Below are 57,671 nucleotides of genomic sequence, written 5' to 3'. Positions count from 1 at the left end.
AAATGCTCTATTTACTGCTCAAGAAATTATAGATATTCAACATTTAATAAGACGCATTCCTGTAGCTGATAATGTTATTGAATATGCTGTTAGAATGACAGGTAAAACACGTCCTAACAGTCCGCAAGCAACAGAGTTGGTTAAAAATTATATTGATTGGGGAGCAGGACCAAGAGCCTCACAAAATTTAATACTTGCTGCAAAAACTCATGCAGCGATTAATGGAAAGTTTTCACCAGATATTGAAAATGTTCAAGCAGTTGCCAATTCTATTTTTAAACATAGAATTATAAAAAACTACAAAGCTGAAGCTGAAGGTATTTCTGAAGAGCAAATTATTAAAGACTTGTTTTAGTCTCTTTCATTTTCTAATTATTGTTAATTTATTATTTTTTTAGCACTAAAAATGTGTTTTTAATAAATTTTGCGTTTTTTTATTTCCTAAAATTGAATAATTCTCATTAAAACAAGGAGTTCATTACATTATTTTTAAATGTCTATTAAAATTTGTAATTTTGCCAAACTCAAAAAAATTAATCAAACCTAAAATAAATATTTATGGCATTCGATGTAGATATGATTAAAAAAGTTTACGCTAATATGGCAGAGCGTGTTGATAAAGCGCGTGACATTGTAGGTAAACCTTTAACACTCTCTGAAAAGATTTTATACTCACATTTATGGGATGGAAATCCTACAAAAGCCTTTGTAAGAGGTAAAGATTACGTAGACTTTGCTCCAGATCGCATTGCTTGTCAAGATGCTACTGCACAAATGGCATTATTGCAATTTATGCAAGCTGGAAAATCTAAAGTAGCCGTTCCAACTACGGTCCATTGTGACCATTTAATTCAAGCAAAACAAGGTGCTGCTGCCGATTTAAAACGCGCTAATGAAACCAGTAATGAAGTATTTGATTTTTTAGCATCTGTTTCTAATAAATATGGTATTGGTTTTTGGAAACCAGGAGCCGGAATTATTCATCAAGTAGTTTTAGAGAATTATGCATTTCCTGGAGGTATGATGATTGGTACTGATTCTCATACAGTAAATGCTGGTGGTTTAGGAATGGTTGCCATAGGAGTTGGAGGAGCTGATGCAGTTGATGTTATGGCTGGTATGGCTTGGGAATTAAAATTCCCAAAACTTATTGGTGTTAAATTAACTGGTAAGCTGAATGGTTGGACCTCTGCTAAGGATGTGATTTTAAAAGTAGCCGGTATCCTTACTGTAAAGGGTGGTACTGGAGCTATTGTTGAATATTTTGGACCAGGAGCTAAAAATCTTTCCTGTACGGGAAAAGGAACAATTTGTAACATGGGTGCCGAGATTGGTGCTACTACTTCTACTTTTGGTTATGATGATTCTATGGAGCGTTATTTACGAGCGACAGATAGGAGTGAAATTGCTGATGAAGCCAATAAAATAAGAGAATATTTAACTGGTGATGATGCCGTTTATGCAAATCCGGAAGAGTACTTTGACCAAGTGATTGAAATCGATTTAGATACATTACGCCCACATTTAAACGGACCATTTACGCCTGATTTAGCCACGCCTGTTGGAGAGTTGGGAGCTAAAGCCAGAAAACATGATTGGCCTATAAAAGTTGATTGGGGTTTAATAGGTTCTTGTACCAATTCATCTTATGAAGATTTAACGCGTGCAGCGTCTATTGCTAAACAAGCAGTTGATAAAAAAATAAAGGCGAAGTCTGATTTTGGAATCAATCCAGGTTCAGAGCAAATTAGGTTTACTGCTGAACGTGATGGTATATTAAAGATATTTGAAGATTTAGATGCTACTATATTTACAAATGCCTGTGGACCTTGTATTGGACAGTGGGATAGAAGTGATTTAAAAGGAGAGGAAAAGAATACTATTGTTCATTCTTTTAACAGAAATTTCTCAAAACGTGCTGATGGAAACCCAAATACGCATGCGTTTGTAGGTTCACCAGAAATGGTTGCTGCAATAGCAATTTCAGGGCGTTTGGACTTTGATCCCATGAATGACACATTAATCAATGAGGAAGGACAGGAAGTTAAGCTTGATGAGCCTAAAGGTATTGAGTTACCACCTCTTGGTTTTGATGTTGAAGATGCTGGTTATGTTGAACCAGTTGCTGATGGTAGCCATGTTGAAGTAAGCGTAAGCCCAACTTCTGAACGTTTACAACTCTTAACACCTTTTGAGCCTATTGGGAATGAAATAAAAGGAGCTAAATTATTAATCAAGGCGTTTGGCAAATGTACAACGGATCATATTTCAATGGCAGGACCATGGTTGCGTTTCAGAGGGCATTTAGACAATATATCAAATAACATGCTAATTGGAGCTGTTAATGCCTTTAATAAGAAAACGAATTTTATAAAAAATCAATTCACAGGAGATTATGAAGGCGTGCCAGATGTGGCTCGTCAATACAAAGCAAAAGGTATATATTCGGTAGTTGTAGGAGATCATAATTATGGAGAGGGTTCTTCTCGTGAGCATGCAGCTATGGAGCCAAGACATTTGGGTGTCGCTGCAGTTATAGTTAAGTCATTTGCAAGGATTCATGAAACCAATTTGAAGAAGCAAGGAATGTTAGGCTTAACTTTTGCTAATGAAAGTGATTATGACTTAATTCAAGAGGATGATACCATTAATTTCTTGGATTTAGATACTTTTTCACCTGATAAACCATTAACCATTGAATTTGTACATGCTGATGGGACTAAAGATGTTATTAAAGCAAATCATACTTACAATCAAGCTCAAATAGATTGGTATAATGAAGGTTCTGCATTGAACTTAATTAAAAAAGAAAATGCAGCGTCATAAAAAGTATTAACTAATTCACAAAAAAAAAGCTCTTGAAATATGTCAAGAGCTTTTTTATTTAAACCTTTATTTAGTTAGAACCTAATAATAAATTCTGCAGTGTGTTGAATGTAATTCTTTAGATATTGATAGTCATTGAATCCAAATTTACCCATAGTTTGTAATCTAATACCTATATCTTCATACAACCAAAAGTTAAAACCTAAACCAACATCAAACATCATACTGTCTTTGCTTAATACTGATGTATAGCCAAATCCAGCAAGAACATAACCTTCAAAAGGGTCTATCCTAGGGTTTTGTTCCCATATATATTGATCAAATATGAAACGTCCTGTTAAATCAATAGCAAACAAATTGCTAGATTCTGTTAAATAACCGTTGTTTTGCTTATTATCTTTTGTAAGCTTATTCAGTGTAATTGCAAGATTAGTTGAAAAAAAATCACGCCATTTTCTTTCAACATTTATTGATAAAGGATTTTTAAAATTCCAATTATCTGCATCAAATGGATCATCAAATCTAAAACCATCGTTATCAACAATGTTCACACCAACCCCAATTGTCCATGGAACATCTGTGTCCAAATTGATAGATTGAGAAGACATTAATGAGGATATAAAAAAGAATCCTATAAAAACATATTTATTCATAAATTATGTATTTAAGAGTAAAAATAAGATTAATTAAAACATTATCAAATTAAATTTCGGATAATAAAAATGAATTTCTAGCAAAGCTCTCATTAGATAACATGCTACAATAAGAAATAAACAAAAACTTCATTGCTTTAACGATTGTATTAAATCTGCTCTGTAATTTTTGTTCTTTAAAAACAATAAAAATCTATTTATTAATACTTTCATATTTAAGATGTTTTTTAAGAACTGAGTCTTAAGTAAGCCTATGGTATTATTCTTTGTGTTGAGAACAAAGCATCTTGAAAGTATTTTGTTTTTAAGAGTTTGATTGGGCTTTTGAATATCTTGAAAATATATTGAACTAAAAAGGAAAAATTTTTGATAGGCATTGTCATGCAATTGAATTGCTAGACTTTGATGCTTTTTTGTTATTACTAAACTATCATAGATGTTTTTTAAATGTATAGAGTTGAAGTAATTACCATTATCATTAATTTGAAAACTTAATATGCAATGATTCAAAAGATGGCTAGCATGAGGCACAAAAACTCCATTAACATACTGTTTTTTAATTAAAACATCCTTTGAACTTAATTTGTTAAGGTGTTTTTTCATTAGTAGTTCAGTATGAATTTCAATAGGAGCTAGTTTTGTTTCGTTTACAAGTCTTGGAATATGTCGTTTGTCTTGATATTTTTCGCTCAATAGTATGTCGCCAGGAAGATAGTCCATTGTGATAAGTAGCTTTTTAGCTAGGTTAACTTGAGACCTTTCAACTAAAATATCAATATCTCCTATCATGCGTTCACCAGAGTCTTCGTAATAACCAGATATGATTATTGCAGCACCTTTTAAAAAAACATGGTTAATATGATTTGTAGAAAATAATTTAGAGATTTCTGTAATGTCTTCTACGAGGACATCATTTCTGTTTCTATTTATGGCTGTTAATTCAGTTAAATAATCTTTAAGGTCTTCTGGAAGATATTGTAATAGAGACTTGTCTTTTAAGCGACAATAAACTGTTGTTAAAACCAAATGATCACTCGCAACTTTAACAATATCGCTCCAGTCTATCCTTTTGGAAGTTATATTATCTTGTAGTTGAGCTAAATCACTTTTAAAACTAATAATATCAGCAATGTATTTATACGTTTCGTGTAATGATGCCATAATAATAAACGTGTTCTATAAACGGATACTAATTAGTAAGTAACTCATTTTTAAATATATCAATAACTTCGTTATTATTGGAATAAGTGAGTTTGTAAAAAGTGATTTTTTCTAGCCAATTTAAAAAAAGTTTAGCATTTTCGGTTTTAGGTGAAAGCCAAGAATCTGGAATCAATGTTTCTAAGACTGATTCAATAGGTGCTTTTTCAATAGTAGTAGGTACATCTTTTTGGTAATTAACTAGTACCATTTTGTAGCAAGGTATATTATTTAAGCCTACTTTATTTAACGGCGTGATGTATTTAATTTTTCCTTTAGCTGTATGGCTATCAATTGTTTCAATATCGTTAAAGTCATCTATATAATTTTCTATAACCTTAAACGAACCTTCTTTAAGGGATATGGCAGAGGGATACGTATAAATAGATTGGGTTTTGGCTAAGACTGGTGTGAAGTCATCAGCAATAAGATTAAAGCCATTGTGCATCAATATAGCCGACAGCGTACTTTTTCCTTTGCCAGATTTACCAAGCAGCATTACTGCTTCTTTTTCATTAGAAATTGTGGATGCATGGAATGTGCCTAGCCAGTCATCCTCAAGGCTGTTGGTAAGTAAACAAAGTAATTCCATGGCAAATTTACCTTGAAGTAAGTGGGTGTCAGACTTTTTAAATGATTCACTATGATTTCTATTAGTAAATAAATACAGCAAATTATCTTTGGATGCTACATGAAATGTAAAGTCAGCTGTTTTAGTGGTTTCGTGTTCAAGGTGTTTGAACTGTGGATGGATTAATTGTTTAATTAAGTCATTGCTAAAACAAACTTCTAATAGTTTGTTTTTTATGTGATAAGTAACTGTTTTAGTAAATTGAAATGTGTCAAGTGGAATTTCAGACTTTAATGCTTCGTTGGGAAGGCTGTTGCATTGTAATAAAAGCTGTTTTAAATCCTCATAAACACGATGTGAGGTTTCTTCAGAAATAATCAGCGGATTGGAAAGGCGCTTTGTGAATTCTTGCTTATTTGAACTATCTAAAAAGTAATTTAATAGAGATAGGTTAGTATCATCCATCAAAATATATTTGTTTGAATTTTCAAACCATAAAATATTGACTCCATTTATTGTTTTAACTAGTTCAGGAGCTATATAACTGTCCAAAATTATTCTTCAAATAAATCTTCAGGATTACTTTCTCTACCAAACCCTCCACCTGGATCAGGAGGTGATGTAGCATGTGCTTTTTTGGGACTTAAAATTAAAAATGTACCCACCGCAGTAATAGCTGCGTATTTCCCCATCTTTTTTAACGCTTCTTTACGTGTTATTTGGTTTTTGGACATTTTTTCGTTCATGGTACAAATATATAAATCATTTCAAAAATAAATAAATTATATGAGCTTAATAGTTTTTAGTTAAAATATCAGCACATTAAAGAGGTAAAACTATTTAATGTGCTGATTGTTTAATTATTTAATGATTATTTTTTCTGTTTTTGATAGGGTTTTGTTTGATAATGAGACACTGTAAACTCCTGAAAGTAAATTAGACAGGTCAACTTGATTATAGTTGCTAGCAGTATTCAAATTAGTATTCAATACAATTCGTCCTTGCATATCATAAATTTTAATATTTGTAGGACTATCTAAAGTTCCTTTTACAAACAGGCTTTTAGGATTGATAGTTGCAAAAATTTGAATATTGTTACTATCAATAAACTCATCGGTTGATAAAGAAGCATCAGAAAACCTTAAAAAGAAACGACCTGTTCCATTTAAATCCACTGAGGGTGTGATAGTGTAGTCCTCATTATTCAATAAAGTGGCCGTATTGGCAACTGTATCATCTAAATAAACATCAACGCTTTCTGGTAATGTAGATTCTACAATTGATATAGTAATTTCTTGATTTTGATTAGCGTTAATTCCCAACGGAATTGTTACATCTGAAAAATCTGAATATCCTAATGACTGAATAGCATAGTCACGTTCAACATTCTCCTCTAATAAATGTGAGTAAATTGAAAAACTTGGTGCAACACCACCAAAGATACTAGCATCATAACCCGAATCCAAACCTAATGTAGCGTTGTCTGTAAAGTAAAAATCGGTATTGTAGGATTGGTTATTACCTGAAAGTTGGATTTTTAAATGTTCAATTGGTTCTGGATTAGAAACTCTCCCAGGTATGAAATCATCTGAATTTCCATTTACTCTCATATCTGGTGTAAAGGACACCGTTCCACTTGCCACAGCTGATGCAACAAAAAATCCTTGACCAGGAGTAAGTACTGCCCCTGGATTGGCATCAGAGTATGCTTGATTCCAAATAGTCCAGCCATCAGAAGCATTACCATCGTATCCATATATTCCAGAACTTTCAGTATCAAATAATGAATTGTTAATAGCTAAAAAATCAGATAATGATAAGTAAGATGGGTATGGGTTTCCAATTAAGTTCCATTCAGGGTTATTAGGTCCTGCTATAACAATTGGAACATCTAGAGATCCTGTTGTTATTGTTCCAGTAAAATCTAAATTACTACCATCGCTAGTTGCAGCTCTGTAACCAATTCCTGGTTCAAGAACTACGGCTGCTTCAGCAGGGATAGCTGTATCATAAGTTAAGTATAAACCTGTAACTTTATCAAAAGGTCCGAATAATTTTTCTGTTGGGTTGGTCGGATTTTCATATAAGTTGATATTTTCTACAGCAAAATCACTAAACGTTTGCCCTGTAACAGGTGCAGAAACCAAATCATTTCCTCCAGAAGCAGCATTTTGATTTGTATATCTACTATATCTTACAGCTCCATAAGATTCACCATCAACAATTAAACTGGAAAAGCTTGTTGAAATTGAGTTTAATTGTAAAAGGCCTCCATTGTAAATATTGTTATTGACTAGAATGGATTGTCCTTCAGAAACACTCACATTAGCACCAGCTTCAATAAACAAATTGTCTAGTTCAATATCTGTTCCTACAATGTAGTTACCATCTCTTACATAGGCATTTTCAAGGCCTGTAACGTCAGATGGAGCATATGGTGTCCAGGAATTATTGGCATAAATAAGACCATCAAAAACACTAACTACTTTAAAGTTGTCGAAGCCAGAATAGGCATTTGTTCCATCATCTCTTATCTTGAGCACTAAGCTTACTGTATCTACGCTGTCAGGAACATTAACTAACACAGAACCAGAATCGTTCTCAAAATCTACAAAACCATCTAATAAATATACTTCTCCTTGCCCAACACCATCATAGAAAATTTCATATTTGGCATCATCAGTTGAATTTGCATAACCAATAACTTGCCAATCAAAACGAACTTGTACATTGTCAAACATGCTTATGTCTATATCATCAAATGTAATTGTCGCAAAATCAGCTGTACCATTGTCACCCTCATCATCCAAGTCATTTTCACCTAAAATATTATTGGAAAATAATTGGTAATCTAGAGGTGCAGCACTGTCTATATCAATAGGTCCAAAATAGCCATCTATCCCCCAACCATTATCAAAAAATGCTACATCACTAGTATATGTCCATTCAGGAGATGACATGTCAAAATCTTGAATAGCTATTGTAACTATAGGACCTAGAATATTAAATGTATCGCTAATTATAGTTGGCAATACTGTAGGGGTTGCTAATAATGTAACTCCTGTAGCTTGTTCAGAAAATGCTATGGTATCAAAAACACCAATACCATTAATTATACTGTAAGAAATTAAAGGAGGATCTAAAGGTCCCGTAGCTGTGACACTGATTATATCATTAAAATCAACATCCAAATTACCATTTGAATCAATGGCATTGATTGCTGGGTATGGAGCCATTACTTCAAATTGATTAACATCTGAAGGCTGTTGAACATATATTATTTCTGAAGCCGTCACTTCAATTCTGTTATCGTCTCCATCAATTGGTGTGACAGCACCTCCTGCATCAAATTGAAAAAATGAGGATCCGTTAGTTGCATCTGCCAAGGCAGCAGTTATAGCAAGTTGTATTTGGTCGTTATCTGATACTGTACTATTAAAAGTAGCGTGCACACTGAAGGTTTTTGAGCTATTATCTGGAGTACTAATACCGCTACCTCCATTAAGACCTGTAAACGATGCCGTATCACTATTGATAGTTGTTTCACCAACATTTGTTAGGCCATCAAAAACAGCTAAAGTGGCTAGATTTTCAAAACCATCAATATTAAATTCCAAATCCTCTAAAATTGTTGGTAAAGCATCAGGGTCATTTAGGTCATCACCACCATCTTGAATCACAAATTCTCCGATCTTAATCGAGTTGGACGTTGTAAGGCCAGATGTAGTATTATACAATTGGTAATTAATATTGTCAGTTGGGTTGAAAACTGCTGAAGTAACAATATTGGATTCTATGCTGTTGGGAGTAGTAACAATAACATTCCCAAAAAGGCGAATACCAGGGCGATCGATACCGTAATCTGCCCAAAAAATAGTTGACCTAAATCTTAAAAAACCACTAGTATCAGATGCATTCCACGCATAGAGTCTAAAAGTGATGGTTTGTCCAGTTCCAGAGACTATATTTAAACCACTGTAACTGTAAGTGGTATCTGTTTCCGCCGGAAGGCTAGTGTTACCATTGACCGCAGTTCCATTAGTAGCAAAATTGTTCGTACTGTAGTACAATCTAAAATTTGCTGGACCATCAATTGTACGTCTTAATTTAAATTCAATTTGATTGATATTTATACTGTTGTTAGCACTTGCAGTAACTGACCATTGAATGTATTCATTATTATTTTGGGCTTGAACCCTGTTGTTTCCATCCCATAGTCTCGAAGCAAAATCAGGTGTACCTGCTTGTTCTATACCAGAACCTCTTGTTAAACCCATTGAAGAAATGGTGCCTACATTTCCAGTAGCAGTAGGTCCAGGACCGTTTTCTCTATCAATTGTTACAATTACTGATTGGCTGTAACAAACACAAGTTAATAACAATGTAGATAATAAATAGTAGATTTTTTTCATAATAGCTTTTATTAATATCCTGTTAATGATGAGGTAAACCCTTATCATAGGCAATTTAATATTCAAAGGTAATAAAAGTACGCAACTAATTAAAGCAAGATTTAAATATCGTTAATAATAGTTGTGAAAGAGCATAATATTATCGATGAATGGGCATTGTTGAATCAATAATTGAAATATATTTGCTTAATATTTCGAATTTGAGTTTCTCACTAACTATAAATCACTAGTAACCACATTGCAAAAAACATTAAAAAAACAAGTTTTTAGTGGATTGGCTTGGAGAGGTAGTGCAGATATAGCACAACAAGTTCTTCAGATTGTGTTTACCATTGTGTTGGCTCGTTTATTAACAAGAGGTGATTTTGGTTTGGTTGCTATGGCACTTATTGTTAATCGTTTTGTGAAGGCATTAACAAGTATTGGTTTTGGTGCAGCTATTATTCAAAGTCAAGAAATTACTAAAGGCCAAATTTCTGCTATATTTTATGTTCAACTTGCTTTAAATACTTTCTTAACGGCTATTGTTGTTTTCGGATCTGGTTTAGCTGCGTCATTTTTTGAAGAACCCGGATTAAAGCCTATTATTCAAGTTTTAGGATTTGTTATACTGTTACAAACGTTTCAATTTCCTAATATTCTTTTGAAAAAGCGAATGGATTTTAAAGGGTTCTCAATAGCTGAAATATCTTCAATGGTTATATCCAATATCATTGCGATAATTATGGCATTTTATGGTTTTGGTGTTTGGTCGTTGGTTTGGCGATTGATCATTCAAAGAATCATTTTTGGAGCATTATCATTTTATTTTGGAAAATGGTTGCCTTCTAAACCGGAATTTAAAGGTATAAAACCATTTTTTAACTTCGGGATTAATATGCTTGGTGCTCATATCGTGTATTTTTTTGCTGAAAATATGATTGGTCTTTTAACCGGTCGTTATTTAGGTAAAGAAATTATGGGATTATTTAATATAGCCTATAATTTAGCTATAGTACCTGCTACTAAAATCCAGTCGGTATTGACAAGTGTTCTTACCCCTGGGTTTTCAAAGCTTCAATACCAAGTTGAAAAGTTTAGAAGTAATTATATTAAAGCACTTAACTTAACCTCCATTCTTTTTATTCCTTTTATGGTCATGTTAATGGCTATTAGTAATAATTTAATACCAACTTTTTATGGCACAAAGTGGCAGGAGGCAGGTAGTTACTTAATGATTTTAGCAGTAGTAGGGTTGTTAAGAGGTCTCTCACATATCTTAAGAAGTGCCATTATAGCAAAAGGAAAGTCACGAGTTATCTTCATATCAACAATTGTTGAGGTGGTGTGTTCGTTGCCAATAATGTATTTTTTAATGCAGGATTATGGTATTTACGGATTGATAACTGGTTATTTGCTAGGTGCCTTATTCGGTTGGATTTATACAGCTTATTACTTTAATCGTATTATTGATTACAAAAACGGTGCCTTGTTAGCTGTCAAATCGGCAATAATCATGTCAATCATTATTTTTGTATGTGTTTATAGCATCAATTTTATAGAAATTATTTCTCCAATTGCACTTTCAATACAATTAGTAATTGGTTTATTATTGTTTGTTGTGCTATTGTATTTTTTCGAGAAACTATTATTCATGGATTTATTAAATAGAATACGATTATTTAAAAAAGAGCGGATTGGAAAAAGAAAGTAATTATATTATTCAATTATTAGATAAAAGCTCTAAAAAAGAAGTTTCAATGTTTTTGGAACTTTTACAGAGTAATTTTAGTAAATCAACTGAATATTACAGATGGAAACATAATCTTGATAAAGAATACGAAGTAGAGGAATACACATTTTGTATTTATGATAATAAGTTATGCGTTGCGACCATACAAATGATTGTGAATAAAATAGTTATTTCTGGAAAAGAATGGAGATTTGCATTGCTATGTGATGGAGCAACACATAAAGATTACAGACGTTATGGCCTTTTTGAACGGATGCTTAATAAATGCGTATCACATTCCAAAATTATTGACGTCAGTTTTGTTTACAGTACTGGAAATGAGAAATCAAGGAGAGCATTAATGAAATTAGGCTATCAGGATTTTTTCTCCACCTTCAAAGCTCAAAAACGAATACGATTTGGCCATAATCTTCTTAAACCAATCAACATTGTTAATAGTATCATCTATAAAATCAAAGGGTTGAAAATAAATGGAAGTAAGACATCGGTTAAAGAAATTGATTTAGTAGATTATCATGCTTTCATAAATTCAAATAAGGGAAAATTTGATATTTATTTTGATAAATCACTTTCACACTTAAAATGGCGTTTAGATAAGCCAGAAGGTGAATATACTATATTGGGAACTTATGATGAAGATCAGGTTTTGAGAGCTGCGACAGTTTTACAATTGAGTACTAGCAAAATTTACATAATAGACTTTTTATTTACCAAAGGTCATAGCCATCACATGAATAAGTTACTACAATATATTGTTGATTTAGCCTGGCGTAACAAAGGAGTAAAGCACATCAATGTAATCAGAAATAATTTTGATGAAACCAAAAGTGTTTTTAATGAGAATGGCTTTAATCTTTCACAGCATAATATAAAGACGTTATTGAAGTATGTGGGAGAAAATAAACTGTTTTTAGATAGTGACTTAAAAAATATGCACTATATGCGTATAGACAAAAACGAATAGATTTTGAGCAAAAGTAAAAAAATATACTTGTCAATTACCATAGATACTGAATGTGATAAAGGTGCTAAATGGAAAGTTAAACAGCCATTATCCTTTATTAATATTTATAATGGGGTTGTGAAAAACTTGCAACCTATATTTGAGAAATATAATGTTAAAGCAACCTATTTGTTAAGCCCTGAAGTTATTCAAGATTCAAAATCTGTTGAGATTTTTAAAAGTTTTGGAAATAAAGTTGAGTTAGGAACACATTTACATTCAGAATTTATTGAACCAGAAGCAAATTTTAATGCTGATAACACCAAGCACTACCAAAGTGATTTTAAGCCCGATATTGAAAAGGAAAAACTTAAAAATTTAACTACATTATTTAGTGACACATTTGGTTATCAACCGCTGTCATTTAGAGCAGGTCGTTTTGGGATAAGTAAGTATTCGTTGAGATTTTTAGAGGATTTAGGATATACTGTGGATAGTTCAGTAACACCAGATTTACAATGGAATAACAAAAATGGTAATTCTGTTAATTTTTTTGGATCACCCTACCAGCCTTACTATCCATCTTATAAAGATTTTAGAAAAGAAGGAGATATGCGCATACTACAGGTGCCAGTTTCGTTAATGAATAGAACGCTATCAAAAGTTCCTTTATCAATAAAAAGAAAAATAAAATTAAATACATCTTACCAGCACATTTTATTCAATTATACTACAAGGTTTTCTAAACCAAAATGGTTAAGACCTACTTACTCTAATGTTGAGGAAATGAAAGTATTAACGCAAGATTTTTTAAAGCTTTCTAATGGAAAGAATGTTTTTTTATGTATGATGTTTCATAGTAATGAATTTGAATTAGGCATGAGTCCATATAGTATGAAGCTAGAAAACATGAATAAAATTATTAATAGATTGGATTCCTATTTAGAATGGTTAACAAAAGAAATGGATGTTTCTTTAATCGGTATGTCTGAAATTAAAAAGCATTATACCTCATGAGAGTTGGATTTATTATGAATAATCATTATCCGAGACTTGGCGGTATGGAGTACGCAGTCCATAATTTAGTTTTAAGCCTAAATAACTTGAATGATGTAACTGCTTCAGTAGCTTGTGCAACATTACCAGAAGTACCAAAAGATTTTGAATATCCCTATAGTTGTTATCGGTCAAAGAGTTTTTGGCGTTTTACGCCTTGGCTCTTAAAACAAAACCGCTTAAAAATGATTAACGAAGAAAAAGTAAATGTGCTTCATGGGCCCATGCTGCATGGTGGAGGTTTTACTGCGGTTAAATTAGGAAAAACCAAAGGTTTGCCAGTTATCGCGCATTCAAGAGGTGCTGATGTTCAGGTGGTTAGAGAGATTGATTATGGTGCACAGCTTTACCCAGATTTAATGAAAAAATTAAAATATACTATTAAGAATTCAGACAAATTAATTGCTGTAAGTCAATTAAATAAGGAAAATATGGTTGATTTAGGAGCAGACCCTAATAAAATTGAAGTCATACATAATGGAATCTTAATTGATAAAATTAATGAGATAAATTTTATCAACCAGAGACCAAGTCATAATTTGTCAGAAGAGGATTTTGTATTGATATCAGTAGGTAGAAATAGTTCTGTAAAAAGGATGGATTTACTATTTCAAGCATTACAAAAATTAAAGACCGTAAAAAAAATCAAATGTGTATGTGTTGGTCCTGAGACCAATCTAGCTGAATTAGCTTCTAAATATGATGTTACAGATAAGATTGTTTTACCTGGTAGAATTCCTAAATCTAATGCGGATAAATTGAATCCTCCATATGCTGATCTTATAAATTGGTACAGGTCATCGGACCTATATATTACTACATCTTATGTTGAAGCTTTTAGTGGTGCAGCCACAGATGCACTAGCTTGTGGCTTGCCAATAATTATTGGGCAGAAACATGGTGTTTCTGATGTTATCGAAAAGAATAAAACAGGTTGGATTATGACGAAAGAAACTCCAGGTGAATTGGCTGACCTAATCATGCATCTATACGAGGAAAGAGAATATTTAAAAACAATTAAAACTGATATTAAAAAATCTGTATCCCAACTTACATGGGCAAATATAGCAGTTCAAACAAGAGCTGTTTATAAATCAGTAGTTTAAGTATGTTATTTAATTCATTTGAATACTTAATATTTTTACCAATAGTATTCTTGCTTTATTGGTTTGCTTTCAATAGAAAATTGAATTGGCAGAATTTATTTTTGTTAATTATAAGTTACATTTTTTATGGTTGGTGGGACTGGCGTTTTTTGACATTAATAGCATTTAGCTCACTAGTTGATTATAATGTTGGATTGCAAATTGATAAAACAAAAACAATAAATAAAAGAAAGCTTCTTTTGGCATTCAGTCTAATTGTCAATATTGGTCTTTTAGGATATTTTAAGTACAGTAATTTTTTTATTGAGAATTTTAAATTAGCGTTTGAATCTATTGGGATTACCATGCATTTATCCTCTTTGCAGATTATCCTACCAGTAGGTATAAGTTTTTATACGTTTCAAACCATGGGCTATACTATTGATGTTTACAGAAGAAAAATCAATCCTACTAATAATATTGTTCAATTTTTTGCTTATGTAAGCTTCTTTCCTCAATTAGTTGCTGGCCCAATTGAACGTGCTAAAAATCTATTACCGCAATTTCAAGTTAAAAGGAAATTTCGATATGATTATGCAGTTGATGGAATGAGACAAATATTATGGGGATTTTTTAAAAAAATGGTTATTGCCGATAATTGTGCACTTTTTGTAAATCAAGTGTTTGATGCTCCTGAAGACTTTAGTTTTATAACGCTAATTTTTGGCATGTTACTATTTGCCTTTCAAATTTATGGTGATTTTTCTGGATATTCAGATATTGCTATCGGAACTGCAAAATTATTTGGTTTTAACCTTATGCAAAATTTTGCATACCCATATTTTTCTCGGGATATAGCCGAATTTTGGAGACGTTGGCACATATCATTATCAACATGGTTTAGAGACTATGTCTATATTCCACTTGGTGGTAGTAAAGGAGGTACTGTAATGAAAATCAGAAATGTATTTGTGATTTTTTTGGTTAGTGGTTTTTGGCATGGAGCAAATTGGACCTTTATAATTTGGGGATTTCTTAACGCTTTGTTTTTTTTACCGCTTATATTGATGAATAAGAATAGAACATATTTGGATATTGTAGCTGTTAATTCTAGTTTGCCATCATTAAGAGAGTTTTTAGGGATAATTTCTACGTTTGTATTGACAACGTTTGCTTGGGTATTTTTTAGGGCTGAAACATTGGGAGACAGTATGAATTATTTATATCAAATAGTAAATGGTAATGAAGGGATTTTGCGTTATCCAATCGTTATACTATGTTTATCTGTTATTTTGATTTTAGTTGAATGGATTGGTCGGAAAAGGGCACACCCTTTAGCAATTTTAGAGGGATACCCAGTATTATTTAGGCAATTAGTTTACTTGTCAATACTGTTATTAATAATATTATTTATGCCAAATGAGGCTAATTCATTCATTTATTTCCAATTTTAACCTGCTATGAGAACATTTTTGTTAAAATCATTGGTTTTTCTCATGTTGGTCATAGTAATTTTTTACGCACTAGACCAAATGGCGCTAAATGGATTAAATAAGTTACGGGATGATGATTATAAGGATTTACATTTACTATTCAACAATGAAATAGATGATGAAGTTTTAATTGTAGGATCATCTCGTGCATGGAATCACTTTGATGTTAGTGAAATTCAAAAAATAACAGGAATAAGCACAAGAGTAGTCGGATTGTCAGGTGCGGATTTTAACATGCAAAGAGTGTTGTGGGAACAAGCTTTAAACAATGTGAGTGATACAGAATATATTGTTCATGTTGTTGGATCATTAGAATTTTCAAAAAGAACAGATGGTGTTTTTAGGAAATATAAGTTTTATCCATTTTTAAATAATCAGTACGTGCAGTCTAACCTATCCAAGATTCAACCAGATTTGTGGAAAGATCAATACTTACCAATGTATAAATTTCATGGTTACTACAACTATTTTCTTAAAGGATTAAAATTGAATTTTGTGAATCCAAGTTATGATGAGTATTATAAATATAAAGGATTCACTGGATTTAAAAATATATGGAATGGTACTATTACCGTAGAGTCTAAAGTTATATCTGATGATGATATTAACAAAGGCATGAACTTTATTGAGTATGAGGCAAAATTGGCAGCCGAAAAAGAAAAGCAGTTAATATTAGTATATACACCAGAACACAAGGTTACCGATTCCTTAATAAATGGAAAAAATAAAATTATAGAACGTTTAAATGATTTGGCTTTAAACCATAGCAATATGCATTTTTTAGATTATTCTAAATGGTACGGAAATGATGATATTAGTTTGTTTAGCAATGCGACACATCTAAACGTAAAGGGAGCAAAGTTGTTTTCACAGACATTTGCTAAAGATTTTTTAGAAATATTAAAGAATAATTAAAGTAATATGAAACTAGCTATTTTAGCAAACTCATATTTGTTTGATAAGACCAGTCCAGTAAATGGTACGTTTGTACAGCTTCATAATTTAGCTGTTGCATTCAGTGAATATGGATTGGATGTACATTATATATGTGCTACAAAAGAGAGAAGTAAACCAAAGTACGAATTATCAAACGGGATTCATTTCTATTGGATTCAAAAAGAACAGGGTTTGTTGGAATGGAAAAAATTAATGCTAGTCTATCAAGAAAAACTTAATGCACTAAAGCCAGATGCAATTTATACACGTGGTAGAAATGTTTTGCAATATGTTGCTGGAAAATACTCTAATGCTCATAATGTACCTTACGTTTGGGGAACTAATGGAGAAGATAGTGCTGAATTTTGGAAAAATATAAAAAGATTGAAAGGCAAAAACAAATCACTATTTTACAAAGTTGCACTTTTGCCTTTTAAATTTTACGAAGACATGTATATCAATAAAGGTATGTTGATGCCTGATTATATTGTTAATCAATCTGTCTATCAGCAAGAAACTACTAAAAGGTATTTAAAAAAGGATGGAATTATTTTGCCAAGTTATTTTTTACCAATTCAGAATGAGACATCAAAAAAGAATGAAATTTTGTGGATGGCAAATCTTTCACCAGGGAAACAGCCAGAATTGTTTATTAAATTAATCCAGAAGGTTGATTTAAAAAATTGGAAAGCGATTCTGGCTGGTGGATCAGTTAATAATAGTTACGAAAAGAGTATTAAAGATCTAGCCTCTAAATTTGATATTTCAATGCCAGGGAAGATTGAGTTTGAAAATTCATTTAAATATTATCAAAACGCTAAAATTTATATAAACACAAGTAGACCAGATGCCGATGGGTTACCAAATGCTTATATACAAAGTTGGTTAAGTGGAGCCATAGTTTTGTCTCTACATCATGACCCCAATAATTGGATGCAAGATTATAAAATTGGTTTTTGTGCTGATGGTAATTTAAACTTACTAGCCAAAAAAATTCAGAGCCTAATGAAGGATAAGGATTATTTGAAAGAAATGAGCAATAATGCAATTGTATTTGCAAATCAAACTTTTTCCAATCGTAATACTATAGAAACTTATATCAAACTTTTTAGGAATTGTAATGAAAGTATATAAAAGAATAAACAATGGTAAAATGGCAGAATTTGATATTTCAAATGCAGACAATGCTAACTTTTGGTCTGAACATTGGGGTAAATCATCAGTTAAATCCGCCATTGAAAAATCCGAAACAGGATATATGGGAGGCTCTAAATTTCTATTAAGCTCCATAGTAAAGGATGATAAAGTTTTGGAGGCTGGCTGCGGAAAAGGGCAAATTGTTGCTGCTCTGGAGCATAGAGGTATTGAAGTAGTAGGTATTGATTTTTCAAATGAAATTATAGAAGAAATCAAGGATTTTAGACCTAGTTTAAAAGTGCAGAAAGGAGACATTCGAAATTTACCTTTTAAGGACAATGAATTTTCGGTCTATCTGTCCCTAGGCGTTATTGAGCATTTTAGTAATCCTGAAGATGTGGAAACAATTCTCAATGAGGCAAAACGTGTGACAAATAGACTGATATTCTTAAGTGTTCCATATTTTTCTCCGGTTTTAAAGAAAAATTATATCAAGCTTAAAAATAAAGAAAATGAAAAAGGAGAATTTTATCAGTATTATTTTGATAAAGATGAAATCGAAAACCTGTTAACAAAGCACGGGCTAAAGACTTGTAAAGTTTCATATTATGCAACCTACATTGGATTAAAAAGATATCACTTTTTGTTTAAACAACTTCATAAATTTCCTCTATTTAGATTTACCTTTATTAGATCAAAATGGATTTTGGACAAATTTTTTGGTAAGAAGTACGCTCATATGATTGGTTTATGGACATATAAAATGAATAGTAATTCATGAAAAAGAGAATCTGTATTGTAATGCCTTGGCATATATCGGAAAGAGGAGGTGGTGCAGAGGTGCAAGCGAATTATCTATCTCAAGCTTTAGCTGAAAGAGGCTTTAAAGTTTCCTACGTTTGTCAAACTACTACTGCTAATAAGGTAAATACTCATGAGGTAAAGAATAATGTGCTAATCCATTGGTTAAAACCTTCAGGTAGATTCCATTGGATGGACCAAAATAAATATGATTATATCCTTAAAAAGCTGCAGCCAGAAATCATAGTCCAAAGATTATCCTCAAACGTAAGTTATGTAATTGGGAAATATTGCAAAAGCAATTCCTGTAAATTTATTTGGATATGTACAGATAACTTATCGCCATATAAAAACTATCACGTATTAAAGTTTAAAAAGAATAACACAGTTGATAAAGTTGGATATATAAAGTACCATGTGTTTTTGAAAAATGCACAAATCATGGATTGGTTTCGAAATAAGGGAATGAAGCAAGTAGATATAGCATTTACTCAAAATATCAAACAGTCCAAAATTTTAGAGAATGAGTTTGATATGAAATCCGAAAGAATGATTTCTGGACATCCAACTCCTAAATTCCATTTTGAACCCCAAACTAATTTTTCAAAAAAAACAATTATATGGTGTGGTAATTTTGGACTAAATAAACGACCACAACTGTTCGTTGAATTAGCAAATGCTTTAATTGAAAGAGATTATAAGTTTATTATGATAGGAAGCCATAGTGATAAGGCATATGTTAGTTCTATTTTGAAAAATAAACCGGATGGTTTGCAGGTTACGGGTCAATTATCATTTGAAGAATCCTTAAGCTATTTTGACAAAGCTTCACTATTGGTTAACACATCTAAATCTGAAGGGTTTTCAAACACTTATATTCAGGCTTGGTTGCGTGGTTTGCCAACATTAGTTTTTGGAGCTGACCCAAGTGATGTCATTGCATCTAATAATCTTGGTTATGTGTGTAACGATGTTAGCGAGGCTGCTAAAAGTATAGAGAAAATTTTATCAGACTTTAATGAGTATGAAATTCTTGCAAATAATACCAAAACTTTCGCTACGAACCATCATACTATAGAAATAATGACAGATCACTTTTTAAGTGTTTTAAAGCAAAACAAAACAAGCGTACGAATTGAAGAATTATAAAAACATACAGCAACCTATCATATTTATTGGATCAGGAAGAACAGGAACAACCATTATTTATGAACTTGTGTGTAGGCATCCTAGTTTAGCCTATCCGTCAAACTATCAGCAAAAATTTTATAAATACCCAGTAATTAATTTAGCTAGAAATATATTTGACAATAAACTTTGGCGAAAGTTTGGCCAAAAAAAACAACTTAATAAAACAGGGTTTTTAAACAAATACCATTTTATACCAGGAGAAAATTTTGGCATGTGGAATTACTTAACCGGTGAAGACATTGATTTTTCGAGAGATTTTTTATTAGATACTAAAATAAGCCAAGAGCGAATAGATTTTATAAGAAATTATTTTAGCAAAATGGTTATTTATCAAAATAAAGAGCGCTTGGTAATGAAAATTAATGGAGCACCTCGAATTTCATTTCTATTACAGCTGTTTCCAGATGCTATTATTATAAGTTTAAAACGAAATAAAATACCAACTTTAAATTCATTTCTAAAAGTTAACTTTTGGAAAAAACGAGGTTATAATAAGCTGTGGTGGTATGGGGCTTATTCTGACAAAGAATTGGAATTTGCTGAATCCATTAAAACGGACCCAGCGTTAATAACCGTATTTCAATTGTGTAAAATTGATCAAGTTGCAGAAATGGAAGTCAGAAAATTAAAACCAAAATATAGTGAAATACATTATGAAGAATTTGTCGAAAACCCTTTGCAAACGCTCAATAAAATTATTGATGTAGGAAACCTGAAAGAATATGATTTTTCAAATGATTTGAAAGAAATAAAAGTATACAATCAAAATAAAAAAGACACTGAATATTTTCCTGATGAAAAACTTGTTGAAATCAATAAAATAATTAAAAACTTTTCAAGCTAAAGTGTTGAAGCCAAAAATCATTCATATAGTTAATTTACAATCCTATGGTGGTATTCAAAAACTAACATTGGAATTAACCTCATCGTTAAATGCAATGGGTACTGTTGAGAACCATATATTGGCAACCAAAACTATAGATTTGCTTTCAGAGTCATTGCCTCAAAACGTAAATATTATTAAATTTAATAATCAAAATCCTATACTAAAATTTAAAAAAGTTCTATCACTATTTAAGGATTATGATATCATTCATTTTCATGGACCATTTACATTTATTCAATTGGCGGCTATGTTTTCTAATAAAAAAATAGTCTACACTGAACATGGTACGTTGCAAAAAGCAAATATTAAATCCAATTTCAAACATTTAATTCAAAAACGAATTGTTGGTAAAAACTTTTTAGAAAAGTTTGTGGATAAAGTTATTTTTATTTCAAAATGGATTCAAAAAGATTTAGACATAAAAAACAAAAGTCAGATTGTTATTTATAACGGATTGAAATATCATGAGCCAAACATTATAAAAAACGAAAAATTCATTTTAACCATCGCTGCACGCCTAATACCAAAAAAAAGAGTTCATTTGGCTATTGAATTAATGCATGAATTATACAAAGACACATCAATTAAATTGCAAATAATTGGTGATGGTAATGAAATGGAAAATCTTAAAAAACAAGCAGGAAATCTATTAAACAAAACTGTTTTCTTTTTAGGTTATCGTAAAGATGCTTATGATCTTATAGCCTCTTCAGATATATATCTTATGACTACTGATATGGAGCCTTTCGGTTTAGTTGTTTTGGAAGCCATGATGAGTCAAACCTTGGTATTATCATATCATGATTCGGGTGGACCTACTGAAATATTTGAAAATCAATTTTCACGACTACTTGTAAATAATGTTAGCGAAATGGCTGAAGCAGTATTATATTGGAAGGAGCATCCTGAAAAAAAGGAGATTATTGAAATGGAGTTAAAAAACCTTTACACACAAAAATATACATTAAATCATATGGCAGAAAACTATAGTAAGGTGTATTTTGAATTATTTGAAGCAGTATAATGAATAGTAAAGAACAGATAATCCCAGGTTTTTTAGGAATTGTTGGTTTAGGTGTTGAAAAGTATCCTACAGCTGAAGTAAATCTAAAAGAAACTATAAATAGTTCGTTTTTTAAATTATTTGTCACTCATGGTGAAACTGAAAATCAGGTTAAGTATTTTGTTTCAAAAAATAGGTTTTTATGGACTGGTGGACTTAAATTAAAGGAAGATTTTGAATTAGATAAATTTAAGCCAAAAGATGCCGATCATAAATTTGTTTGCGTAGATTTTCATGAAAAGGTTATAGAGATCTACACGGATCATTATTCCAAAATTCCTTTGTTCTATTTGAGTAAAAATGGAACCTTTTATTTTTCTAGTTCTTTGGAGTTGTTGTTAAAAGCAACTGGGATGAAAAGCTTTGAAATTAACAATGAAGGATTACTGTTTCATTACAATTTCGGATTTACATCCTTTGATCATACATTAATAAATGGTTTAAAATCATTAGCTGGAGGGAAGCAGCTTATTCTAAAAAATGATCAATTAACCGTGCGAAGTTATTTTGAGTTTTATAAAAATTTAACCTCTAATACGGCAACTATTGATACAAATATTCAAACGCTTGACAATTATTTGTTTGATTCTACAAAAAACGTTTTAGCAAGTAATAAAAATATTGGAATTGCTTTAAGTGGTGGTGTAGACTCTGGATATTTAGCTCAAAAAATTCATGAATGTGGAAAGACTTTTAGAGCTTATACGTTGGGTTTTAAAAATGACTATAATGAATTTGATCGTGTTGATTATCTATCAAACCGCTTAAATTTTACGACTAAAAAAATCATTTTAAGCCCAGAAGATATTATATCCAATTATCTTGAAGTTAGTCAGCATTCTAGTTTTCCTATTGGTTTTAATAATTCTATCTTAAATTTCATATATAAAGAAGCACATCAAGATGGCGTAGATATTATGTTTGATGGCGATGGAGCAGACCGTTTGTTTCTTGGTATGAATAAATACTTGCAACTCAAGAAAATTTTGAATTTATATGCAACAGCCAAAAACGTAAATGTCCATAAGTTACTCGCTAAAATGTTGAAATTGGTTCGGCATCCCATAGGAAGTAAATTGAGATTCTATTTCCTAAAATTCAACAACAATTTTCCTTTTTATGGAGAGCGCAAATTACCAAATGAGTTAATTTATGATTATGAATTTGAAAAACTCCTGAATGATATTGCTATACCTGAAGAGTTAAAGGCTTTTTCAAGCGAAAAGGATAAGTGGCTGTTCTTCTCTTTTTTTAGTGTGTATTATACACCTACGTTTTTCTTTCACACACCCTATGAGTTACAATTGAAGCACAATATTGTGTCTAATCCGCAATTTTGGTCGGATAAATTGGTTAAATTGGCATTGGAGATTCCAGTAAGTCAAAAGCTTAATGGTAGAACAACGAAAATGGTTTTAAGGAAAGCAGCAAAATTGAAAATAGATGATGGTTATTGGAATTTATCAAAAATTGGACTTCAGAATTCATTTAGTTATTTAAAAAACTCTGAAGTAGGAAAAAGCTTTATAAACGAACAAGTTCAACAGATTAAGGAAAGTGACTCATACCAATATTTAGTTAATGCTGTTCCTGATAAATCTATAGATGCCGAGCGTTTAATACCATTTCATATCTGGAAAACAAATATGTTAAAGTGATGAATAGCCGCAGTACAAATACCACATTAAAAATATTATGGCTATCACCAAACCTTAATCATTATAAGGCACGTTTTTTAAATCATTTAGCAAAAGAAGTTGATATAGATTTAACTATACTTTCAGGAGCCGGAAGGGAGGCAATGGGAGACGCCCAAATTGATGAGGATTGGGTATTTCAACACAAAAAATTAAATGTACTAAAAAAAAAATTTGGCACATCTAAATTGGTGAGAGAATCTTTGAAAGTATATTTTAATAAATATGATTGGATATTGATTCCTGCTGAAAAGAAAAATTTGTTATTATTTCTCTATGCTAATTTATTAAAATCAAAATCTTCAAAAACAAAGTTATTTTCTTACAACCATCCAATATTAAAGTCTGGAAATGGTAAGATTTCATACCTAGATAGACTTCTGACTAAATTTTATTATAGAAAATTGGATAGGGTTGTTTTCTATACAGAACAGAGTTGTAAATGGGCTCTACAGAATAATTTGATTGAACCTTCAAAAGCTTTTTGGGCTAATAATACGATTGACACCAATGAAATTGATGAAAATTATATTTTTCAACTTCCACCAGAAAATAAACCTAATATTCTTTTTATAGGAAGGTTGATTGCTACAAAACGCATTCAAGATTTAATGTCTTACTACAAGGAGTTAAAGAGTCATATCCCAAACCTTACTTTGGATATTATTGGTGATGGCCCAGAAAATTCTCTCATAAAAAAAGCAGCTGAAACGGATTTGGATATTACATGGCATGGTACATTAGTCAATGAGGTAGATATAGCACCAATTATGAAAAAAACAACTTTAGTGTTTATTCCAGGACATTCAGGGCTGTCAATTAATCATGCTTTTGCGTATGGACGACCTTATATTACGCTCAATGGGCCAAGCCATGCCCCAGAATTGGATTATATTGATTCAGGTATTAACGGTTACGTTTTAGACGATGACATAAATACTAACATTTCGATCTTAAAAAAACTACTACTAAATAGAAACATGTTAGAAGGGTTTTGTGAAAACGCTAAAGTAAAAGGTGAATATTTAGCTGTAAAAAACTGGGTTAATCAATTTAAGTTAAGTCTTCAGTATGACTAAAAAGCCAAAAATACTATTTATAGGCCCAACACCACCACCATATTCAGGTCCTGAATTAAGTATGCAACAATTCTTGGAATCAGAATCATTAAATTCTGAATTCGATATACAGTTCTTAAAAACCAACTTTAGAAAAGATAATACCAAAAAAGGAAAGTTAGATTTATCCATGCTTTCTAATTTCTTTATATTCTTTTCAAAACTATTGAAATTACTCATTTCAAAAAATCCTAATTGTGTTTATTACCCCATTACACCAACTCAAATAGGTTGGTTAGGAAGGGATGTTTGGACTATTTTGTTAAGTAAGCTATTTGGTGCTAAAGTTATTATTCATTTAAGAGGAAGTCATTTTAAATTAAACTTCAAAGAATTTAATAGTATTGTAAAAAGAGTTGTCGGATTTAGTCTAAAAAAAGTAGACTGTGGTATTGTTCAAGCAGCATATTTAAAAGACCAGTTCGCACCATATATTCCTCTAAATAAAATGGCTGTACTTTATCAGGCCATGGACATTGAAGAGTTTTCGCCAAATTCTGAAATACCAATTGAAAAAGGAAAAATTCTAGTGATGGGCCACATGACAAAGGCCAAAGGTTATACTGATATATTGAAGATAATTCCTGACATTTGTAGTGATTTTCCGTTTGCTAAATTTTACTTTGCGGGAAATATTAGAAAAGGCGAACGCGGTGTATTTTATAATCAGTTTACGGGAGAAAAAATAGCTTATGAGGATCCTTTTGAAGTTGAAAATACGATATTAAATTCAGAATTTAAGGATAATTACATCAATTTAGGAATTATAAGCGGAAATAATAAAATGGAGCATTTACAGTCATCTGATATTTTTTTAACGGCATCCTATTCTGAAGGCTTCTCTAGGTCATTATTGGAGGCAATGGCAATTGGTAAACCAGCCGTATTTACGCCTGTGGGTGCACATCGTGAAGTTTTTGAAAATACAGTGCACGGTTATTCGTTTGTGCCAGGTGAATTGGACGGTTTAAAAAATGCTTTAAAAACAATGCTTCAAGATGAAGTGACACGGATAAAGATTGGTTTGACCAATAGATCGCATGTAGTATCACGATTTTCAATCGATACTATTTCAGAAGATTTTAAAGCAATTATTTTAAAGGTATTAGCGTAATGAAGACATTTATTAGAAAAATGATACATCTATTGGGTAACTTACTTCGGTTTTTCCACATGTCATTTTTAAGGGCTTCAGGTGCTCAAATTGGCAAAAACACTATGATTAGTTTAGGTGCTAAAATTGATGTTAGGCGAGGCAAAGTAATTATTGGTGACAATTGTTTAATTACTCATGGTTGTTATATTTTATCTCACGATGGTGCTGCACATGTACTTAATGATGAAGATACAGGAACAGGATACGTTACTATTGGAGATCATGTGTTTATAGGTGTAAATACCGTTGTTATGCGAAATGTCACTATTGGAAATCATGCTATAATTGGAGCTGGATCCGTAGTTAATAAGGATATTCCTGAAGGTGTTGTTGCGGCTGGCAACCCAATTAAAATTCTAAAAGAAATACCAAAGCCATATAAGTCATTGCCTAAAAAGCACAAATCCGTAGAATGATATTAATAGCGCTTCTTATTTTAATCACAATTGTAATTGTGAGACTTCAGAAGGGTGTTTTTGCAGCTCTAATCATAATTGCTGCAACAAAATCAATAATTGACGCATTTTGGGAATTTAAAGTGGGGCCACTATCAATTTTATCTCTTCAAGGAGTGTTGGTTCCAGTTTTATTTTTTGATGTTTTAAAAAAGAGAAAACAATTTCCTACAAGTTGGTTACGGTTAGCAAATATTTATTTTTTAGCCATGGCTTTTGGATTGGTATGGGGTTTTATTGAAAAACCGTTTGGAGCAATAGAGCATGTTTTTTTAAGTGTTAATGCTTATTTAGGTTTTTTTTTGATCCCCATGGTGGTTACCGATCAAGCCAGACTTAAAAAGCTATTGTTGGCGATAATGATATGTGGGATATTTCCAATATTGGTGAGTATTTATCAGTTTCAAACTGGCGTAATATTTCAGCAAAGAGAAACCGTAGGATTGATACGTTATGTAGGGTTTTACCATGACGCATTTCCTGTACGTTTTTACGGATTGATGACTTTAATGGCTGTACTGATTCATACTACAATTTTCAAAAAGAATTCTCTATTTCTGAAAATCTTTATGGTTTTAATTAGTATGGGAGCCTTTTTCTCAATTTACTTGGTTTTTAGTAAAGCAGCTGTTGGAATAATTGGTCTATGGATTGTTTTATTGTTATTGTTTTCCAAATCAAAATTAAGCCAAGGTTTCTCTTTGGTTATAGGTATGTCAGTAATTTTTCTAGTATTTGGCGATACCTTTTATGATAATTTAGAGCAATTGTTCAGCAAGGAAATAGGGTATGATTCAGGTGAGGTAAAAGATGCACGTTATACCTTGGCAGGAAGAGGTTATATTTGGGAAGGTGCCTGGGAATTTTGGACCACGAGGCAGACTGTTTTTTTTCAATGGATGGGAGACGGTTTAGTGAGACCAGTTCATAATGAATTTTTAAGGGTTTTACTTGCAAACGGTATAATAGGCTTGATATTATTGGTTACTTTTGTATTCTCAATGCTAAAAAAAGTTTTTAAAATTCATAAAAACGTTCGGGTGTTCGCCCTCATGTTCTTCGGAATGTATATGATTGATTGTATAGGGCTGGTTCCAGGTGTTTATTACTATTATAATATTTTGGTATGGGGATTTATTGGGCTATTATTATTAAGAAACGATTTATTTATTAAGAAAATTTAAATGCAACAACTCACACAAAAGCTTGGTTCTGGTGATATGGTTATTCAAGAAGTACCTTATCCACAATTAGGAAAAGGAATGGTCATTGTTAAAAACCACTATTCAATAATAAGTGCAGGAACAGAAGGATCTACAGTGCAAGCTGCCAGAAAAAGCTTGTTAGGCAAAGCTAAAGAACGACCGCAACAAGTTAAACAAGTTATTGATACTTTCGTAAAGCAAGGACCTATTCAAACTTATCGAGCCGTTATGAAGAAATTGGATGCCTACTCACCTTTAGGATACAGCTGTGCTGGTGAAGTTATTGAGGTGGGCGAAGGTGTTACCGGATTTGAAATAGGTGATAGAGTAGCGTGTGCTGGTGCAGGTTATGCCAACCATGCTGAAATTGTTTCAGTGCCTGTAAATTTGTGTGTGAAGTTGCAACCTTCAGCTGATTTAAAAAATGCTGCATATAATACTTTAGGAGCCATTTCTATGCAAGGTGTGCGCCAAGCAGATTTGCGTCTTGGGGAATCTTGTGTCGTTATTGGTTTAGGATTATTAGGTCAATTAGCAGCATTAATTTTGAAGGCTTCAGGTGTCACAGTAATTGGCGTTGATGTCGCTGAATCTGCCGTTAAACAAGCTATTGCATTTGGTGCTGTTGATGTCGGATTAATCCGAAACGCTCATGGTATTGAAGAACAAATTTTAAACGCTACTAATGGTATAGGAGCAGATGCCGTAATTATTGCTGCTGCTACCTCAAGTATGGATCCCATAAATTTTGCTGGTGCTATAGCGCGTAAAAAAGGCAAAGTAGTTGTTTTAGGTGCTGTGCCAACTGGATTTGATCGCGATCCATTCTGGTATCGTAAAGAATTGGAACTGAAAATGGCCTGTTCTTATGGGCCAGGACGTTACGATTTAAATTATGAAGAAAAAGGTATCGATTATCCTGTTGCGTATGTCAGGTGGACTGAAAAACGCAATATGGAAGCATTTCAATCACTTCTGGTAGCGAATAAAATTAATATTGATTATTTAACCACGCACGAATTTGATTTTGATAACGCCAAACAAGCTTTTGACTTGGTAGTTGATAAATCTGAACCTTTTACTGGTATTGCCTTAAAGTATGATATTACTAAAGAACCATCAAAGCATACTATAAAGACTTCGGATTCTCAAGCTTTAGGAAAAGTCAATATTTCCTTTATTGGTGCCGGAAGTTATGCTCAAGGGAATTTATTACCAAATATTCCAGACGATTCCATTGTTGGAAGGGTTGGAGTTTTAACCAATTCGGGTACGACTTCAAAACGCGTTGCTGAAAAATTTAAATTTCAGTTTTGCGCCAGTGAGGAAGCAGATGTTTTAAACGATAAAACCAATACAGTTTTTATTGCTACACGCCATGATTCACATGGGCCTTATGTTATAAAATCCTTACAAGCTAATAAGCATGTATTCGTTGAAAAACCTTTGTGCCTAAAAGAAGAGGAATTGGAAAAGATTATTGAATTGAAAGAAGCTTCTGATAAATCCGTTATGATTGGTTTTAACCGTCGCTTTTCACCGCTTACAGAAAAGCTTAAGAAATCTTTGGGTAATAATCCCGTATCCATGATTTACCGAATTAATGCAGGAGCTATACCTAAAGATAATTGGATACAGGATACGGAAATAGGTGGTGGTCGTATTCATGGTGAGGTTTGTCACTTTGTAGACTACCTAACTTATATTAACGGAAGTTTACCAATCAAGGTTTCGGCAACGGCCATACCAGATGCCAACCAGTTAAATGATACGCTTAATGTATTGCTTCAATTTGAAAATGGTTCTACAGGAGTAATTGCTTATTATTCAAATGGTTCAAAATCATTATCTAAAGAATATATTGAAGTGTTTTCAGCTGGCTTTTCAGGTGTTCTTAATGATTTTAAAGAATTGAAATTGTATGGAAAAGGTAAGCCTAAAAAGAAAAAATTATTTAATCAAAATAAAGGTCAAAAGGAGATGGTAGAGTCCTTTATCAATGGTTTAATTAAGGATGGAAAAGCGCCAATTCCTTTTAGCGAAGTAGTTGCTGTAACTAAAACTTGTTTCGGAATTATTGAATCTATAAAACGTGGAGGAGAGCAGGTTGACATCTAAATTTCAAGAAAGTTTTTTAAAATTGAAAGCCTATTGTGAAGCAGAAAACTTTAAAGGCTGGGATCCTTATGATGGTCTTAACTCTAAAGTGTTTCAGGTATTACCATTGAAGCATTGGGATTTGGCACGTTTAGCTTGGATTCAAGGTTTTAAAAGAAGTCCAATTAATTTCAGAAAATTGCTATTAGTACCTAAAGAGCACAACGCCAAAGGTGTGGCACTATTTTTACTTGGGTATTGTAAGTTGTATGAAGCTTCATTAAATGGTGATAAAACATTTGGTAGCCCAGACACTATTCTAAATCAGATTAACAGTTTAACACTGTTGCTTTTAGATATGAAATCTGAAGGCTATTCAGGCGCATGTTGGGGCTATAATTTTGATTGGCAAGCCAGAAGATTATTCCTATTTAAAAAAAACACGCCTACTGTTGTTGCTACTGCCTTTTGTGTTGAGGCACTTTTAAAGAGTTTTGAAATAACTAAAAATGAAGCTGTACTGAAAGAAACTTTGACAGCAGCTGAATTCGTGATTAACGATTTATCTAGAACACCAAAAGGCAATGGATTTCTATTCTCATATAGTGTTCAAGACGGTAATAATACAGTAATCAATGCCTCTCTTTTAGGTGCTAAAATTTTGAGTTATTCTTATAAATACACTAAAAACGAAAAGCATTTAACACTGGCTAGAGAGGCAGTTTCAACTGCTTGTGATTTACAAAACAAAGATGGTTCTTGGATTTATGGGTTATTGCCTATTCAGTCATGGATAGATAGTTTTCATACAGGTTTCAACTTGGATGCTATAAAAACATATCAGCAAAATACGGGTGATGCATCCTTTCAGAAATTTATTGATAAAGGGATGGACTATTATACCGCTAATTTTTTTGAAGAAAACGGAATGCCAAAGTATTATCATAATAAAACATACCCCATTGATATTCACTGTCCAGCACAAATAATAGTAACTTGTTCTAAATTAGGTGTTTTTCAGGATAATTATAATCTTTTAGAAAAGGTTTTAAATTGGACTATTGAAAATATGCAGCACAAAAAAGGCTATTTTTACTACCAATTAAAAAAAGGAATGAGCTCCAAAATATCGTATATGCGATGGAGTAATGCTTTTATGTTTAATGCGATGGCTCATTATAATTTAGAAATGATTTCTGATATCAAATGATTACCGAAACTCTGAATGGTGTAAAAACTTTTGCTCCCAATTCTCGAAAGGAATTGATGCAATATGCAATGGCTCATAAAAAAATTATGATTGCAGTTAATGCTGAAAAAATTTTGCATGCCACAGATGAAACTCGTGAACTAATTAATAGAAATCTTGGTTATCCGGATGGTATTGGAGCCGTTTGGGCATTACATAAAAAAGGCCATAAAGAGGTTGTGAAAATTCCAGGTTGCGAACTATGGCTAGATTTAATTCAAGAATTTTATAAGGATAAATCCTTTTATCTTGTTGGTGGTAAACAAGATGTTATTGAAGATACTATTGCAAAAATAAAGCGAGATTTTCCTGGAATCAACATCTGTAATTATAGAAATGGTTATCTAAAAACTGAAGCAGAAGAAGATGAGTTAATAGCGGACATAGTAAAGCTCAAACCCGACATTGTTTTTGTAGCCATGGGTTCGCCTAAACAGGAATTGTTAATGGAGCGCATCCAAAAAAAACATCCAGCAGTTTATCAAGGTCTTGGAGGAAGTTTTGATGTTTATACCGGACACGTTAAACGAGCACCAGATTGGTGGGTTAAAAACAATTTGGAATGGACCTATAGATTGATTAATCAACCATCAAGAATAAAAAGACAAATACATTTGGTTAAATTCTTTGTTAATTTGCATCTAAATAAGTACTAAACCTATCTAAAACATATGTACAATATTACAATCATTGCTGGTGCTAGGCCTAATTTTATGAAGATAGCACCTATTATCCATGAAATAGAAAACGCTAAAAACAGAGGTAATGCAATTGATTACAGATTAGTACATACGGGTCAGCATTATGACAAAAATATGTCAGGTGATTTTTTTGAACAACTTCAAATTCCTGAACCTCATGTTAATTTAGAATGTAGTGGTGGAAGTCAGGCAGTACAGACAGCTAACATTTTGATAGCATTTGAAAAGGAGTTACTTGCAAATCCAACAGATTTGGTTTTGGTAGTTGGCGATGTAACTTCAACCATGGCATGCGCTTTAGTAGCTCAAAAGTTGCACACAGAAGTTGCTCATGTAGAAGGAGGTATTCGTTCAAATGACTGGACAATGCCTGAAGAAATCAATCGATTGGTAACAGATAGTATATCAAATTATTTTTTTACAACTTCAGAGACTGCGAATGATTACCTAAAGAAAAGTGGTGTAAAGGATGAACAAATATTTTTTGTTGGTAATACCATGATTGATACTCTTTTGAAACAAATGCCAAATTTTAAGAAGCCTTTAGTATGGAATGAATTGTCATTGAAAACAAAAGAATACATTGTAATGACTTTGCATCGCCCTGCAAATGTTGATGAAGAAAACCAACTAAAAGAAATGATTAGTGAGATTATGAAACATTCTGGCAACATGCCAATTGTGTTTCCTGTTCATCCCAGAACAGCGAAGATTCTTGAAGGATTAGATATTAGTCATAATCGATTACATACAGTCAGTCCGTTAAGCTATCTAGAATTTAATTTCTTGGTTAAAAATGCTAAAGCAGTCATTACTGATTCAGGAGGAATAACAGAAGAAGCATCAATTATGAATGTACCCTGTATGACCTTGAGAGATAACACAGAAAGACCAGAAACCATAACTTTAGGCACTAATGAGTTGGTAGGAACAAATCCAAGTAATATTGCTCCATATTTAAATAAACTATTTTCTGGAAACTGGAAGCAATCAAAAGGCATTCCGTTATGGGATGGACACACAGCAGAAAGGATAATAAAACACTTATTGAATTTGAATTGATGTAGTTTAAGAAATTGTAAAAAAGACAATAAGTTATCGAAAACAGCACAACATAATCGAAGATATTAACGATATTTGCATTATAATTATTCTGATGTAAATATGTTAAAAGAATTACTTGACTCATTCAACCCTGGAGATTACTTGTTTCCATGGCTGCTTTTTGCAGGGGTTTTAGCATTTTATATAGCTTACACTACTTTCCCAACCATATTATATGTAGCACAAAAAAAAGGGTTGGTTGATGTTCCTGGAAGCAGAAGCGCACACACAAAAAGTGTCCCAACACTTGGTGGCATTGGTATTTATATTAGCATGGCTTTAGTAATCACTATTACGGGTGCGATATTACATTCTAGTACTTTATTACTGGTTATGGGATCACTGACAATTCTTTTTTTTCTAGGTTTAAAAGATGATTTAACAGTTCTTTCACCACGAAAAAAATTCATAGGTCAACTTCTCGCTGCTTTACTTGTTATCGTTTTTACTGACAACAGAATTATAAGCTTCTCAAACATTCTTGATATTCAGACTTTACCATACTGGGTGTCTATCAGCTTTACATTGTTTGTTTATATTTTAATAATTAACGCATACAATTTGATAGATGGTGTTGATGGATTGGCTGGTACTGTGGCGCTTGGTGCTAGTGGTATTTTATTATTTATTTTTATTAATAGTGAAAATTACAGTTTAGCTACATTAGCTATTGCCGTTATGGGTTCATTAATAGCATTCTTAAGATTGAATTTCTCCAAAAAGAATAAGCTTTTTATGGGAGACACTGGATCAATGATTATTGGATTTTTAATTGCCTTTTTTGTAGTCAGTTTTATCAACAATGCTCAACTTAATGAATCATCAGTAATTCATAAAACATCTCCTGCCATAGCTTTGGCTATTTTATTTTATCCGCTTATTGATACATTAAGGGTAGTTATAATCAGAGTTTTTAAATTGAAGACAAATCCATTTATGCCTGATAGAAATCACATCCATCATCTTTTTTTAAAAGCAGGATTCAGCCACAAAGCCACAACTTTTATAATAGTTTCAATTAATTTATGTGTTTTTGCCATAGCAATTAATTTAATTAAATTGAATTTAAATACACAGATTATTGCGCTTTTAATTTATGGTTCGTTATTGTATACAATTCCGTTTTTAGCCAAAAAAAAACTATTAAAAATTGAAATTTTAAAAGCTAAACCTTCACTTAATAAGAAGACCATTTAAAGCACAATTGCTTTTGTAGTTGTAACAATTGCTACTATATTTGTCTTTATAATGGAACGCTTTCTTTATGAGAATTTTTTTATCTGTAATTCTAGTTACTTTTTTTTTAAGCTCCTGTGTTTCTAAAAAAGAAATATTTTATCTTCAAGATGTTGATGACTATAATAATAGTCCTGTATCATATCAAGATATTACAATTCAACCTAATGATATTTTAAAAATATCCGTTGGTGCTTTAGTACCTGAAACAGCTAAACCCTACAATAGAAATTTTCAAGGAGACATGCGTCAAAATTCTCTTGAAATCATGAAGCTAGAAGGTTATTTAGTTTCAAAAGATAAGACAATTGATTTCCCAAATCTTGGTACCATTTCTGTTGAGGGAATGACTACAGCGCAATTAGAAGAGCATATTAGAAAAAAACTAACAGATGAAGGACACTTGGTACAACCATCTGTAACCATTCGTATTTTAAACGCAAAGGTTACGGTGCTTGGTGAAGTCAATAATCCAGGAACTTATTCGTTTACGGAAGAAAGTATTACTTTGCTTCAAGCCATAGGTTTTGCAGGCGACTTGACCATAAGAGGGAAAAGAGATGATGTTTTGGTCATGAGAGAGGTTGATGGAGTACGTAAAGTGACACATTTAGATTTAACATCATCAAGTTGGTTAGAAAGCCCTTTTTACTTTGTTAAACCCAATGATGTTATTGTTGTTAATCAAAACCCTCCAAAAGTTACTTCGGCAGGATATGTGGGTGATATTGGAACTTTATTAGGGTTAACATCGGTTATTTTAAGTGTCATTATTCTTGTAACTAGATAATAAATGGAAAACAATCCTATAAACTCTTATTTTCAGCAAGATGACAGTCATGTTGATATCAAGCATGAGATAAAGAAATATTTAAGGCATTGGCCTTGGTTTGTTTTTGCTCTGGCATTGTCAATGACCATTGCTTATGTGTATTTAAGATATTCTCCAAGAATATATGAGACTAGTACTAAAATTAAAATTCTTGATGAGTCAGACGGATTGGAATTGCCAACCTCAGCTTTTGTTTTTAAACGATCTAATATCAATCTTGAAAATGAAATAGAAATTCTCACATCTTATCCAATAATTGAGCAGGTAGTTAGAAAGTTAAAATTGAATACTACTTTTCAAGAAGAAGGACAAATTCAAATTTCCAGAATTGCCCAATTGCCTTTTCATTTTGAGCAACATATAAAGCCAGATAGTATATTTGGTAGTTATCAATATGAAATTTTGGTTAATAAAAATAATTTTGAAGTTATTGATTTAAAACATGGGAAGGAGTTTGTGTTTGAGAATCATAATTCTTTTGGAAAAGAACATGGACTTCCCTTTGATATAACCCTATTTAATAAAAAAGATTTAGCTCAAATTGAGGATAAAAAATATGTTGTGAGATTATCCCCAATTAAGCCCACAACACTCAGATTAAAATCTAAAGTAAAAATAGATCCAGTTGGTGAGCAAAGTGACTTACTGAAATTAACAATGAAATCTGAAAGTACGGAATGGTCTGAAAAAGTACTTGATTCTTTGGTGAGTGTTTTTAATCAAGACGGAATAAAAGACCGGCAACAGGTATTTAGAAATACACTCAATTTTATTGAGGAAAGATTTGTTGATTTAGCCAAAGAACTTGATACCATTGAAATAGAGAAGAAAGAATTTAAACAGGATAATAATTTAGTTTTTCTCCCAAGCGATGCTGAATTAGGTTTACAAAAAAGAACACAATCCGAAGAAGAATTATTTAAAATTGAAAATCAAATAGCTCTATCGCGTTTGGTTGAACAGGCCTTAACTAGAGATGACGATGATAGAGGTTTGCTTCCTTCAAATATTGGAATAGAAAATAATAGTATCAATGAGTTGATTGGTGAGTATAATACCGCAGTATTTGAATACGAGAAATATAGTGCAAGTGGAGGGATTAATAATCCAATGGTTAAACAATTACAATCTACAATCATGGGGTTGAAATCCAACATTAACCAATCTTTAAGAACTTACAAAAATCAACTAGAAGTTTCAAGGAAACAATTGGATGCACGAAATTTGAAGTTTAGAGGTGAGGTTGGTAGTATTCCTGAAAAGGAAAAATTATTGAGAGAGATAGATAGGCAACAAAAAATAAAAGAAAGTCTTTACTTATTGTTATTACAAAAACAAGAAGAAGCTGGAATTAATTTAGCAGTAACAGAGCCCTCTGTAAAAGTTGTTGAAAATGCTCTGTCAAGTTCAAGCCCAATATCTCCTAAATCAAATGTGATTTATGCTGCAGCATTGTTGGCTGGATTATTATTGCCATTTGGTGTGCTTTATTTGATTTTCATGTTAGATACCAAAGTTCATGATAAGAAAGATATTGAAAAAACTGTGAAGAATGTACCTATAATTGGACAAATACCTGAAGTTAAAGATAAAGAACACCTAATTTTTGAGAACCCAAATGACCGATCTATTTTAGCTGAATCTTTCAGAATTTTAAGCTCAAATGTGCGTTATGTATTGCCTAAAAAAGAAAATAATAAAGGGCATGTTATTTTTTGTACATCTACCATAAAAGGTGAAGGTAAAACGTATGTCAGTATTAATTTATCCTTGGCACTATCAAGTTTAAATAAAAAAGTGCTTTTAATTGGTGCAGATTTAAGAAATCCACAAATTCATACCTATTCAACAAAAGATAAAAATGCTAAAGGTTTATCAAATTATTTGTTTGATTATAGTTTAGATTGGAAGACATTATTGTTAAAAGGGTTTAAGAATCATAAAACACATGATGTTCTTTTGTCTGGTGCTATTCCTCCAAATCCTGCACATTTACTAACTAACGGTCGTTTTGATGATCTTATCAATGAGGCCAAAGATATATATGATTATATTATAGTTGATACGGCTCCAACAATTTTGGTGACTGATACTATGTTAATTTCGCATTTATCTGATACACATGTTTATATTGTTAAAGCAAATTACACTGAAAAGAATTTGTTAGAATTTTCTAAAGAGTTGAATGATTCGGGTAAATTAAAAAATATGGCTTATGTTGTAAATAGTGTTGGGACTAGTAAGTCGCGAGGCTATGGCTATAATTATGGCTATGGTTATGGCTACAGTGATGTAAGTTAGATTCCGTTTTTAAGTTTCTTTTAAAATGACATTGTAAGTTTTACTTTGGTTTACCGACCATTGTTAAAACTATTTATATTGCAATGAACTCACTATGGTTTTTTGAAGATGTGAATCTTTTTAAAGTATTTTGTCCGCATAAATTTAAAGATTATAAAAGTAATCATGATTTTGATGCTTACAAGAAGAAGGATTACATTTACTTTGAACAAGACGCTGCCAATAAAATATATCTAATAGAGAAAGGGAAGGTAAAAATTGGTTATTATAATGAAAATGGAGGTGAAGTTGTAATGGCAATTTTGACCCGAGGAGAGTTATTTGGTGAGAAGGCAATACTCGGTGAATCTAAACGAGATGAATTTGCTCAATCTATTGACAATACAACTTCCATTTGTCAGATAGGCGTAGAAACCATGCATGACCTTATGCGGAAAAATCAAACGTTTAGTTTCAAAATATATAAGTTCATAGGTGTTAAATTCAAAAAACTTGAAAGACGTTTACAATTACTACTGTTTAAGGACACGAAAACACGTTTGATGGAGTTTTTAGATGAATTATGTACCGAGTATGGTTATAATTGTGATAAAACAGGAGATCATATTATCAAGCATCCTTATACTCAAAAGGACATGGCGTCCCTAATAGGTACATCTAGACCTACTTTAAATACTTTGTTTAAAGAACTAAAAGAAGAAAATTATCTTCAATTTTCTAGAAAAGAAATTAGAATTTTAAAAAAAGCTGTATAGTTATTTTCGCTGGTGTTTTTTTAGGAGTGCAGGATAATAAAGTTCCTTTCATTGAAAACATAAAATCAGAATATACTGTTTATCGAAATACCTGTTTCGTTATTTTTGATTTTAGGCTTACTCGTTGAAGATAGTTTAGTTTGCAGATAATAAATACTAATGTTGTGCTGTTAAGTTAAGAAGTATAGTTTCGTAATAAAATCACAATTTGTTTTATGAAGACTTCCAAAATAAAATTAAGTAATGTTATATTTCTAGTAGTAATTCTATTATTAATTATTCCGCAAACCAGACAGCCAATTCAAGTTTTTATACAAAAAGGATTTGCTATGATAAGTCCTTCTAAAACGGAAGAATCAGCGCAAAAACAGCTTTCAGATTATCAATGGGAGTTGGTAGATCAAGATGGTAATATTTTAAATTTTAAAGATGTAAAAGGCAAGGTCGTGTTTTTAAATTTTTGGGCTACTTGGTGCCCGCCTTGTATAGCTGAAATGCCAAGTATTGATGCGCTCTATCAAGATTATAATGAAGAGGTTGTATTCCTTTTAGTTTCAAATGAAAACGCCAATAAAGTGAAGCAGTTTTTGTCTGATAATGAATACAATTTGAATTACTATAATACACTTACAGTAGCTCCAAAAGTTTTGAGTTCTAATAGCATTCCACAAACGTACGTTATTGATAAATATGGAAAAATAAGAATCGAAAAGAATGGTGCTGCCAATTGGAATAGTGACACCGTAAGAAACTTACTGAATGAGCTTCTGAAATCAGAATACCCATTGTAATTGTGCGCACGAGAAGACTCGAACTTCCACGACCAAAAGCGGTCACTAGCCCCTCAAGCTAGCGCGTCTACCAATTCCGCCACGTGCGCTTAATAATTAAGTCAAAAATAAAAAAAGTTAAGCATTCGCTTAACTTTTTTTTGTGACCGGGCTGGGGCTCGAACCCAGGACCCTCTCCTTAAAAGGGAGATGCTCTACCAACTGAGCTACCCGGTCATTTGTTTTCTCTAATGAGGGTGCAAATATAAAATGTTTAATTAATAAAACAATACTTTTTTTAGATAAATTTTTGTTTTTTTGTTGCTTACTTTGTTAGGGTGTTAATAATCAATTTCAAACAGGTTTATGAATATTTTTTTGCTTGGTTATATGGGTAGTGGGAAGTCTTATGTTGGACAAAAATTGAGTAAGGTACTTGATATGCCATTTGTAGATTTAGACGATTATATTGAAAAGAAAGAGGGGAGAACTATTGAGCAGATTTTTAATTCAAAAGGAGAAATATATTTTAGGAAGTTAGAAAATGCATGTTTAAAGGAACTTATTAAATCGAATCTCAATGCAGTAATTGCTCTAGGTGGAGGAACACCTTGCTATGCAAATAACATGGAGTTGATTTCAAATAGCCAAAGTTCTAAAAGTATTTATCTACAAGTATCAATACAAGAACTATCAAAACGATTATTTGATGAGAAGCATAACCGACCGTTGTTGAAATTTATAAATTCAAATGATGAGTTGCTCGAGTTTATTGGTAAACACCTATTTGAGCGAAAAGATTTTTATAACAAAGCAGATTTAACCATTGATGCTAACGGTGAACCAAGTGAAATAATTGAAAAAATTATTTTAAAGTTATTTTAAAAAAGCCTCGTAGGGTTTAGCTTTTAATATGACGTCAATATGCTCATGTAATGAAGTAGAAAGCGAAATCCCCTTGAAATCAGCTTTTACAGGATATTTTTTATGGTTTCTGTTAACTAATACAGCTGTTTTAAACCGTTTTAAAGGTACATCAAGAAAATGTTTTACACCATATACCAAAGTTGTTCCTGAATTAAGGACATCATCAATTAGTACCACTGATTTATTTTTGTAATCTTCAGCGTTTATAGATGTTTTAATTACGTTTCTAGGATTTTTTTTATCAATTTCCACACGGCAAAGAATAATATTAATGGGAGATATTTTTGTTAATATTGTTTTTAATTTCTTCGCCAAAATATAACCATTCGAATCTATTCCTGCCAAAATCACTTCTGTTTCATCTACATTGCTCTCATAAATTTGATAGGCAATTCGCCTTATCTTATTCACAATGTCGTCATGATCTAATATGGTGTTCTTGATACTAGGTTTCATTTTTAGTATTTTTTCAAAGATAAAATAGAAATCTCAAAATATAGTGTTTAGCTATCAATTTCTTCAGTAAAGTCATCAATATCGCGCCTGTCTTTTTTTGTAGGTCTTCCAGAGCCTTTTTTTCTATAATAATCTTTTGAATATTTCAATAATTCATTCGCTGCAAATGCTTCTTTTGGTGTGGTATCAGTTCTATAAATGTCTACTAGTTTTGCACCAACACGATTGGGAGGTATGTCATTGATGGTTAGTGTAAAATTAATTTGATCTTTTCGTAATTGAATTTTATCTGTAGGATAAACATCTCGGCTAGGTTTCACAATTTCATCATTTACCCTTACATGCCCTTTTTTACATGCGGTTGTTGCAAGTGACCTTGTTTTATAATATCTAACACACCATAAATACTTATCTATTCGCATAAAATTCGTCTAAAAACTACGTTAATGTTATTGCACAAAATTATTTAAAAATTGTATCTTGCTGCACAAAAATAGGCAATAATGAAATTAAGAAAATTTACTTTACCATTATTATTAGGTTTTGTATTCTTTATTGGATGTAATAATGATGATGATACACCAACTGCCATACCTGACAGAGATCGAGGTGTGGTTTATGAGGAGGATTTGGCGGAGATTGAAGCATTTTTAAATTCTCATTTTTATAACTATGAGGATTTTGACTTTACAGATCCATACAGTCCAGCTAACGATTCTTTTCAAATTGAGTTTACACCTTTAAGTGAAGACCCTAGCAAAACACCATTAATTGACATGGTTGATTTTAAAATTGTCACTGATAGAAATATTGACTACAAACTTTATTTCCTAAATGTAAGGGAAGGACAAGGTAATCTTGTGCATTTTTGTGATCAAGCATTTGTAACTTATGAAGGGAGTCTGACAACAGGGTATGTTTTTGACAGTGCTGTATCACCAAGTGGTTTTAATTTGATAACTGCAGGATCTGAAGTTGGCGTGGTAAAAGGATTTCAGCAAGGTATTATTGAATTTAAAACAAGTACAGGTTTTACTGACAATGGTAATGGTACAGTTTCATATCATAATCATGGTATTGGTGCTGTTTTTATTCCTTCTGGATTAGGATATTTTTCCCAACCACTTGTCGGAGTCGATAGTTACACACCTTTAATTTTTAAATTTAGTTTATATGAGCGTGTGATTAAAGATCATGATAATGACAATATTCCTTCTTTTTTAGAGGATTTGAATGAAAATGGTGATGTTTATGATGATGATACAGATGGGGACTTTGGGCCAAATTTCATAGATAACGATGATGATGGCGATGGTTATTTTACCAAAGATGAAGTTGAGTTAATGTCATATGATGAAGATGATACAATGACACCATTTATGTCTGAAGAAGAGGCACAATCATATTTTGATAATAATGCCTTAGCCAATGAGATTTTTGATAGTATAGATGATAATAATGATGGGACTTTTACATTGAACACTGTTATAATTACAGATTCTAATGGAGATGGTACGCCAGATTATTTAGATAAGAATACAACACCTGAATAAATATTTAAATTTCATTTAAAAAAGCCGCTGTATTTTGAGAACCTCAATGAACAGCGGCTTTTTTTTTATAGAATTAGAGACAAGCTTAGTATTAACTGATCGGGTCGCGTATCTATTCTACTTATTCCCAATCCATTGTTGTTAAGAAAAGTAGCCTCATTTTCTTTGAAACCACGTTCATAACGTAAATCAATTCCTAATTTCTTTAAGCTAAAACCTACACCAAAATTTAAGCCAACCGTAAAATCGTTTTCAACTTCACTAATTGAAACACCATCAAATTCTGTATCCAATATATATTGTAGCGAAGGACCAGCGAATATATTGAAATGCCTAAAGAATGTAATGCCAGCTAAAAGCGGCGCATCAATCTTTTGCATTTTGAAGCTATCGTTATCATAATCGCTTTTTGTACTTGTATAAACTAGTTCAGGTTTAAAATAAATCTGTTTACCAATTTTTCCAAATACACCAAAGTGAAAACCGACATTTCTTTCTGGATTTTTTGCATTGGAGTTAATTGATTCAAAGTAATCGCCATTAGCATTGTAGTTTATACCTCCTTTAAATCCAAAACCGTTTGCTGTTTGGGCGTGTAGCTGATTAGTAAATAAAAGACAAGCCAAAAGGCTTAAAACTAAATATCTCATAATTGTTGTTTTTTGATTACAACAAATAAAACGAGATAAACAAGTTTTTATTTTCGTTTCATAACTTTTTCTACTGCCTTAACAATGGCATCACTATTTAGGCCGTACTTTTCCATTAACTGGGCTGGTGTGCCAGATTCTCCAAACGTATCATTAGTGGCAACAAACTCTTGAGGTGTTGGTCTGTTGGTAGCTAGAACTCGTGCAACGCTTTCGCCTAAACCACCTAGATGATTGTGTTCTTCAGCTGTAACAATACAGCCAGTTTTTGAAACAGATTCTAAAATAGCTTTATCATCAAGTGGTTTTATAGTGTGAATATTTATGACTTCGGCAGAAACACCTTTTTCATTAAGTTCTTTGGTAGCTTCTAAAGCCTCCCAAACTAAATGTCCAGTGGCTACTATAGTCACATCACTCCCTTCTGTTAAATGTAGAGCTTTACCAATTTCAAAGGTTTGATTCTCTGGAGTAAAATTGGCGACTTTAGGTCTGCCAAAACGCAAATAAACAGGCCCATTATGTTCTGCTATTGCTATAGTTGCTGCCTTGGTTTGATTGTAGTCACAAGGATTAATAACGACCATACCAGGTAGCATTTTCATTAGACCAATGTCTTCTAATATTTGATGAGTAGCTCCATCTTCACCAAGAGTTAATCCTGCATGCGAAGCGCAGATTTTCACATTTTTACCTGAATAAGCAACACTCTGACGTATTTGATCATATACACGACCTGTGGAAAAGTTTGCAAAAGTTCCAGTAAATGGTATTTTACCACCAATTGTCAAACCTGCAGCTAGACCAATCATATTAGCTTCAGCAATTCCAACTTGAAAAAAACGATCTGGGTGATTGGCTTTAAAATCGTCCATTTTAAGGGAACCTATTAAATCAGCACAAAGTGCAACGACATTTTCATTGGTTTGTCCTAATTCGGTTAAGCCAGCTCCAAAGCCTGAACGTGTATCTTTACTTCCTGTATTTGTGTATGTTTTCATTGTTGTATATGATTGTAGTGTGGTGTATTAGTTTTTCTTTTAGGGTAGACTTCGTCAATTTTAAATTCAAAATTAAAATCAATTAAATCAATAATAATATTATTTGATTCATAAGAAATTTTACCATCCTCAAGATGTATTATTTTTTCCAAATGTTTATGGTCAGCAATTTTTAAATTATAGGTTTCTGAAACATAATTTTTAATCGAATTAGGACTATTTATATCATAATTATCGTTTAACCCAAAGAAATAGTAATGTTCTGAAATGATTTTCTTTCTTTTTGAATTTTTAAAACTAGTTAAATGAATAATTGTTTTGTGGTTTATTGAATCTGTCTCAAATTCAAATTCTTCAACATAGTTTTTGTAATTCTTACTTTTGCCATAATTTACAACAGTGTATAGTTTTGAATTATTTAACTTATTTAGGTCTTCAACCGACTTATATTCAAAATTCATGTCGAAGCTTATTGAGTTTTTCTCTTTACGATCACTTAATCTTACCTCTCTCATAGAGTTGTTAATCCTCATGTAAAGACTATAGGTTGAGTCCTTTTGATTTTGGAATAAAATGGTTTTACCCATAAATCCATTGGAGTAGTTTTTTGTATTAGAAATTGTTACTACATCAAAATAATAACTTCTCTTCAAATTATCTTGAGAGAACGTTAAATTTGAAGTTACAAAGACTAATACTAATAAAAATACTCTTATCATTTAATAATCCCCTAAAGTTTCTGCATTCTGTGCCAATCCAATTTCTAATTGCTCATCATTTGGGGCTTTACCATGCCATGCATGGGTGTGCATCATAAAATCTACGCCATTTCCCATAACGGTTTTAAGCAGTACACAAACAGGTTTTCCTTGTCCTGTTTTAGATTTTGCAACCTTCATGCCTTTTAAAATTTCTTCAAGATTATTACCTTGATTAATTTCAATAACAGTCCATCCAAATGCTTCAAATTTTTCTTTAACATTACCCAATGGTAATACAACGTCTGTTGGTCCATCAATTTGCTGTCCGTTTAAATCTATGGTTGCAATTATATTGTCAACATTGTTACCTGCAGCATACATGATAGCTTCCCAGTTTTGTCCTTCCTGCAATTCACCATCACCATGTAAGCTGTAAATTAAATGTGAATCATTATTTAGTTTTTTGGCTTGTGCTGCACCAAGAGCAACTGACATACCTTGACCTAAAGACCCTGAAGCAATACGAATACCAGGTAACCCTTCGTGGGTAGTTGGATGACCTTGCAGTCTTGAATCTATGATTCTGAACGTATTTAATTCTTCAACAGGAAAATATCCAGATCTAGCTAAAACACTATAATATACAGGCGAAATATGACCGTTGGAAAGGAAGAATAAATCTTCACCAATACCGTCCATTTCAAAATCATCATGACGTTCCATGATGTCATTATAGAGTGCTACAAAAAATTCTGCACAACCTAAAGAACCTCCTGGATGACCAGAATTTACTTTATGAACCATTCTTAAAATGTCTCTGCGCACTTGGGTTGTTAAATCTTCTAATTGTTGAATATTTGCCATGATAGGTAATTACATTTTTATGGGTGCAAAAATATGTTTTTATCATAGCTTATAAAAGAAAATGATTTGTATTGTTAACAAGGTATCGCTATTGTTAATAAGTTAATTTAATTACAATTGTAACGCTTAAATTATTCAGTTAATTATCTTTGTCCCTTCATCATTTATTGAATATGAAATTTGAATTAAAAGGAAGAGATCTACAGTCAAAAGCCCGAGCAGGAGTTATAACAACAGATCACGGCAAAATTGAAACACCAATTTTTATGCCTGTAGGAACAGTAGCTTCTGTAAAAGGTGTTCATCAGCGAGAGCTGAAAAATGACATAAATCCAGATATAATTTTAGGTAATACCTATCATCTTTACTTAAGACCACAAACTGATATTTTGGAGCAAGCTGGTGGTTTGCATAAATTTATGAATTGGGATCGAAATATTTTGACCGATTCTGGAGGCTATCAAGTGTATTCGCTTTCAGCCAACAGAAAAATTAAAGAAGAAGGGGTCAAATTCAAATCGCATATTGACGGTAGTTACCATACATTTACACCAGAGAATGTTATGGAAATTCAGCGGGTTATTGGAGCTGATATTATCATGGCTTTTGATGAGTGTACACCATATCCTTGTGACTATAACTATGCTAAACGCTCAATGCATATGACTCACAGGTGGTTGGACAGGTGTATTAATCATTTAGAAAAAACGCCTTTGAAGTATGATTATAATCAAGCTTTTTTTCCCATTGTTCAAGGTAGTACTTATAAGGATTTAAGAAAACAATCAGCAGAATATATAGCAAACGCGGGAGCTGTAGGCAATGCCATTGGAGGATTATCGGTTGGAGAACCTGCCGAAGAAATGTACGAAATGACTGAAGTGGTAACCAATATTCTTCCTGAAGAAAAACCAAGGTATTTAATGGGTGTTGGTACACCAATAAATATTCTGGAAAATATTGCACTTGGAGTGGATATGTTTGATTGTGTAATGCCTACTCGTAATGCGAGAAATGGTATGCTTTTTACAGCACATGGTACTATAAACATTAAAAATCTTAAATGGAAAGATGATTTTTCACCTTTAGATGAAATGGGTATAACCTTTGTAGATAACGAATATTCTAAAGCTTATGTCAGACATTTATTTACAGTCAATGAGCTATTGGGCAAACAGATAGCTACCATTCATAATCTAGGGTTTTACATGTGGTTGGTTCGTGAAGCAAGAAAACATATATTAGCTGGTGATTTTAAAGTTTGGAAAGATAAAATGGTAAAGCAAATGGATAATCGTTTGTAGTCAAAATGAAGATTTTAGATTGGTACATACTAAAGCGCTATTTGTTTACATTTTTTGTAATGTTGCTGTTATTCATTCCCATTGGTATAACAGTTCATTTAGCTGAAAAAATTGGAAAAATTCTAGAAAACAAAGTGCCGTTTAGTGAGGTTATGTTATATTTTTTAGACTTTACTATTTACTTTGCGCATTTACTGTTTCCACTGTTTTTATTCCTTTCGGTTATTTGGTTTACATCCAAATTGGCCAATAATACCGAGGTTATTGCTTTCTTAAGTTCTGGAGTGTCTTTCTCACGTTTTTTAAGACCTTATATGTTTGGTGCGCTTATCGTATCAATATTGGCATTGGCGTTAGGACTCTATTTGGCACCTATGGCTAGTAAAGGGTTTAATGATTTTAATTACAAATATTTAAAGAATAACAAAAGTGCCGTTGATAATCAAAATGTATTTAGGCAAATAAATGATAACGATTACATATATGTTAGTAGCTTTGATGCCAAGCAAAATCTTGGACAAAATTTCACTTTAGAGCATATTGTTGATAACGAATTGGTCTATAAAATTAGTGCCAATTCCATAAGGTATATGGAAAAGGATACTACCTATCGTTTAATGTCTTATGTAAAGCGCACTATTGGAGAAAATGGAGATATTATTGAAAATGCTAGAAGAAAGGATACGCTTTTTAGTTTTGATTTAGAAGATTTAACTCCGGTAGAATACATTGCAGAAACGCTGCCATATGGCGAGTTAAACAAATTTATTGAAAAGGAAGAAAAACGAGGCTCATCATATATTAGTCGCTATAAATTGGTGCAATATAGAAAATGGAGTTTGCCTGTCTCGGTATTTATTTTAACTATTATTGCGGTGGCAGTTTCTTCTATAAAACGTCGTGGTGGAATGGGAGTAAACCTAGCTTTTGGGATATGTATTGCAATGGTCTTTGTGTTTTTTGATAAAATCTTTGGAGTTTTGGCATCGCAATCAGATTTTCCACCTTTAGTGGCTGTGTGGTTTCCAAATGTATTATTTGGTATTTTAGCTGCTTATTTACTGTATAATGCCAAACGATAAGCTAAAAAATTACTTACACCTTCATGTTCTGGTGTTTATTGCAGGATTTACAGCTATTCTCGGTCAACTTATCACAATTGAAGCTATACCATTGGTATGGTATCGTATGCTATTTGCTCTTGTCTTTATAGGATTGTATGCTTATTTTTCTAAAGCAAACGTCAAGATTCCTTTTAAATCCATTTTAAAATTAAGTTTTGCAGGTATTTTAATCGCATTGCATTGGATTACTTTTTTTGGGTCAATTAAGGCTTCTAACATTTCAATCGCACTAGCCATGTTTTCAACGGGTGCATTTTTTGCATCTTTGATAGAGCCTATGATTTACAAACGAAAAATTATTTGGTACGAAATTGTTTTTGGAGTAATCGTAATTGTAGGAGTTTATATTATAACGCAGAGTGAGCTTAAACATTTATTAGGAATTGTTCTAGGCATTATTTCAGCTTTTTTTTCATCAATGTTTGCTGTGTTAAATGGGAAATTTTTAGAGAAACATACAGCAACTGTAATTACCTTTTATGAATTTATAAGTGGTGTACTTTTCATAAGTGTTTATTTGTTTATTGCTAAAAACGGTTTTTCTCAAATATTCTTTACTTTACATCTTTCAGATTTTATTTACTTATTTATTTTAGCATCTATCTGCACAGCTTATGCCTTTATTGCTTCAGTATATGTTATGCGATATATTAGTCCTTATACAGTTGTATTAACTTATAATTTAGAACCTATTTATGGGATTGTATTAGCTATAATTATTTTTCCTGAAAAGGAAAAAATGAGTTTGGATTTTTATATCGGAGCTATTGTTATTATTAGTGTGGTTTTAATTAATGGAATCTTAAAGAATACGAAAAAAGCAAAAAGAAAACTCTCATAACATTTTAAGACAATTAAAGTTTTTATATTTGTACACTAACTAAAATTTAATTACAAATTTCTATGGAATATTTAGAATTTGAACTTCCTATTAAAGAATTAGAAGAGCAACTAGAAAAATGTCAGGTTATTGGTGAAGAAAGTGATGTTGATGTTACAGAGACCTGTAAACAGATTGAAAAAAAATTATTAGCTACCAAAAAAGAGATATATAAAAACTTAACGCCTTGGCAGCGTGTACAAATGTCTCGTCACCCTAACAGGCCTTATACTTTAGATTATATCAAAGCGCTTTGTGGTGATTCCTTTTTGGAATTACATGGTGATAGAAACGTTAAGGATGATAAAGCCATGATTGGTGGTTTGGGAAAAATCGGAGATCAAAGTTTTATGATTGTTGGTCAACAAAAAGGATATAATACCAAAACCAGACAATATCGCAATTTTGGAATGGCAAATCCTGAAGGCTATAGAAAGGCTTTAAGATTAATGAAATCTGCCGAAAAGTTTGGAATACCTGTTATTACTTTAATTGATACACCTGGTGCTTATCCAGGACTTGAAGCCGAAGAACGTGGGCAAGGTGAAGCCATTGCCAGAAATATCTTGGAAATGACACGCCTAAAAGTACCAATCATTACGGTTATAATTGGTGAAGGTGCTTCTGGAGGTGCTTTGGGTATAGGTGTAGGAGATAGAGTTCTTATGCTTGAAAATACTTGGTATTCTGTTATTTCACCTGAATCCTGTTCATCCATTCTTTGGAGAAGTTGGGAATATAAAGAACAAGCAGCAGATGCTCTGAAGTTAACGGCAAAAGATATGAAGCGATTGAAACTGGTTGATGAAATTATTAAAGAACCACTTGGTGGTGCTCACAATGATCGTGAAAAAACATATTTAGCGGTTAGAGATACTATTTTGAAAACTCATGATGAATTAAAAAACTTATCACCAAAAGATTTGGTGTCAAATAGAATGGAAAAATATTTGGAAATGGGTGTTTTTAAAGGGTAACTTCCCTATAATCATACAACCTATAAATCTGAAATTTTGTATTTCAGATTTTTTTATGCTTATTAACAATAAAATCAACTTATTAACAGTTAGATTGTTAATTTACGGTTAACAATGTAACTTCTTTGACGCTTCTAATATAGCGTTGTTTTAACTACTTTCGTCAACATGAAACAACCAAACCAAATTAAAGGATATCAAGTAGATAAAAGCACTCTAATTAATCTTGAAAAAGGGAAAATACCTCCTCAAGCAATTGATTTAGAGGAGGTTGTGCTTGGAGCAATGATGATCGATAAAAAAGGAGTCGATGAGGTTATTGATATTTTGAGCCCTGATGCTTTTTATAAAGAAGCCCATCAACATATTTTTGAGGCAATATTTCAACTATTTGAGAATAGTGAGCCTATTGACTTATTAACCGTTTCGAGCCAATTAAAGAAAAATTCAAGATTGGAAGTTTCTGGAGGTGATTTTTACCTCATTTCATTGACACAAAAGGTCTCATCTTCAGCACATATTGAGTTCCATGCACGTATAATTCTACAGAAGTTTATTCAGCGTAGTTTGATTAAAATTTCGAATGAAATTATTGAAGATTCCTATGACGAAACCAAAGACGTCTTTGATTTATTAGATAAAGCAGAATCTAAACTTTATGAAGTTACACAAGGAAACATAAAAAAATCAAGTGAAACGGCTCAAGATCTAGTTATTCAAGCAAAAAAGAAGATTGAAGAAATCTCCAATAAAGAAGGCTTAAGTGGTATTCCTACAGGATTTGGCAAACTTGATAAGCTCACATCTGGTTGGCAACCTTCAGATTTAATAATTGTTGCAGCTCGTCCAGGTATGGGTAAAACAGCACTCACCCTATCTATGGCGAGGAATATTGCTGTTGATCAAAACATTCCAGTGGCATTCTTTTCATTAGAGATGGCTTCAGTACAATTAATTACTAGATTGATTTCTAGTGAAACAGGTTTATCATCTGAAAAATTGCGTACTGGAAAATTGGAAAAGCATGAATGGGAACAATTAAACGTTAAAGTAAAAGGATTAGAAAAGGCACCTTTATTTATAGATGATACGCCTTCTTTATCTATTTTTGATTTACGTGCAAAAGCCAGGCGTTTATCATCCCAACATGGTATTAAATTGATTATGATTGATTACTTGCAGTTGATGACTGGTGGTAGTAGTCATGGTGGTAATCGTGAGCAGGAAATTTCTATGATTTCAAGAAACTTGAAAGCATTGGCAAAAGAATTAGACGTGCCAGTCATTGCACTTTCGCAGCTGTCTCGTGCAGTTGAAACGCGAGGTGGTAGCAAACGTCCATTGCTCTCTGATTTACGTGAATCTGGTGCTATTGAGCAAGATGCTGATATCGTTAGTTTTATCTACCGACCTGAATATTATAAAATTGACGAATGGGATGATGAAGAACGTTCGCCAACTGAAGGTCAAGCAGAATTTATTGTAGCAAAACACAGAAACGGTGGACTTGAAAATATCAGACTGAAGTTTATTGGGCATTTAGGTAAATTTGATAATTTGGATGATTTTGACACGCCATTTGACCATGAGTTTCATTCAAAAATGAATGATGCCGCAAATGATAACACATTCAAGCCCGATAATTTTCCAAGTCCAAATGACGCTTTTGGTGCGCCAGAAGAGGATAATGATGTGCCTTTTTAGTTTTTATTGTAACTAGCCCTAATCGTAAATCATGGAACAGAGAAGAACCACTAATATATTGTTATTAATAATAGTAATACCACTGGTGTTCTATTTATTAAAGATATTATCGTTCATATTCATACCACTTATTTTTTCAATGTTTATCGCTCTGCTGTTTTTACCGCTAATGAGATGGCTTGGTAAAAAAAAGGTGCCTAAAGCAGTAAGTATTATAATAGTTGCTTTAATTATTGCCGGTGGAATGAAAATAGGAGTTGAGCTGGTTCAAATATCTAGCCGTGAAATATTAAATTCTGAAACTGATTTTTTTGTAAAGGCTGAAGAAAAGTTTGATTTATTGTTATTAACTGCGCAAGAAACTTTTGGGTTTCAAATTGAAGACAAGAAAAGTGTCCTAAAAGAGTTTATTCATACAGAAAACATCAGTGTAACTATCGAATTTATTCGTAAAACAATAACCATGATTTTAATGACTGCTTTTTTTGTAGTCTTATGGTTGGCAGAATCTATTAATATTCAAAAAGTACTAAACACTATTGTGCTTAAGCAGAAGCATACCTCTGTAAAGACTTTTGTGAAAATTGAAAAAGACCTTATTACATTTATAAAAGTTAAGTTTCTGGTAAGTGCTGCTACAGGAATATGTACAGGTTTAGCCTGTTATATATTTGGAGTGAGTTTCCCTATATTTTGGGGACTTTTTGCTTTTCTAATAAATTTCGTTCAAATGGTTGGCTCCATAATAACAGTAGTAATGCTATCAATTTTTGCATTCATCGAGTTAGATCCAACAAGCACATTATTCTTTTTTGTAGTGGCTATAACCAGTGTTCAGGTGCTATTCGGTACGATACTTGAGCCTATATTTATGGGTAAGTCATTTTCATTAAATGTTATAACAGTTCTGGTAATGCTTATGCTATGGGGTTATATTTGGGGTGTTCCAGGACTGATTATGTCCATACCTATTACAGTTTTTTTAAAAATTATGTTAGAACAATTCCCTAATACCAAAGTTATTGCCAACTTATTATCTGGTAAGCACTAACAATGCAAGGTTAAATTTGTTTTAAAACGATTGAAAAGGTATATTTTTTGAGTATATTTCGATTATGAAAAAGATATTACTTGTAGTATTTATGCTCCTGTCTATTAAGACGTTTGCATCCTATATTCTCATTCCTATGGATGCCGAGACTCAAAAAAATCATTTAAAAGCTTATGGAATTACCTATTGGACACTTGAGCAACAACTCAAAGTAAAATGGTTATTAAATTATAGAGGAGGTTCTTTTTTATTACCAGATTCTGAACGCATTCAGAAGGAATGTCAAATTAGAGGGGTTTCCTTTGAAGTGCTTTCTAACTCCAAAGCAGAATCCATTTTAGAAGAGATCAGTAGTCCAAGTAAAAATATGGAAGCAGTGGTCTTGGAAAAAGCACCTAAAATAGCTGTCTATACACCTAAAGGTAAACTACCTTGGGATGATGCGGTAACTATGGTTTTAACATACGCTGAAATCCCTTACGAAACTATTTACGACGAAGAGGTTCTGGAAGATGGGTTATTATTATTTGATTGGCTTCATCTACATCACGAAGATTTCACAGGACAATATGGTAAATTTTATGCCAATTATCGAACCGCAGCCTGGTATATTGAAGAAAAGAAAGAAGCTGAAGCTTTGGCAACGAAATTAGGATTTGATAAGGTTTCCGAAGAGAAATTAGCAGTGGCAAAAAAAATAAGAGATTATGTTATAGGTGGCGGCTTTATGTTCGCCATGTGTAGTGCTACTGATAGTTTTGATATTGCTTTGTCGGCCGAAGGAGTTGATATTTGTGAGCCTATGTTTGATGGAGACCCTAGTGACCCAAGTTATCAATCGAAAATTGAATATAATAGAACTTTCGCTTTCAAAGATTTTACTTTAGAGCGAAGTCCGATGGTTTATGAATTTTCATCAATTGATATGACTCAAAAACGAAGAATTCCAAAAATGACTGATTATTTTACACTTATGGATTTTTCGGCTAAATGGGATCCAATTCCAACTATGCTTTGTCAGAATCATACAGCTCTAGTTAAAGGTTTTATGGGCCAAACAACAGCATTTACAAGAGATGAAATAAAATCTAATGTATTGGTTATGGGTGAAAATAAAACCAATGGCGAAGCCAAATATATCCATGGTATTAAAGGGAAAGGGTTCTTTACATTTTATGGAGGCCATGACCCTGAAGATTATACGCATAGAGTAGGAGACCCTAAAACAGAATTAGATTTATATCCAACATCTCCTGGTTATCGGTTAATATTGAATAATGTTTTGTTTCCAGCTGCTAAAAAGAAAAAGCAAAAAACCTAAAGTAATCCTACGCCTAGCGCAATTGATATTGCAATAAGTAATACTGCTACTAACTTTTGGATAAATTCTAGAGTGACTTTTTTCAACATTTTATTCCCAAAATAGGCCCCAACAATGGCTGAAATAGTTGCACAAAGTATAAGTGGAATATTATCATTTAGCCCAGATTCTAAAAAACGTGTTGAATACATGGATATTCTAGTAAAATCCACAAAAGCCGAAATGACAACTGCAGAACCGATAAAAACTTCTTTAGTCAGACCTGCATTAATTAAGAAGGCACTTCTTAACGCACCTTGATGACCTGAAAGACCACCAAAAAAACCGCTTAAAAAACCACCAATTGGTAGATGCTTTTTCTTAAAGTTTAGTTTTTTTAAGAAAGGTAGAAGCTCAATAATAGCAAAAGCAATCAGTAGTATAGCTATGATAAGCTTTACTGGTGTAATAATAAACAGCTTGTTACCGATTGTATATTCATACAAAGGTGTTAAATCAGTTATATTTATTAGCAAATAAGCACCAAGAAATGAAGCGATAACTGCTGGAATTCCAAAATAAATAAGCACATTTTTGTTTGCATTTTTACCGACCAGAAATAGCTTATAAATATTATTGAAAAAATGTACTACACCTGTTAGAGCTATAGCGATTTCAACAGGGAAGAATAATGAAAAGGCAGGTAATAAAATAGTTCCTAGCCCAAATCCGGAAAAGAAGGTTAAAATTGACGCAACAAAAGCGACCAAACAAATAATAACATAATCCATGAGTGTAAAGTTATGGTTTTTATCTTTTTGTTTCTCGAGGCAATTATTATTAAAAAAATCTAGAATTTTGATTAAAAAAAAACCGACTCATATGAGTCGGTTTTTATAAGCGAAATATGTTTTACAATAGGCGAAACGCCTTACTTTACTTTGTTTACTATTGCCGCAAATGCTTCTGGGTTATTCATAGCTAAATCGGCTAAAACCTTACGGTTTAATTCGATATTGTTAGCTTTTAATTTACCCATAAACTGCGAATAAGACATACCGTGTTGTCTGGCACCTGCATTAATACGTGTAATCCATAAGGCACGGAATGTTCTCTTTTTGTTTCTACGGTCTCTATACGAGTATTGCATCGCTTTATCAACCGCATTTTTTGCTACTGTCCAAACGTTTTTACGACGTCCAAAGTAACCTTTTGCTTGTTTAAGAACCTTTTTTCTTCTGGCTCTTTTTGCTACAGAATTTACTGATCTTGGCATAATTTTAATTGTTTTTGTAGTAGGCGACCGTTTCCGATACTTTAATTGAGCCTAACTCCAGGGTTTATAAATAATTTAACCGAACGTTATTACTTTAAACGTAATTGTTCTTTAATGCTGTCAACATCATGATCATGTACCAAAGTACTATGAGTTAATGCTAACTTACGCTTTTTAGACTTCTTTGTTAAGATATGACTTTTAAAAGCGTGCTTTCTTTTAATTTTTCCAGTACCAGTGATTTTAAATCTCTTTTTGGCACTAGATTTCGTTTTCATTTTAGGCATCTTTTCTTCCTAGTTTAATTTACTTCGCTTATTATTTTAAACCTGAATTATTCAGGATTTTTATTTCGTTTTTTTAGGGGCTATAAACATGGTCATACGTTTACCTTCTAATTTCGGCATTTGCTCTACTTTACCAATTTCCTCTAAATCTTGTGCTAGACGTAATAGTAAAATTTGACCTTGTTCTTTAAAGACAATTGAACGTCCTTTAAAGAACACAAAAGCTTTTAATTTAGCACCTTCTTTTAAGAACTTTTCAGCATGCTTCTTTTTAAACTCGTAATCGTGATCATCGGTTTGTGGACCAAAACGAATTTCTTTCACTACTACTTTAGAAGCCTTTGCTTTCAAAGCCTTTTCACGTTTCTTTTGCTCATAAAGAAACTTTTTATAATCCATTACTTTACATACAGGTGGATCTGCTTTTGGTGAAATTTCTACAAGGTCTAAACCCTGTTCATCAGCTATTGTTAGTGCTTGTTTCGTTGGATAGATTCCTACTTCAACATTATCACCTACTAAGCGTACTTTTTCTGCTCTAATTTTAGAGTTGATTCTGTGTTGATCTTCCTGATTTACTCGCCTTGGAGCTTGTCTTCTTCTACGTATTGCTATGGCTTTATAATTTTAGTTTAACTTATTTTTAAAATTGTTTTAAATTTTTATTTATTTCATTCTCAACAATTTGTGCAAAATCTAGTACACTTATCATGCCAAGATCTTCACCTCCATGTTGACGAACAGAAATCTTATCCTCCTGTTCTTCATTCTCACCAACAATTATCATATATGGGATTTTTTTCATTTCGGCTTCCCGAATTTTTTTACCCATCGTCTCGTTCCTATTGTCAATTAGGGCGCGAATTTCGTGATTTTCTAACAAATTTAAAACTTTTTTAGCGTATTTTTCATATTTCTCACTAATTGACAGTACAATAACTTGATCTGGAACTAGCCATAATGGGAAATTTCCTGCCGTATGTTCTAGCAAGATAGCTACAAAACGTTCCATACTTCCAAACGGAGCTCGGTGAATCATTACGGGTCTGTGTAATTCATTATCACTGCCTTTGTAAGTTAAATCGAAACGTTCAGGAAGGTTGTAATCAACTTGAATGGTTCCCAACTGCCATTGTCTGCCAAGTGCATCTTTTACCATGAAATCTAATTTTGGACCATAAAAGGCAGCTTCACCAGTTTCAACAACATAATTAAGACCTTTATCTTTTGCTGCATTCAGAATAGCAGATTCTGCCTTTTCCCAATTTTCGTCACTACCTATATATTTTTCTGGATTTTCAGGATCTCGCAGAGAAACTTGAGCTGTGAAATTTTCAAATCCTAGTGATCCAAATACATAAAGTACCAAATCAATAACATCTTTAAATTCTTTGTCTAGTTGATCTGGCGTACAAAATAAATGCGCGTCATCTTGTGTGAAGCCACGCACTCTAGTTAATCCATGCAACTCACCACTCTGTTCATAGCGATATACAGTTCCAAATTCAGCAAAACGCTTCGGTAAATCTTTATAAGACCATTGGTTGTTTTTGTAAATCTCACAATGGTGAGGACAATTCATAGGTTTTAATAAAAATTCTTCATCTTCTTTTGGAGTATGAATGGGTTGAAAGCTATCTTCACCATATTTAGCGTAATGTCCAGATGTTACATAAAGCTCTTTTTGACCAATATGTGGTGTTACAACCATTTCATAACCAGCTTTCTTTTGAGCACTTTTCAAGAAATTCTCTAATCGTTCTCTCAATGCTGCTCCTTTAGGGAGCCATAATGGTAGCCCTTGTCCAACCTTTTGTGAAAAAGTAAACAGATCAAGTTCTTTACCAAGTTTTCTATGGTCACGCTTTTTGGCCTCTTCAAGCAGTTCTAAATATTCAGTTAGTTCTTTTTGTTTTGGAAAAGAAATCCCATAAACACGAGTTAACTGTTTGTTGTTTTCATCACCTTTCCAATAGGCACCAGCTACACTTAATATTTTTACAGCTTTGACAATTCCAGTATTAGGAATATGTCCACCACGACATAAATCGGTAAAAGTAGAATGGTCGCAAAACGTAATGGTTCCATCTTCCAAGCCATTAACTAATTCAACTTTATATTCATTATTACCTTTGTAATAGGATAAGGCTTCATCTTTTGTTACTGAACGCATATTAAACTCATGTTTTCCACGAGCTATTTCCAGCATCTTATTTTCAATAGTTTTAAAGTCTTTTTCCGAAATGGTATCGTTACCTAAATCTATATCATAATAAAACCCATTTTCAATGGCTGGCCCTACCCATAGTTTGGCTAAAGGGTATAATTCTTCAATAGCTTGAGCTAGTATATGAGCAGATGAATGCCAGAAGGCTTTTTTACCTTGGTCGTCATTCCATGTATACAATATAAGACTGCCGTTTTCGGTTAAGGGTGTTTTAGTTTCAACTATTGTGTCGTTGAATTTAGCCGAAATAACATTTCTAGCCAACCCTTCACTTATAGATTTAGCCACATCCATAGGAGTGGTATTCTTTTCAACCGATTTTATACTACCATCTGGTAATGTAATTTCTATCATTATATATATGTCATATTTTGAAGACGCAAAGATAATAGGTTATTAATTGACATACAATATATACTATGGAGTAATTATATAATTATTTTAAGTTGCAACTTATTGAAAACAAGGGCTTAAAAAATACTTTATAAAAAAGGTAAAAAAAAGTTTGTTTAGAAGATAGAAAGGGTTGTATATTTGCGCCCTCGTTAGCGTCACATTAGTGAAGTAAACGAAAAGGTTCAGGGATTATTATTGGTTTTTTGTGAGGGGTTAAAAAATAATTTTAATTTTTTTTCAAAAACGTTTGTGGGTAAAAAAAAGAGTATTTATATTTGCACCCGCTTAAGAGATAAACGCCTTAAGAACCGAGAGAAAAAGTTCATAGACAT

52 protein-coding genes and 2 tRNA genes (1 of these 54 running past the window's edge) are annotated in these 57,671 nt (G+C 32.3%); 36 read left to right on the top strand and 18 right to left on the bottom strand.

The window, feature by feature from the left end; all coding sequences use genetic code 11:
• Together HGK31_RS11855 and HGK31_RS11850 are read left to right on the top strand one after the other, a co-directional pair.
• Window positions 1–355: the 3' end of an AAA family ATPase gene (locus tag HGK31_RS11855; RefSeq protein ID WP_104736301.1), read on the top strand. It extends 599 nt beyond the left edge of the window; only the last 355 of its 954 coding nucleotides appear in the window; the start codon falls outside the window, past its left edge; it ends in the stop codon at window positions 353–355.
• Between the two features lie 203 nt (window positions 356–558).
• Window positions 559–2,826: an aconitate hydratase gene (locus HGK31_RS11850; RefSeq protein ID WP_104736302.1), complete on the top strand. Its 2,268-nt coding sequence runs from the start codon at window positions 559–561 to the stop codon at window positions 2,824–2,826.
• Between the two features lie 74 nt (window positions 2,827–2,900).
• Here HGK31_RS11850 and HGK31_RS11845 read toward each other — a convergent pair whose 3' ends face one another.
• The 5 genes from HGK31_RS11845 to HGK31_RS11825 all read right to left on the bottom strand — a co-directional run bounded on the left by HGK31_RS11845 (window position 2,901) and on the right by HGK31_RS11825 (window position 9,662).
• Window positions 2,901–3,479: a hypothetical protein gene (locus HGK31_RS11845; protein WP_191860204.1), complete on the bottom strand. Its 579-nt coding sequence runs from the start codon at window positions 3,477–3,479 to the stop codon at window positions 2,901–2,903.
• Window positions 3,480–3,608: 129 nt separating this feature from the next.
• Entirely contained in the window at window positions 3,609–4,640 is a 1,032-nt protein-coding gene (locus tag HGK31_RS11840) for a nucleotidyltransferase family protein (protein ID WP_191860202.1), read from the bottom strand.
• Window positions 4,641–4,668: 28 nt separating this feature from the next.
• Window positions 4,669–5,802, bottom strand: a complete 1,134-nt coding sequence (locus HGK31_RS11835) for a phosphoenolpyruvate carboxykinase (ATP) (RefSeq protein ID WP_191860200.1) — start codon at window positions 5,800–5,802, stop codon at window positions 4,669–4,671.
• A gap of 2 nt (window positions 5,803–5,804) precedes the next feature.
• Window positions 5,805–5,984, bottom strand: a complete 180-nt coding sequence (locus tag HGK31_RS11830; protein WP_317045767.1) for a hypothetical protein — start codon at window positions 5,982–5,984, stop codon at window positions 5,805–5,807.
• A 126-nt stretch (window positions 5,985–6,110) separates the two neighbouring features.
• Entirely contained in the window at window positions 6,111–9,662 is a 3,552-nt protein-coding gene (locus HGK31_RS11825; RefSeq protein WP_191860196.1) for a T9SS type A sorting domain-containing protein, read from the bottom strand.
• Between the two features lie 238 nt (window positions 9,663–9,900).
• On the opposite strand from HGK31_RS11825, the gene HGK31_RS11820 reads away from it, so the two are divergent.
• The 25 genes from HGK31_RS11820 (at window position 9,901) to HGK31_RS11700 (ending at window position 38,682) form a co-directional block, all read left to right on the top strand.
• On the top strand, window positions 9,901–11,355 hold the full coding sequence (locus tag HGK31_RS11820; protein WP_191860194.1) for a lipopolysaccharide biosynthesis protein: 1,455 nt from the start codon (window positions 9,901–9,903) through the stop codon (window positions 11,353–11,355).
• Entirely contained in the window at window positions 11,339–12,358 is a 1,020-nt protein-coding gene (locus tag HGK31_RS11815) for a GNAT family N-acetyltransferase (protein WP_191860192.1), read from the top strand. Before HGK31_RS11820 ends, HGK31_RS11815 begins: the two co-directional genes overlap by 17 nt.
• Before the next feature lie 3 nt (window positions 12,359–12,361).
• Window positions 12,362–13,354 (top strand): polysaccharide deacetylase family protein, encoded by a 993-nt coding sequence (locus tag HGK31_RS11810; protein WP_191860190.1) that lies wholly within the window; start codon window positions 12,362–12,364, stop codon window positions 13,352–13,354.
• Window positions 13,351–14,499, top strand: coding sequence for a glycosyltransferase family 4 protein (locus HGK31_RS11805; RefSeq protein WP_191860188.1), 1,149 nt, complete (start codon window positions 13,351–13,353; stop codon window positions 14,497–14,499). Before HGK31_RS11810 ends, HGK31_RS11805 begins: the two co-directional genes overlap by 4 nt.
• A gap of 149 nt (window positions 14,500–14,648) precedes the next feature.
• Complete coding sequence (locus HGK31_RS11800) at window positions 14,649–15,932, top strand: MBOAT family O-acyltransferase (RefSeq protein WP_394368044.1); 1,284 nt, start codon at window positions 14,649–14,651, stop codon at window positions 15,930–15,932.
• A gap of 6 nt (window positions 15,933–15,938) precedes the next feature.
• The gene (locus tag HGK31_RS11795) at window positions 15,939–16,886 is read left to right on the top strand and encodes an SGNH/GDSL hydrolase family protein (protein WP_162919997.1); all 948 of its coding nucleotides are present in this window, start codon (window positions 15,939–15,941) and stop codon (window positions 16,884–16,886) included.
• Window positions 16,887–16,892: 6 nt separating this feature from the next.
• Complete coding sequence (locus HGK31_RS11790) at window positions 16,893–18,041, top strand: glycosyltransferase family 4 protein (protein ID WP_191860184.1); 1,149 nt, start codon at window positions 16,893–16,895, stop codon at window positions 18,039–18,041.
• The gene (locus tag HGK31_RS11785; protein ID WP_191860182.1) at window positions 18,028–18,825 is read left to right on the top strand and encodes a class I SAM-dependent methyltransferase; all 798 of its coding nucleotides are present in this window, start codon (window positions 18,028–18,030) and stop codon (window positions 18,823–18,825) included. The genes HGK31_RS11790 and HGK31_RS11785 overlap by 14 nt, the downstream gene beginning before the upstream one ends.
• Complete coding sequence (locus HGK31_RS11780; protein ID WP_191860180.1) at window positions 18,822–19,994, top strand: glycosyltransferase family 4 protein; 1,173 nt, start codon at window positions 18,822–18,824, stop codon at window positions 19,992–19,994. Before HGK31_RS11785 ends, HGK31_RS11780 begins: the two co-directional genes overlap by 4 nt.
• Window positions 19,981–20,880: a sulfotransferase gene (locus HGK31_RS11775; RefSeq protein ID WP_191860178.1), complete on the top strand. Its 900-nt coding sequence runs from the start codon at window positions 19,981–19,983 to the stop codon at window positions 20,878–20,880. The genes HGK31_RS11780 and HGK31_RS11775 overlap by 14 nt, the downstream gene beginning before the upstream one ends.
• Window position 20,881: 1 nt before the next feature.
• A complete protein-coding gene (locus HGK31_RS11770; protein ID WP_191860176.1) occupies window positions 20,882–21,946 on the top strand; it encodes a glycosyltransferase family 4 protein in 1,065 nt (354 codons plus the stop codon).
• Window positions 21,946–23,643, top strand: a complete 1,698-nt coding sequence (locus tag HGK31_RS11765; protein ID WP_191860174.1) for an asparagine synthetase B family protein — start codon at window positions 21,946–21,948, stop codon at window positions 23,641–23,643. Before HGK31_RS11770 ends, HGK31_RS11765 begins: the two co-directional genes overlap by 1 nt.
• A complete protein-coding gene (locus tag HGK31_RS11760; protein WP_191860172.1) occupies window positions 23,643–24,761 on the top strand; it encodes a glycosyltransferase family 4 protein in 1,119 nt (372 codons plus the stop codon). The genes HGK31_RS11765 and HGK31_RS11760 overlap by 1 nt, the downstream gene beginning before the upstream one ends.
• Window positions 24,754–25,914 (top strand): glycosyltransferase family 4 protein, encoded by a 1,161-nt coding sequence (locus HGK31_RS11755; RefSeq protein WP_191860170.1) that lies wholly within the window; start codon window positions 24,754–24,756, stop codon window positions 25,912–25,914. The genes HGK31_RS11760 and HGK31_RS11755 overlap by 8 nt, the downstream gene beginning before the upstream one ends.
• Window positions 25,914–26,372 (top strand): acyltransferase, encoded by a 459-nt coding sequence (locus tag HGK31_RS11750; protein WP_223115341.1) that lies wholly within the window; start codon window positions 25,914–25,916, stop codon window positions 26,370–26,372. Before HGK31_RS11755 ends, HGK31_RS11750 begins: the two co-directional genes overlap by 1 nt.
• A 38-nt stretch (window positions 26,373–26,410) precedes the next feature.
• Window positions 26,411–27,595 (top strand): O-antigen ligase family protein, encoded by a 1,185-nt coding sequence (locus tag HGK31_RS11745; protein WP_191860168.1) that lies wholly within the window; start codon window positions 26,411–26,413, stop codon window positions 27,593–27,595.
• Window positions 27,596–29,734, top strand: coding sequence for a bi-domain-containing oxidoreductase (locus HGK31_RS11740; protein ID WP_191860166.1), 2,139 nt, complete (start codon window positions 27,596–27,598; stop codon window positions 29,732–29,734).
• A complete protein-coding gene (locus HGK31_RS11735; RefSeq protein WP_317169739.1) occupies window positions 29,709–30,923 on the top strand; it encodes a delta-aminolevulinic acid dehydratase in 1,215 nt (404 codons plus the stop codon). The genes HGK31_RS11740 and HGK31_RS11735 overlap by 26 nt, the downstream gene beginning before the upstream one ends.
• Complete coding sequence (locus HGK31_RS11730; protein ID WP_191860164.1) at window positions 30,920–31,618, top strand: WecB/TagA/CpsF family glycosyltransferase; 699 nt, start codon at window positions 30,920–30,922, stop codon at window positions 31,616–31,618. The genes HGK31_RS11735 and HGK31_RS11730 overlap by 4 nt, the downstream gene beginning before the upstream one ends.
• A gap of 15 nt (window positions 31,619–31,633) precedes the next feature.
• Window positions 31,634–32,725 carry a non-hydrolyzing UDP-N-acetylglucosamine 2-epimerase gene (wecB, locus tag HGK31_RS11725; RefSeq protein WP_191860162.1) on the top strand — a complete coding sequence of 364 codons (1,092 nt, stop codon included), beginning with the start codon at window positions 31,634–31,636 and terminating at the stop codon, window positions 32,723–32,725.
• A gap of 102 nt (window positions 32,726–32,827) precedes the next feature.
• On the top strand, window positions 32,828–33,964 hold the full coding sequence (locus tag HGK31_RS11720; RefSeq protein ID WP_191860160.1) for a glycosyltransferase family 4 protein: 1,137 nt from the start codon (window positions 32,828–32,830) through the stop codon (window positions 33,962–33,964).
• 67 nt (window positions 33,965–34,031) lie between these two features.
• Complete coding sequence (locus tag HGK31_RS11715) at window positions 34,032–34,793, top strand: polysaccharide biosynthesis/export family protein (RefSeq protein WP_191860158.1); 762 nt, start codon at window positions 34,032–34,034, stop codon at window positions 34,791–34,793.
• Between the two features lie 3 nt (window positions 34,794–34,796).
• Complete coding sequence (locus HGK31_RS11710; protein WP_191860156.1) at window positions 34,797–37,136, top strand: GumC family protein; 2,340 nt, start codon at window positions 34,797–34,799, stop codon at window positions 37,134–37,136.
• A gap of 83 nt (window positions 37,137–37,219) precedes the next feature.
• Window positions 37,220–37,891 carry a Crp/Fnr family transcriptional regulator gene (locus tag HGK31_RS11705; RefSeq protein ID WP_191860153.1) on the top strand — a complete coding sequence of 224 codons (672 nt, stop codon included), beginning with the start codon at window positions 37,220–37,222 and terminating at the stop codon, window positions 37,889–37,891.
• A 215-nt stretch (window positions 37,892–38,106) separates the two neighbouring features.
• Window positions 38,107–38,682 carry a TlpA family protein disulfide reductase gene (locus HGK31_RS11700; protein WP_191860151.1) on the top strand — a complete coding sequence of 192 codons (576 nt, stop codon included), beginning with the start codon at window positions 38,107–38,109 and terminating at the stop codon, window positions 38,680–38,682.
• A gap of 3 nt (window positions 38,683–38,685) precedes the next feature.
• Here the strand turns inward: HGK31_RS11700 and HGK31_RS11695 are convergent.
• Window positions 38,686–38,771, bottom strand: a tRNA-Leu gene (locus HGK31_RS11695).
• Between the two features lie 54 nt (window positions 38,772–38,825).
• Window positions 38,826–38,898: transfer RNA gene (locus tag HGK31_RS11690), tRNA-Lys, on the bottom strand.
• Between the two features lie 129 nt (window positions 38,899–39,027).
• Between HGK31_RS11690 and HGK31_RS11685 the strand changes: the two genes are divergently transcribed.
• The gene (locus tag HGK31_RS11685) at window positions 39,028–39,546 is read left to right on the top strand and encodes a shikimate kinase (RefSeq protein WP_191860149.1); all 519 of its coding nucleotides are present in this window, start codon (window positions 39,028–39,030) and stop codon (window positions 39,544–39,546) included.
• Here the strand turns inward: HGK31_RS11685 and HGK31_RS11680 are convergent.
• Window positions 39,538–40,044, bottom strand: a complete 507-nt coding sequence (locus HGK31_RS11680) for a phosphoribosyltransferase family protein (RefSeq protein ID WP_104736333.1) — start codon at window positions 40,042–40,044, stop codon at window positions 39,538–39,540. The genes HGK31_RS11685 and HGK31_RS11680 overlap by 9 nt on opposite strands.
• 47 nt (window positions 40,045–40,091) lie before the next feature.
• Entirely contained in the window at window positions 40,092–40,466 is a 375-nt protein-coding gene (locus tag HGK31_RS11675) for an RNA-binding S4 domain-containing protein (RefSeq protein WP_191860147.1), read from the bottom strand.
• An 81-nt stretch (window positions 40,467–40,547) separates the two neighbouring features.
• On the opposite strand from HGK31_RS11675, the gene HGK31_RS11670 reads away from it, so the two are divergent.
• On the top strand, window positions 40,548–41,597 hold the full coding sequence (locus HGK31_RS11670; RefSeq protein WP_191860145.1) for an FKBP-type peptidyl-prolyl cis-trans isomerase: 1,050 nt from the start codon (window positions 40,548–40,550) through the stop codon (window positions 41,595–41,597).
• Between the two features lie 65 nt (window positions 41,598–41,662).
• Here HGK31_RS11670 and HGK31_RS11665 read toward each other — a convergent pair whose 3' ends face one another.
• Genes HGK31_RS11665 through HGK31_RS11650 form a run of 4 tightly spaced genes read right to left on the bottom strand, consistent with a single transcriptional unit; the run spans window position 41,663 to window position 44,813 of the window.
• Window positions 41,663–42,247 (bottom strand): outer membrane beta-barrel protein, encoded by a 585-nt coding sequence (locus HGK31_RS11665; protein ID WP_191860143.1) that lies wholly within the window; start codon window positions 42,245–42,247, stop codon window positions 41,663–41,665.
• Window positions 42,248–42,294: 47 nt separating this feature from the next.
• Window positions 42,295–43,248 carry a transketolase family protein gene (locus tag HGK31_RS11660; protein WP_191860142.1) on the bottom strand — a complete coding sequence of 318 codons (954 nt, stop codon included), beginning with the start codon at window positions 43,246–43,248 and terminating at the stop codon, window positions 42,295–42,297.
• Entirely contained in the window at window positions 43,245–43,967 is a 723-nt protein-coding gene (locus HGK31_RS11655) for a hypothetical protein (protein ID WP_191860140.1), read from the bottom strand. Before HGK31_RS11655 ends, HGK31_RS11660 begins: the two co-directional genes overlap by 4 nt.
• Entirely contained in the window at window positions 43,968–44,813 is an 846-nt protein-coding gene (locus HGK31_RS11650) for a transketolase (RefSeq protein WP_191860138.1), read from the bottom strand.
• Window positions 44,814–44,986: 173 nt separating this feature from the next.
• Here HGK31_RS11650 and tgt point away from each other — a divergent pair, with 173 nt between their 5' ends.
• From tgt to HGK31_RS11615, 7 genes are all read left to right on the top strand, one after another.
• Window positions 44,987–46,117, top strand: a complete 1,131-nt coding sequence (gene tgt / locus HGK31_RS11645) for a tRNA guanosine(34) transglycosylase Tgt (protein WP_191860136.1) — start codon at window positions 44,987–44,989, stop codon at window positions 46,115–46,117.
• Window positions 46,118–46,122: 5 nt separating this feature from the next.
• Window positions 46,123–47,199 (top strand): LptF/LptG family permease, encoded by a 1,077-nt coding sequence (locus tag HGK31_RS11640; protein ID WP_191860134.1) that lies wholly within the window; start codon window positions 46,123–46,125, stop codon window positions 47,197–47,199.
• A complete protein-coding gene (locus HGK31_RS11635) occupies window positions 47,186–48,082 on the top strand; it encodes a DMT family transporter (RefSeq protein WP_191860132.1) in 897 nt (298 codons plus the stop codon). The genes HGK31_RS11640 and HGK31_RS11635 overlap by 14 nt, the downstream gene beginning before the upstream one ends.
• Window positions 48,083–48,144: 62 nt before the next feature.
• Window positions 48,145–49,098, top strand: coding sequence for an acetyl-CoA carboxylase carboxyltransferase subunit alpha (locus tag HGK31_RS11630; RefSeq protein WP_191860130.1), 954 nt, complete (start codon window positions 48,145–48,147; stop codon window positions 49,096–49,098).
• Window positions 49,099–49,266: 168 nt separating this feature from the next.
• Window positions 49,267–50,802 carry a replicative DNA helicase gene (gene dnaB, locus HGK31_RS11625; protein ID WP_104736343.1) on the top strand — a complete coding sequence of 512 codons (1,536 nt, stop codon included), beginning with the start codon at window positions 49,267–49,269 and terminating at the stop codon, window positions 50,800–50,802.
• 31 nt (window positions 50,803–50,833) lie between these two features.
• Window positions 50,834–51,853: an AI-2E family transporter gene (locus HGK31_RS11620; RefSeq protein WP_191860128.1), complete on the top strand. Its 1,020-nt coding sequence runs from the start codon at window positions 50,834–50,836 to the stop codon at window positions 51,851–51,853.
• A gap of 136 nt (window positions 51,854–51,989) precedes the next feature.
• On the top strand, window positions 51,990–53,174 hold the full coding sequence (locus HGK31_RS11615) for an asparagine synthetase B (RefSeq protein WP_394368045.1): 1,185 nt from the start codon (window positions 51,990–51,992) through the stop codon (window positions 53,172–53,174).
• On the opposite strand, the gene HGK31_RS11610 is transcribed toward HGK31_RS11615, so the two are convergent.
• The 5 genes from HGK31_RS11610 to thrS form a co-directional block, all read right to left on the bottom strand.
• Entirely contained in the window at window positions 53,171–53,944 is a 774-nt protein-coding gene (locus HGK31_RS11610; RefSeq protein WP_191860124.1) for a sulfite exporter TauE/SafE family protein, read from the bottom strand. The genes HGK31_RS11615 and HGK31_RS11610 overlap by 4 nt on opposite strands.
• A gap of 140 nt (window positions 53,945–54,084) precedes the next feature.
• Window positions 54,085–54,429: a 50S ribosomal protein L20 gene (rplT, locus tag HGK31_RS11605; RefSeq protein ID WP_104736347.1), complete on the bottom strand. Its 345-nt coding sequence runs from the start codon at window positions 54,427–54,429 to the stop codon at window positions 54,085–54,087.
• An 89-nt stretch (window positions 54,430–54,518) separates the two neighbouring features.
• Complete coding sequence (gene rpmI / locus HGK31_RS11600) at window positions 54,519–54,716, bottom strand: 50S ribosomal protein L35 (protein ID WP_104736348.1); 198 nt, start codon at window positions 54,714–54,716, stop codon at window positions 54,519–54,521.
• A 60-nt stretch (window positions 54,717–54,776) separates the two neighbouring features.
• A complete protein-coding gene (infC, locus tag HGK31_RS11595) occupies window positions 54,777–55,331 on the bottom strand; it encodes a translation initiation factor IF-3 (RefSeq protein WP_205527099.1) in 555 nt (184 codons plus the stop codon).
• Window positions 55,332–55,359: 28 nt separating this feature from the next.
• Complete coding sequence (thrS, locus tag HGK31_RS11590; RefSeq protein WP_191860122.1) at window positions 55,360–57,297, bottom strand: threonine--tRNA ligase; 1,938 nt, start codon at window positions 57,295–57,297, stop codon at window positions 55,360–55,362.
• Between the last annotated feature and the right edge of the window lie 374 nt (window positions 57,298–57,671).

This window comes from Hanstruepera ponticola (assembly GCF_012931685.1).
In the GTDB taxonomy this organism is placed as follows: domain Bacteria; phylum Bacteroidota; class Bacteroidia; order Flavobacteriales; family Flavobacteriaceae; genus Hanstruepera; species Hanstruepera ponticola.
The sequence above is the reverse complement of the archived record's forward strand: the minus strand, read 5'-3'. Positions and strand labels throughout refer to the sequence as shown.

Coding starts and splice junctions, on each gene's coding strand:
- HGK31_RS11840 (WP_191860202.1), bottom strand. CDS start 4,640: ATGGCATCATTACACGAAACGTATAAATACATTGCTGATATTATTAGT.
- HGK31_RS11785 (WP_191860182.1), top strand. CDS start 18,028: ATGAAAGTATATAAAAGAATAAACAATGGTAAAATGGCAGAATTTGAT.
- HGK31_RS11790 (WP_191860184.1), top strand. CDS start 16,893: ATGAAACTAGCTATTTTAGCAAACTCATATTTGTTTGATAAGACCAGT.
- HGK31_RS11750 (WP_223115341.1), top strand. CDS start 25,914: ATGAAGACATTTATTAGAAAAATGATACATCTATTGGGTAACTTACTT.
- HGK31_RS11635 (WP_191860132.1), top strand. CDS start 47,186: ATGCCAAACGATAAGCTAAAAAATTACTTACACCTTCATGTTCTGGTG.
- HGK31_RS11665 (WP_191860143.1), bottom strand. CDS start 42,247: ATGAGATATTTAGTTTTAAGCCTTTTGGCTTGTCTTTTATTTACTAAT.
- HGK31_RS11680 (WP_104736333.1), bottom strand. CDS start 40,044: ATGAAACCTAGTATCAAGAACACCATATTAGATCATGACGACATTGTG.
- HGK31_RS11740 (WP_191860166.1), top strand. CDS start 27,596: ATGCAACAACTCACACAAAAGCTTGGTTCTGGTGATATGGTTATTCAA.
- HGK31_RS11850 (WP_104736302.1), top strand. CDS start 559: ATGGCATTCGATGTAGATATGATTAAAAAAGTTTACGCTAATATGGCA.
- dnaB (WP_104736343.1), top strand. CDS start 49,267: ATGAAACAACCAAACCAAATTAAAGGATATCAAGTAGATAAAAGCACT.
- HGK31_RS11655 (WP_191860140.1), bottom strand. CDS start 43,967: ATGATAAGAGTATTTTTATTAGTATTAGTCTTTGTAACTTCAAATTTA.
- HGK31_RS11795 (WP_162919997.1), top strand. CDS start 15,939: ATGAGAACATTTTTGTTAAAATCATTGGTTTTTCTCATGTTGGTCATA.
- HGK31_RS11825 (WP_191860196.1), bottom strand. CDS start 9,662: ATGAAAAAAATCTACTATTTATTATCTACATTGTTATTAACTTGTGTT.
- HGK31_RS11615 (WP_394368045.1), top strand. CDS start 51,990: ATGGATGCCGAGACTCAAAAAAATCATTTAAAAGCTTATGGAATTACC.
- HGK31_RS11720 (WP_191860160.1), top strand. CDS start 32,828: ATGTTAAAAGAATTACTTGACTCATTCAACCCTGGAGATTACTTGTTT.
- wecB (WP_191860162.1), top strand. CDS start 31,634: ATGTACAATATTACAATCATTGCTGGTGCTAGGCCTAATTTTATGAAG.
- HGK31_RS11630 (WP_191860130.1), top strand. CDS start 48,145: ATGGAATATTTAGAATTTGAACTTCCTATTAAAGAATTAGAAGAGCAA.
- HGK31_RS11675 (WP_191860147.1), bottom strand. CDS start 40,466: ATGCGAATAGATAAGTATTTATGGTGTGTTAGATATTATAAAACAAGG.
- HGK31_RS11765 (WP_191860174.1), top strand. CDS start 21,946: ATGAATAGTAAAGAACAGATAATCCCAGGTTTTTTAGGAATTGTTGGT.
- HGK31_RS11710 (WP_191860156.1), top strand. CDS start 34,797: ATGGAAAACAATCCTATAAACTCTTATTTTCAGCAAGATGACAGTCAT.
- HGK31_RS11650 (WP_191860138.1), bottom strand. CDS start 44,813: ATGGCAAATATTCAACAATTAGAAGATTTAACAACCCAAGTGCGCAGA.
- HGK31_RS11700 (WP_191860151.1), top strand. CDS start 38,107: ATGAAGACTTCCAAAATAAAATTAAGTAATGTTATATTTCTAGTAGTA.
- HGK31_RS11730 (WP_191860164.1), top strand. CDS start 30,920: ATGATTACCGAAACTCTGAATGGTGTAAAAACTTTTGCTCCCAATTCT.
- tgt (WP_191860136.1), top strand. CDS start 44,987: ATGAAATTTGAATTAAAAGGAAGAGATCTACAGTCAAAAGCCCGAGCA.
- HGK31_RS11705 (WP_191860153.1), top strand. CDS start 37,220: ATGAACTCACTATGGTTTTTTGAAGATGTGAATCTTTTTAAAGTATTT.
- HGK31_RS11620 (WP_191860128.1), top strand. CDS start 50,834: ATGGAACAGAGAAGAACCACTAATATATTGTTATTAATAATAGTAATA.
- HGK31_RS11685 (WP_191860149.1), top strand. CDS start 39,028: ATGAATATTTTTTTGCTTGGTTATATGGGTAGTGGGAAGTCTTATGTT.
- thrS (WP_191860122.1), bottom strand. CDS start 57,297: ATGATAGAAATTACATTACCAGATGGTAGTATAAAATCGGTTGAAAAG.
- HGK31_RS11660 (WP_191860142.1), bottom strand. CDS start 43,248: ATGAAAACATACACAAATACAGGAAGTAAAGATACACGTTCAGGCTTT.
- HGK31_RS11830 (WP_317045767.1), bottom strand. CDS start 5,984: ATGTCCAAAAACCAAATAACACGTAAAGAAGCGTTAAAAAAGATGGGG.
- HGK31_RS11715 (WP_191860158.1), top strand. CDS start 34,032: ATGAGAATTTTTTTATCTGTAATTCTAGTTACTTTTTTTTTAAGCTCC.
- HGK31_RS11755 (WP_191860170.1), top strand. CDS start 24,754: ATGACTAAAAAGCCAAAAATACTATTTATAGGCCCAACACCACCACCA.
- HGK31_RS11805 (WP_191860188.1), top strand. CDS start 13,351: ATGAGAGTTGGATTTATTATGAATAATCATTATCCGAGACTTGGCGGT.
- HGK31_RS11845 (WP_191860204.1), bottom strand. CDS start 3,479: ATGAATAAATATGTTTTTATAGGATTCTTTTTTATATCCTCATTAATG.
- HGK31_RS11610 (WP_191860124.1), bottom strand. CDS start 53,944: ATGGATTATGTTATTATTTGTTTGGTCGCTTTTGTTGCGTCAATTTTA.
- rpmI (WP_104736348.1), bottom strand. CDS start 54,716: ATGCCTAAAATGAAAACGAAATCTAGTGCCAAAAAGAGATTTAAAATC.
- HGK31_RS11760 (WP_191860172.1), top strand. CDS start 23,643: ATGAATAGCCGCAGTACAAATACCACATTAAAAATATTATGGCTATCA.
- HGK31_RS11670 (WP_191860145.1), top strand. CDS start 40,548: ATGAAATTAAGAAAATTTACTTTACCATTATTATTAGGTTTTGTATTC.
- HGK31_RS11640 (WP_191860134.1), top strand. CDS start 46,123: ATGAAGATTTTAGATTGGTACATACTAAAGCGCTATTTGTTTACATTT.
- HGK31_RS11780 (WP_191860180.1), top strand. CDS start 18,822: ATGAAAAAGAGAATCTGTATTGTAATGCCTTGGCATATATCGGAAAGA.
- rplT (WP_104736347.1), bottom strand. CDS start 54,429: ATGCCAAGATCAGTAAATTCTGTAGCAAAAAGAGCCAGAAGAAAAAAG.